This is a genomic window from Cryobacterium sp. PH31-O1, assembly GCF_030063455.1.
Lineage (GTDB): Bacteria > Actinomycetota > Actinomycetes > Actinomycetales > Microbacteriaceae > Cryobacterium.
In genome coordinates this window covers 172,476-227,553 of record NZ_JASITB010000004.1, presented here as the reverse complement: position 1 = coordinate 227,553, position 55,078 = coordinate 172,476, and the positions used below count along the sequence as shown (strand labels likewise).

The following is a 55,078-nucleotide window of genomic DNA, read 5'->3' as shown; positions in this document are numbered from 1 at the left end:
ACGGAGCGGTAGTCCTGCCATGCAGGGCGCGATCTTCGCCGCCTTGAGGCTCGGCCGCGAACGATGCAGGCCCAAATAGCACGCGTCCTGTTTTGACACCAACATGTGTTGACATGACACCATACTGGTGTCACTATGACGATATGGAACTCGGCCAGTACGTCAACGACCTGCAGCACCAGTTAGCGGATGCCGCCGAAAACGGCACCGCAGACACTCGCGTCGTCGCCGAGCGCCTCGCCGCCGCACTCGACACGGCGACACGCCTCGTGCTGCTCGACGTGTTGTCGGCCGCGGCCGCCGAGATCACCCGAGACCTCGCCCCCGGATCGGTCGACCTGCGGCTGCGCGGTCGCGAGATCGAGTTCGTGGTGACCCAGTCGAGTTCGGAGGCTGACAGTGACGAGCGAGGCCCGGCATCCGTCGAACTTGACGACACGAGCACCTCGCGCACGACCCTGCGCCTGCCGGACGCCCTCAAAGCGCGGGTCGACGACGCGGCGGCAGCGGACGGCCTGTCGGTGAACAGCTGGCTGGTGCGTGCGATCGCGGCAGCCCTGCAACCCAAGCAACGACGATCTGCGCAGCGCACCCTGCGCAGCGGTGACAACTTCACAGGCTGGGCGCGCTAAGGCGCCAGGCCGCCGCATCATCCCACCTTCGCACCCGCGCAGGTCGCACAACCACGCCCGGAAAGGCAGCGTTAGCATGCCCACATTCACCACTCCAACGCCTATCGACCTCGCCATCAACCTGCAGGTCGGTGCCATCGAAATCGTCGCCGGTGACCGCACCGATACGGTCGTGACCGTGTCGCCCGCCAACCCGACGAAAGCGGTCGACCTGCGCGGCGCGGAGGAGACCCGGGTCGACTTCGCCGGTGCGCGCCTGACCATTGTGGGGCCTAAACCGCGCATCAGCTGGTTCGGCCCCACAGAATCGGTCGACGTGAAGATCGAGCTGCCAGCCGGGTCGCGATTCACCGCTGAGCTCGCCGTCGGTGACCTGCGCACGGTCGGCGTTCTCGGCGCTACCCGGATCAAATGTTCGATGGGGCCGGTGGATATCGACAGCACCGGCGACCTGTGGCTGCGCGCCTCGCACGGCAACGCAACCGTCGGCACCATCCGGGGCACGGCCGAGATCACGGCCGATCACGGCCAGATCCGCGTCGGCTCGGTCGCCGGAGATGCGATTCTCAAAGCATCGCACGGCAGCATCTTGGTCGGTGAGTGCGGCGGCGATCTCGACGCCAAGCTCTCCTATGGCGACCTCGAGATCACGAAAGCGCTCGCATCCGTCTCGGCCAGGACCGCTTACGGCAGCATCCAGCTGCGCGACGTATCGACCGGTTCCGTTCAGGTAGAGAGTGGCTTCGGCCAGGTCACCATCGGCGTGAAGCTCGGCGTTCCCGCCTGGCTCGACCTGTCGTCGAAAGAGGGCCATGTGCGCAACGAGCTCACCGGCGACACCGCGCCCGACGCATCCGAACAGGCGATCGCCGTGCGTGCGCGCACCCAGTACGGCAACATCACCATCCAGCGAGCTCGCGCGGTGGATCTATAAGGATCGTGCCAGCGATCCGTCGACCGAACAATACCAACAGAAAGGAACGACACCATGACCACCCCAGCGATCGACGTGCACGGATTGCGCAAGTGCTACGGCAAACAGGTCGTGCTCGACGACGTCGACCTCAGCGTGCAGGCGGGCACCGTGACCGCGCTGCTCGGCCCGAACGGAGCCGGCAAAACCACGACCGTGCACGTTCTTTCGACCCTGCTGCGGCCCGATGCCGGCACGGCGTTCGTGAACGGATGCGACATCGTGCGCGACCAGGCCGGCGTGCGCACCCAGATCGGTCTCACCGGGCAATTCTCCGCCGTCGACAGCTTGCTTACCGGCGAGGAGAACCTTATGCTGATGGCCCGCCTGCGCCACCTACGGCCGAAGCGCTCGAAGGCTCGGGTGGCCGAACTGCTCGATCAGTTCGACCTCGTCGACGCCGCCCGCAAGCCGCTCGCCACCTACTCCGGCGGCATGCAGCGCCGCCTCGACCTCGCGATGACCCTGGTGCAGGCACCGAGCGTGATTTTTCTCGATGAACCCACCGCCGGTCTCGACCCGCGCAGTCGGCGCACGATGTGGGACATCGTGCGGGGCCTCGTGATGGAGGGCACGACGGTGCTGCTGACCACCCAGTACCTCAACGAGGCGGACCACCTCGCCGACCGTATCGCGGTGCTCGACGGGGGCCGCATAGTCGCTGAGGGTACGCCGAACGAACTCAAGCGCCTCGTGCCCGGCGGCCATATCCGGCTGCGGTTTGGGGATGCTATCGCGCTGGATGCCGCCGCCCGCCTGCTCGACGAGTCAACCCGCGATGATGTCGATCTCGCCCTCATCGTACCGAGCGACGGCGGAGTCGGGGCGCTGCGCTCGGTGTTGGACCGCCTCGAAACAGCCAAAGTTGAGGTCGCCGACCTCAGCATTCACACTCCAGACCTCGATGACGTCTTCTTCGCCCTCACCGGCACGAAGACTCAGGCCGGCCCGGTCGACGCGAAAGGAATGAAATCATGAACACCATGCTGCGCAGCCCGGCCGCGGGCATCCGTCGGCCGTCGCACGTCGTCGCCGACTCGCTGACCATGCTGCACCGCAACCTGCTGCACATGGTGCGCTACCCGGGACTGTCGGTGTTCACCATCGTGGGACCCGTGGTGATTCTGCTGCTGTTCGTGTTCGTGTTCGGCGGCACTCTCGGGGCCGGACTGCCCGGCGTCAACCCGGCCGGTGGGCGGGAAGCCTATTTGGCATACGTGCTGCCTGGCATCCTGTTGATCACGATCGCGGGTACCGCTGGCGGCACCGCGACCACGGTCTCGATGGATATGACCACGGGCGTTACCGCACGCTTTCGCACCATGGCCATTTCGCGGGCAGCGGTGCTCGCCGGACATGTGCTCGGCAACGCCATTCAGGCCTTGATCGCCGTCACGCTCGTTCTCGGCGTTGGGCTGCTGATCGGGTTTCGCCCCACGGCTTCACCGGTCGAGTGGATGGCCGCCGCCGGCCTGCTCGCGCTCGTCGCCTACGCGATCAGCTGGCTCGGGGTTGCCATGGGCATGCAGGCCAAATCGGTCGAGACGGCGAGCAACCTGCCGCTGATCCTGACGCTGCTGCCGCTGCTCGGTAGCGGCTTCGTGCCGACGGAGTCGATGCCCGCCGGGTTGGCCTGGTTCGCGCTGTACCAGCCCTTCACACCGTTCATCGAGACGATCCGCGGGCTGTTGCTCGGCACCCCGCTCGGCGCCAACCCGGTGTTGGCCCTCGGCTGGTGCGTCGTGATCGCGCTCGCCGGGTATGCCTGGTCGCGGGCGATCTACGAGCGCAAGTCGGTGCGCTGAGTCCAGGTCGCACCCGGAAGCTGCGGGCGGTCCGCCCTCTGCCGCGTATAGGCTTACTCATTGACACGGGGTGCTCCGCAGAGTGTGTGAGCTGAGATCAATACCCGTTGAACCTGTCTAGTTAGCACTAGCGAAGGAATGTCACGGATGATCGATCGACTTGGCCCTCTCACGCTGCGGCAGACGCCCCGAATTCTCAGCATTGCCGGTACCGATCCGACCGGCGGCGCCGGCATCCAGGCCGATCTGAAGAGCATCGCGGCCAACGGCGGCTACGGTATGGCGGTCGTCACTGCCCTGGTGGCGCAGAATACGCGCGGGGTGCGCGCGGTGCACACCCCGCCGGTCGCTTTTCTGCGGCAGCAATTGACTGCCGTGAGCGACGACGTCACCATCGACGCCGTCAAGATCGGCATGCTCGCAAATTTCGAGGTGATCACCGAGGTGCGTTCCTGGCTCGGGGAATGCCAACCTCCCCTGGCCGTGCTCGACCCGGTGATGGTGGCCACGAGTGGTGACCGACTACTCGACCCCGCAGCCGAGCGGGCGCTGCGTGACCTGGTCCCGCTCGTCGATCTGGTCACACCCAACGTTCCCGAGCTGGCCGTTTTACTCGGTGAGCCGCCGGCCGCGGGGTGGGCAGAGGCTCTCGAGCAGGGCGCGAGATTGTCAGAGCTCACCGGTGTCACCGTGCTGGTCAAGGGCGGCCACTTCACGGAAACCATCTGTCCGGATGCCCTGGTCAACACTCACGGGGTCCTGGCCCACAGCGTTGTCGAGTTCGCATCCCCGCGCATTCGCACCACAAACTCTCACGGCACCGGATGCTCGCTCTCGTCGGCGATGGCGACGGTGCAGGCTCGGAGGGGGGACTGGGCGCTGTCCCTCGCCGAGGTCAAAGGGTGGCTCCAGGACTGCCTGGCCCACGCTGACGAGCTCGAGGTTGGCCAGGGAAACGGTCCGATCCACCACTTTCATCGGCTGTTCTCGCGGGCAGGTGCCGTCTCTAATCTCGGTGAAAAGAGCCCCTGAGCGACAGCAGGCCCCGTTATTCGCCTACCCGAGAGGCGGCAGGCTGGCCAGAAGCCGCTCCGCGGCATCCGTCGGGTCGTCGGCGTCGGTGATCGCCCTCACGACGACCACTCGAGTGGCGCCGGCCTCGACCACCTGGTCGATGGTGCCCAGATCGATACCGCCGATGGCGAACCACGGACGAAGGCTGGCAGCGGATGCGCGCTGTGCGGCCGCGTAGCGCAGCAACTCCGTTCCGACCGCCGCACGACCGGGTTTGGTGGGCGTGGCCCAGACCGGACCGACGCAGAAGTAGTCGAGGTTTTCGGCGGTGAGGGCGGCATCCACTTGTTCGGTGGTGTGCGTGGACAGACCTATTCGGGCGGCCGGGCCGAGCAGCGTGCGGGCCGAGGCCAGCGGCAGGTCGGTCTGGCCGACATGGAACACCGGTGCGCCAGCGAGAGCGGCGATATCCGCCCGGTCGTTGACGGCCCAGAGCCGGGCCTGTTGCTCGGCGACCGTGCGCAGAATCTCAAGATAATCGAGCTCCTCGGCGGCATCGATGGTCTTGTCGCGCAGCTGAATGATATCGACCCCGCCGGCGAAGGCGGCGCGCACGAAGTCAGCGAAATCGCCGCGATCCTTGCGGGCATCGGTGCAGAGATACAGCCGGGCGGTGATCTTGTCCATTCGACCAAGACTAGGCGGCTGCGCTGCACTCGAGGACATAATCTTGCGTGGCTCTCGGGCGCAGGCGGCGGGCGAAGTGCGTGAGCGCGTATAGGCTGGGTTACTGACACGGGGTGCTCCACATTGTGTGCGAGCTGAGATCAATACCCGCTGAACCTGTCTAGTTAGCACTAGCGAAGGAATGTCCGGATGATCGATCGCACCCGCCACCCGTCCCCCGCCACCCGTCCCCACCCCGCCGTGCGCGCCATGAGTGAACGGCGGGCACGCCGCGCGGTCGACGTTGCCGTGATTGGGGGCGGAATCATTGGGCTCGGCATCGCCTGGGCGGTGGCACAGTCCGGCCGCACGGTGGTCGTTATCGACCCGGATCCGGCCGGAGGCGCCACCTACGCGGCCGCCGGAATGCTCGCGGCGGTGAGCGAACTGCACTATCAGGAAGAGGAGCTGCTCGAGCTCATGCTCGCCTCGTCGGCACTGTATCCGGCCTTCATCGAATCGCTTCAAACCGCATCGGACCCCACCGGGTACCAGAGAACCAGAACCATCAATGTCGGTGCCGAAGCGGCGGATCGGCAAGCTCTGGCCGACCTGCGCGGCGTGCAACTGGCGAACGGTCTGGGCGTGGAGCCCCTAACCGTTCGAGAAGCACGCGAGCTTGAGCCGCTGCTGAGTCCGCGCATTTCCGGTGCTTTCCTGGTGGAACAAGACCATCAGGTGGACCCCCGCCAGCTCAGCGCGCGCATCCAGCTCGCCCTGGCGGCCCTCGCCAAAGACGGTCAGCTGGCCGTGATTCGAGTGCGCGCCCGAGGGCTCCTGCACGACGTTTCAACGGATGCCGCCTCGCGCGTCACCGGCGTGGCCCTGGTTGATGGCTCAACGCTCAGAGCTACCGAAGTGGTCGTGGCCAACGGGCTCGGGGCGGCCGGGCTGCGCGGACTGCCGGAGCAACTGAACCTGCCGATTCGGCCGGTCTACGGCGATGTCATTCGGCTGCGCGTGCCCGAGCATCTTCGACCGTTGCTCACCTGCACGGTGCGCGGGCTGGTGCACGGCCTGCCGGTGTATCTGGTTCCGCGCACCGATGGCACGCTCGTGATTGGAGCCACCCAGCGTGAAGACGGTTCGAGCGCCGTGTCGGTCGGTGGCGTTCATCAGCTCTTGAGGGATGCCCAGGTGCTCGTGCCGGCGATCAGCGAACTCGAACTGATCGAGCTGACCGCACGGGCGAGACCGGGGACGCCAGACAACGCGCCGCTCCTCGGTCGCGTCGGGTGCTCGCAAGCTGACGGCGACATTCCGGGCCTCATCATCGCCACCGGATTCTTTCGGCACGGAGTGCTGCTCACCCCGGTCGCCGCTCAATACTGCCTTCAGCTCATCGAGGGAAACGACGACGATCGGTGGCGGAGCTTTCGGCCGGATCGTTTCTCGGCGAGCCGCGCTCTGGCATCCGCTTCACCGCACGGAGGCCACTCGTGAACCTGACCATCACCGTCAACGGCCAGAAACGAATCGTGCGGGCCGGCGGTACCGTGACCGATTTGGTGGCCGAGATCACCGATCGGCCGATCGACAAGGACGGCCGGGCTGCCGACGGCGATCGGCTTGGAGTGGCCGTCGCGCGGAACGCCGCGGTCGTGCCCCGCAGCCTGTGGTGGTCGACCGGGCTGACGGCCGGCGACGAGATTGACATTGTTTCTGCAGTCCAGGGAGGTTGACCATGCAAAACACGAACACGGACACCCTCGTGATCGACGGCGTAGAGTTCACGTCGCGCCTGATCATGGGAACGGGAGGCGCGCCGAGCGTGCACGGCCTCGGGGCCGCGCTGCGTGCCTCCGGAACCGAACTCACAACCGTCGCGATGCGGCGTCACAATGTGGCGACCACGGGGTCACTGTTCGAGCTGCTGCTGCAGCATTCCATCCGCGTGCTGCCGAACACCGCCGGCTGTTTCACCGCGCGCGAAGCCGTGCTGACCGCCGAGCTGGCCAGAGAGGCCCTCGAGACCCACTGGGTCAAGCTCGAGGTCATTGCCGATGAACAGACCCTGCTGCCCGACGCGGTCGAACTGGTTGCGGCCACCGAACAGCTCGTCGCTCGGGGTTTCAAGGTCTTCGCGTACACGAACGACGACCCCGTGCTCGCCTTGCGGCTCGAACACCTCGGCGCCGTTGCCGTTATGCCGCTCGGGGCTCCGATCGGCACCGGGCTCGGAATTCTCAACCGGCACAATATCGAGCTGATCGTGGCGCGCGCTGGCATTCCCGTGGTACTGGACGCCGGCATCGGCACCGCCTCCGACGCGGCTCTCGCCATGGAACTGGGCTGTGACGCCGTGCTGCTCGCCACCGCGGTCACCCGGGCGCAGAACCCGGCACTCATGGCCGACGCCTTTAAACACGCCGTGATCGCGGGCCGGCGAGCATCGCTGGCCGGCCGTATCCCGCGGCGCGACCTCGCCCTGGCCTCATCAAGCATGGCCGGGCGGCCCGACCTGTGAAGCGGATGCCGGCGCTCGCGCCGCTCGTCGACCCGGGCGACGCGCTCACCGCGGCCGAACGGGAGCGGTACTCGCGCCACATCCTCATTCCCGAAATCGGCCTGCTCAGCCAGCGACGGCTGAAGAATGCCCGCGTGCTCGTGGTCGGCGCCGGAGGTCTCGGTTCGCCGGTTCTGCTCTACCTCGCGGCCGCGGGGGTCGGCGCCATCGGAATCGTCGACCACGACACGGTCGACCTAAGCAACCTGCAACGCCAGATCATCCATGGCGTCTCCAACCTGGGCCGGTCGAAACTGCAGTCAGCTGCAGCGGCTGTCGCCGAGCTCAACCCGCTCGTCACCGTGCACCAGCACGATGTCTGGCTGTCAGCGGCGAACGCGCTCGAGCTGTTTGCCCAGTACGACCTGATCGTCGACGGCGCCGACACCTTTGCCACCCGCTATCTGGTCAGCGATGCCGCCGCGCTCCTCGGTAAACCCTGCGTCTGGGGCTCCATCTTGCGCTTCGAGGGGCAGGTCAGCGTGTTCTGGAACCGGCACGGACCCACCTACCGGGACCTGTATCCACAAGCCCCGCCGGCCGGGTCCGTGCCTGGGTGCGGCGAGGGTGGCGTGTTTGGAATGCTGTGCGGAACGATCGGTTCGACGATGGTAGCCGAAGTCGTGAAACTCATCACCGGGGTGGGACGCACCCTGCTCGGCCGGGTCGTGCTGTTCAACGCGCTCGACGCGTCCTGGCGCGAGATCACGATTGTGCCAGACCCCGCCGCCGAACCGGTCACCGAACTCATCGACTACGACCTGTTTTGCGGCACACTCCCAGCGTCGCCCAACGATGCCATCTCCGTGCAGCAGCTCGCCGTCATGCTCCATGCCCGGGCTCGCGGCGAGCTCGACTTCGACCTGATCGACGTTCGCGAACCAGAAGAGTACGCGATCGTGCACATTGCCGGGGCGCTGCTGGTGCCGCAGGGCGGCATCCTCTCGGGCACGGTGACCGTGTCGCGGGATCGCGATACCGTCATGCTCTGCAAGGCCGGGCCGCGTTCTGCCGCAGTGCTCGCCGAGCTGAAGCGCCGGGGGTACGACCGGGCGCGCCAGGTCGAGGGCGGCATCGTGGCCTGGGTGCGGGAGATCGAGCCCACTCTCGCTATCTACTAGATCGGTGGCTGCGTGACGCGGCCGAATACTGCACGCGCGGCTGGCCTGCCGACAGCGCAGGCAACAGACGACGGCGCGTGCCGACGCGCTCGAGCTCCGGCTGCAGGACCGTGCCTTGGGCGCTGCCGGTCAATTACCCACGAGCGCGTAGTGGTGGGCCCAGGGGCGCACCGATTCGATGGCGGCACCGACCCGAAAGACCGTGTCGTCATCAAACGGATGCCCGACAATCTGCACGCCGGTCGGGATGCCGCAATTGGCCAGGCCGCTCGGCACCGCGAGCACCGGGCACCGGTTGGCAATGTTGAACGGCACCGTCATGTGTGCTTGCCAGTAGTGTTCCAGGTGTTCGCCTCCGGTCGTGATGCCGTTCAGGTAGTGATCGTCGGCAGAGAGCGCCGCGACCGCCGAGGTCGGGCAGATCAGGGCGTCGAACCCGGTCATCACGGCGGCGAGCTCGCCCTGCATGCGGGTTTCGGCGGAGAGCCCGTCGAGATAACGGTTGCCGGCGGCCGCAGCACGGGCATCCGCCATGAACTGCACGGTGTAGGCGGCGAGTTGACTCTCGGTTCCGCGGGTCTCATCCTCCATTGCCGGGCCGAGGACGTGCCCGAAGTGGGTGAACGACACCCGGTGGATCTCGGCCGTGGTCCACGGCAACTCGACCTCTTCGACGATTGCTCCGGCGCTCTGCAGCGCGGCAGCGACCGCGCGGGTGTTCGCCTCCACCTCGGAATCGACCAGATAGTCGCCGAGACGAATGCACAGGGCGACGCGGAGGCCCCGGGCCGAAGCCCACGCCCCCGACAGCGGTGCGGTATCGGCGAGCGAGGCATGATCGCCGGGGTGACGGCCGGCCATCACGTTGGCGAGCAGGGCGGCATCCGCCACCGTGCGAGCCATCGGCCCGTCGCCACGAAAGTGGTCGGCGGAGAGCGGCGCGACACCCGGAATGCGGCCGTACGGCGCCTTGAACCCGACCGTTCCGGTAAAGGCTGCCGGCAGTCGGGTCGATCCGGCAATGTCCGAGCCGGTGGCGAGCGGCGCAAAGCCCGCCGCGAGGGCAGCGCCGGACCCGCCGGAGGAGCCGCCGGGGGAGAGCTCGAGGTTGAACGGATTGCGGGTGACCCCCCAAAGCGGCGAGTGAGTCACCGTGGCGCAGCAGAATTCGGGCGTCGTGGTGCGGGCATGCACTATGCCGCCAGCCGAACGGATGCGGCTGATCACCGGATGATCCGCGCTCGCCACCACCGCGCGCTGGGCCATGAGCCCGTTGCTAAGCACGTGCCCGGCGAGGGAATGCTTCTCCTTCGCCGCGACCGGCAGGCCGAGCAGCGGGGCGAGCACGTCTCCGGTGCGGTACTGCTGCTCGGCGACGCGGGCCGACTCTCGCGCCTCATCGACCAACTGCTCGGTGAGCGCGTTGACCCGCGGGTTGACTGCGTCGATGCGCTGAAGGACCGACTCGAGCAGCTCGACCGGCGACAGGTCACGCGACCGAAACAGGTCGAGCGCTTCGCTCGCGGCGAGGTAATGCAGGCTGGTGCTGGTGCTGCGCACACCGGTTGCCGGTGGTTTTGTGCGGCTGGTCGTGCCCGACACCGCTACGCCCGGACCGTCGACGCCGGTGCGGGAACTGCGGCCGGATCGACCAGGGCCCCATTGACCAAGTCGGTGGTCACCTCGGTGAGCAGCGCAAGCCCGGCGACCATGTCGGCATCCGTGCTGAATTCCCGTTCGCAGTGCGAGACGCCGTCGACGCTCGGGATGAACAGCATGATCGAGGGCACGATGGTGTTCATAGCGACCGAGTCGTGGCCGGCCATGGTCTGGAGGCGGCGGGTAGAGAGGCCGGTCCGCGCTGCAGCTGCCTCGGCCAATTGCAGGCCAGTCTCCGGAAAATACCTGATTGGGCGAATATCGAAGTCGGTGACGTTGATCGCGATCTCGTGCAGGGCGGCGAGAGCGGCGATTTTCTGCAACAGGGTCGCGCGGGCGGCCTGCACGATCTGTGGGTCGCCGCTGCGCAGGTCGGCGACCAGTCGCACCCGGCGGGCGACGACGATGGGGGAATTGGGTTCGAGGGTCAGCTGCCCGACCGACGACACGATGGCCTCATCGGCGAAGTCGGTAGTGACCTCGCGCACCATGAGGATGATCTTGGCGGCCGCGACGAGGGCGTCGTGCCGATCGGCCATGGCGGTCGCTCCGGTGTGGGACTGCTCGCCGAGCACTTCTATGTCGAGTTTCTGGGTGTACCAGCTGCGGTCGACGACCCCGATCGCGATCTGTTCGCGCTCCAATATGCGACCCTGCTCGATGTGGATCTCGGCATAGCTCACCGTGATCGGGCGCGGGTCGGTGCCGAGGTAGCCGATCTCGGCGAGGGCAGTGCGGGCGGTCACCCCGGCCAGGTCGGTGACGGCGAGCATCTTCTCCTGGTCAAACAGTCCAACAAACACGCTGCTGCCCATCACGCTCGGGGCGAACCGACCGCCCTCTTCGTTGAACCAGTTCACGACGGCGAGGTTGAACGGCGGTAAGGCTGCGCTATTTTTGACCACCTCGTCGACGTTGCGGGCCGCGTGCAGTGCCGCGAGTACGCCGTAGGCACCGTCGAAGCGTCCGCCGAGCGGCTGGCTGTCGAGGTGCGAACCGACGAGAACGTAGGGCGCGCCGGGGGTCCATTCGATCAGTCCGAACATGTTGCCGATGCCGTCTACGTGCAGGGTGTAGCCGGCGTCGGTGATCCACTTCGAGAACCAGGCGCGGCTTTGCGCGTCTTCGGCGGTGGCGGCCTGGCGGTCGACGCCCTGGCGGGGAGTGGCGCCGATGGTGGCAACGTGGTGAAAGTCGGTGAGAAAGTCGGCGGATGACATGTGTGCTCCTTTTATAGGGCGAGTAATGCGCGAACGGATGCTGCGGGTGTCACCCCAGGCGCCCCCGCGTCTCCGGCACCTTGGTGAGGGTCACGAGCAGGAGCACGATCACGGCGGCTGCGGCCATGTAGAAGCCGGGGGCGAACGCGATCCCTGAGCTGGCGACGAGGGCGGTGCCGACCAGCGGTGCGGTACCGCCGAAGATGGCGTAGCCGAGGTTGTAGCTCACGGCGGCGCTCGTGAAGCGGGTTCTGGTCGTGAAGATCTCGACAAAGAATGTGTAGCAGCCGCCGCCGTAGATGCACAGCGCAATCACGAACAGCATCTGGCCGACCAGGGCGAGGGGCAGGCTGCCGCTCGTGACGAGCATGAAACTCGGGACGGCGACAACGGCGATCGCGGCCGACCCGGCAATGAGCATGGGCTTGCGCCCGACCTTGTCGCCGATGCGCCCGCCGATCGGCAGCAGCACGGCATACAAGGCGAGGGCTGCGGCATTGGCCAGCAAGGACTGCTCGCGGCTGAGGTTGCCGGTGGTTTGCACGTAGGCCACGAAGTAGGCCGAGAGAAAGTAGAAGCCCATCGCGGTGAGGCCCATGACGAAGATGACCTGCACCATGCGCAGTTTGTTCTCGCGGAAGGATTCCTTGACCGGGCTGAACTCCGCAGGTTTGCTGGCCTGGGCGTCGGTGAACGATTTGCTCTCGCTGGTCTTGCTGCGAATCCACACCCCGAACAGGGCCAGGGGCAGGGCGAGCAAGAACGGCAGGCGCCAGCCCCAGGCGGTGAAGGACTCGTCGGACATGCTCTGGCTCAGGATGAGGATCATCGTGCCGGCGAACACCGACGGCAGCGCGGTGGCCGCGATGGTGATGTTCAGCCAGAGCCCGCGGCGGTCGACCGGTGCGTGCTCGAACACGAACGAGGGCGCGCCGACCGATTCGCCGCCGGCCGAGAAGCCCTGCACGAGACGGAGGAGCAGCAACAACAGGGGAGCCCAGACACCGATCTGGTCGAAGGTCGGCAGCAACCCCATGCACGCGGTCGCGCTGCCGATGGCGAGCAGGGTGATGGCCAGCACCTTGCGCCGCCCGATCTTGTCACCGAGTGCGCCGAAGAACAGGCCGCCGAGCGGACGAATGACGAACGCGACGCCAAAGGTCGCGAAAGTGGCCAGCAGGGCCAGGATCGGATCTGAGCTTGGAAAGAACAGCTGGGAAAAGATCACGGCCGTGAGGCCGTAGAGGGTGAAATCGTAGAACTCGATGAACTGGCCGATGCTGCCGCCGAGCAGCACGCGCTTCTGCAGGCCGGTGATTTTCTTCGAGGGAGCGGTCTCGGCTGGCGGACTGTTCGGAACGGTGGCTTCGGTCTTGGTCATGAGATCCACGCTACGATCGCGATGATTCCGGCGCTCGCCGCTTCGTTTCTGGCCCGTGAACTCTGCGGGAGTCGTATGTCGGTCATATTGCGGCGCATCCGTTGGTGTGTAACCGGGGCGACACATAAACTGTCTGGTCGAACACTGATCCTCCTTGATCACTGCGGCCCCGATCCCGGTTGAAGACGAGCGACGCCGGGAGTACGTGACCGATTGTGGTCAAGCTTGCGCGTTGCGAAAGATCCTTGTCCAATTGATTCTCATGGCCGACCGCATCGATTTTGGTGATGGGTCACGGCCGGGTCGCGCCGTACAACCGGCGGCAGATCTCTTCGAAGGCCAGGGCGCGCCGGGTGGGCAGGGCATCATCGAGCCGCACGAGCATCACCTCGCTCGGCGGGAATTCGTCGGTCAGCCGAAGCGGCACCACCCGGCCACCGGAGTAGGGCACATCGTTGTAGACCCGCTGGTTGAGCAGCGCATAACCGTGGCCCTGGGCAACGAAGGAGCGCACCGTTTCGTAGCCGGCGAACCGGTGACGCACATTGGGCTCCACCCCGGCCAGGGCGAACAGGCTCTCGTAATACTCCCGGCTGTGCGGCAGGTCGAGCAGAATGAGCGGCTCGCCGACCAGGTCTTTCAGGGCGATCTCCTGGCCCGGCGTGTTCGCGGCCCGATGGCCCTCTGGCACGATGACGTGCGGCGGCACCCGCTCGAGCACCTGGCTCGAGAACCCGCTGCCGAGGCCGTGTCCGTACATGAGCGCGAGGTCGCACCGTCCCTCGCGCAGCGCCGTCTGCAACGAGGCGAGGTCGGCTTCGAGAAAGGTCACGTCGACGCCGGGATGGGTGGCCTCGAACGCCTTGAGAATGGCTGGCAGCCGAAATGACGCCAACGGAGAGAACACACCGACGGTCAGCTCGCCGCTGAGAATCTCGGCGGAACCATAGGCCGACTCGAACAGGGAGTCAGCGTGGTCGAGAAAGCCCTTCAGGTCGAGGGCGAACCTGCGGCCGGTCGGGGTGAGCTTGAGCCCCGTCGAAGGGTTGCGCAAAAACAGTTGGGCACCGAGGGTGCGCTCCAGCTCCGCCATCGCCGTGGACACGGCGGACTGGCTCACCAACAGCCGGGCAGCGGCCTGGGTCATGCTCTCGAGCTCGGCCACGACGGCGAAATACCGCAACTGGGTGAGGGTGAAGTGTCGCATCGAGCTCCAGATCGGTGGCAGGCGGGAAGGCAAGCACTCCGCCCCGAGCGAACGGATTGCTCAATGGTAACGCCGGGCATCCATTCGAAAGGCGAATGAGCAGCCGCCGCGACACGTAAGCGGATGCCGCGCGCGGCATCCGCTTACGACCCTCGGTTGGGGGGTAGTATCGCTGCAATCGGGATCTTCCCGCGCATGAAATGAAAGGTCGGATTATGAACCCGTTACTCATCATTGTGGCCGTTGTTGCGGTGGTGCTGCTCATTACCGGAGGCCTGGTGCAGTCGCTACAATTTCTGCTCTGGGTCGGTATCGTGCTCGCGATCATCGCGGTGATCATGTTCCTGATGCGGTCGATGTCAGGACGCAAGAGCGCCTAGTGCTGCATGGTTCCAGAGCAGCCGGCACGAGGAGAATGGACTCCTCGTGCCGGCTGTTTTTTGTATCGGACCTCGTCGGGTCGGGCCCCGGCTCAGACCAGTCAGCGTTGAACTTTCGCTCTCAATGAGCGGTCCGCGTGCCCGGTTGGCGAGGTCGCAGATCGACCGGCCTGATAACGATGTCACTGATATTTTTAGACCACAATGGCTATAGAGTCAGGCACTTAATCAAGTTGGAGATTCATCGTGACAACGATGTCGGTAGGCACCCCCTGCGGTGCGCCGCGCGCTCGACCGACCATGCGTCAGGTCGCCGCGTTGGCCGGCCTCGGCATCAAGACGGTTTCTCGAGTCATCAACGGTGAGCCCAACGTGTCGCCGGCCATGATCGCAAAGGTCAAGCAGGCGGCGGACAGCCTCGACTATCAGCCCGACCGCAGGATTGTCTATTTGGGTACCAGAACCTCGTCGCCATCGGTGCGATCAAGGCGCTGCGTGCCCGCTCATTGCAGAACCGCGTGGCCCTGGTCGGGTTCGATGATATTTCCCTCACCGACCTGCTCACCCCCGGTATCACCGTCATCGCTCAAAACCTGCAGCGAATCGCCTCGACGGTGACCGCACCCCGACACATTCCTATGTCGTGCCGACCGAGCTCATCGCTCGCGGCTCCGGAGAGATTGGACCCCATGCCTGAACAGAATGCTCCAGCCCGCGTCGTTGTCGTCGGCGATGCCCTGATCGACGAACTGCGTGATTCGGAGGCGAGCCGGGAATTCGCCGGAGGTGCCGCCCTCAACGTCGCGGTCGGCTTGGCGGTGCTCGGCCTGCCGACGGCCCTGATAGCGATGGTCGGCGACGATGCCCACGGCGCCGTGATTCGCGCGTTCCTCGAGAAATACGGCGTGCAGCTCATCGCAACCGCTGGCCCGCTCGGGTCGTCGCGGGCTGTGTCCGACCGCGCCGACGGCGAGCCCCGCTACTTTTTCAACGACGCCGCGAAGGCGCGCCGCATCGAGTTCGGTGTTGCCGAGCGCGCGGCGCTCGCGGCCGCCGAGCTGGTCGTCGTGAGCTGCTTTCCGTTCGACGACACCGCGCAGACCGAAGCCTTCGCCTCCTGCGTGAGTGATCCGGAACGTCGCCTCGTGATCGACCCCAACCCGCGCGCCGGAATGCTGCACGACGGCCCCCGGTTCGTGCGCAACTTCGAAGCGCTCGCTGCGCGCAGTCTGCTGGTCAAGGTCGGCGAGGAAGACGCCGACCTGCTCTACGACAGCACCCTTGATGAGCTGCGGGAGCGGCTCGTCGATGCGGGGGCCCAAAACGTTCTGGCGACCGCCGGACGCCTCGGCGCTTCGGTCGCGTTCGCCATTAGTGGGCTGGTCAGCGTGCCGATCGCCACTCTCGACGGCCCGATCATCGACACGATGGGTGCCGGTGACGCGACGCTTGCGGCATCCGTGTGCACGATCGTGAACGACGGGGTGCCGCAGGATTCCGCCGCCTGGCAGGCACTGTTGGTCGACGCCATGCTCACCGCCGCCGCCACCTGCCGGCACGAGGGCGCGCTTCTTCGCCGGCCGTAGCTAGCGGATGCCCGCGGCGCGTTATGCCTCGGGCTCGGCTATCGTTTCGGTCAGGTTCAGGCGCGAACGGATGGCGTCGCGAGCCTGCTGCGCTGCGCGGCGCACCTCCTTGTCGGAGTCACGCAAGCGCACCTCGATCGTGGCGATATTGGCTTCGGTGCCCTGATCGGCGAGGGCGTGCAGCGCGGCGCTGCGAACGCGCGGATTCACGTCAGTGGTGAGCCGCACGAGCTTGGGTACGACCTGCAGGCCGCGCAGCAGCACGACCTTCGCGCACATTTCGCGTACGCGCCAGGCTTGGTTGTTCAGGCCGACGACGATGTACGGCGCGGCCTGCTCGCCCCAGACGTGCAGCAGCGCGCGGGCGCCCCACAGCTCGGGCCAGTACAGCGCGGGAGCACCCTCAAGAATGCCGAGCGCGTGGCGTCCGCCGGCGTAGAGCAGAAAGTCTTTACCGGCGTTCTTGGCGCGCAGCAGAGCCACAGCATTGTCGATGACAACGTTCTCGCCGTAGTGAGTCACGGCGGCGCGAATGCGTTCCTCCGTCGGCAGGTCGATCGGAAGGTCGGGGTGCGGAATCAATTTGTTTTGCATAGCTCTCTAACGCTACCTCCCCGCAGGCATCGGAGCCATCGAAACCGTGCCCTGACGGCGATCTGGTGCGGGTAATAGGGCGCAACGACCGCCCTCGACGATGTCAGCCCCACGGTAGCCCGCGGCACGGTCTCGGTCGACGACGAGGAACTCACGCGGCTCTCGCCTGACCAGCTGCGCCTGGCCCGCCGACAGATTGGCCTGGTCTATCAACACTTCAACCTGCTCGCTGGGCTAACCGCCCAGGGCACCATGGAGTTGGGGCCGGAAATCGCCGGTGTCGGAGTGCCGAACGCCGGCGACGATCGCTCGAGATTCTCGAGCTGTTCGGACTCGCCGACGAGGCTCGCGCCTACCCGGCCGAACTCTCCGGTGGGCATCCGCTGGTTAAAGCGTGAGGTTCAGCTCGAAGCCGGAGGCGTGCTCGTAGATGCCGTAGTTGCCGATGTCGGTGAAACCCAGGCTGCGGTAAAGCGCGAGCGCCTCGGGCTGGGCATAGCCGGTTTCCAGGCGCATCCGCTCATAGCCGAGGCTGCGGGCGAGAGATTCGAGTTCACGCAGGATCGTGCGGGCGTGGCCCTGGCGGCGGTAATCGGGGTTGGTCCACATGCGTTTGACCTCGGCGGTCGTGGCGTTGAACTGGCGCAGGCCGCCGCCGGCTACCGTCGTGTCGCCGTCGACGAGAACGAGAAAACCGCCGCCGGGGGGATCGAACTCGGTGCCGTCGACATCGTGCACGGAATCGCCGTCGCCGTAGCGGGTCTCATATTCGCGGTGCAGGTCGAGCAGGAGAGGGGCCACCTCGGGGTCACCGAGGCGCACGGATACACATTTCACGGTACTAAGTGTGCGCCCTGTCGGGCCGGATTCTGACCGCTGTGCGGGAGCTCGCTTAGTAGACTCGACGGGTGTCAGTGAACCCAGAGTTGCAGGGGCGGGTCTTTCCGCCGGTCGCACCGTATCTTGTCGGCCGTGAAAAGGTGCGCGAATTCTCCCGCGCCGTGTTCGCGACCAACCCGATCAACCACGATCCCGAAGCGGCCCGCGCGGCCGGCCACAGCGACGTCGTCGCCCCGCCCACCTTCGCCGTGGTCGTGCAGGAGGCAACTCTGGCCCAGCTCCTGGCCGAGCCCGATGGCGGCATCGACTTCACCCGCGTCGTACACGGCGACCAGCGTTTTAGCTATACCCGCCCGATCGTGGCCGGCGATGAACTCACGGCGACGCTCGCGGTGACGAGCATCAAGACCCTCGGTGGCCACTCGATGCTGACCGCGGAGTCAACGATCGTTGACGCCACCGGCGCCCATGTCGTGACCGCCATCTCCACCCTCGTCGTCAGGGGAGACGAATGACCCCCGTTCTGGCCGATCTCCTTATTGGCAGCGTTGTTGCCGAGGCGAGTTTTTCCCTCACGCGCGATTCCCTGGTGCGCTACGCCGGGGCATCCGGTGACTTCAACCCCATTCACTACCGCGACGATGTGGCGCAGTCAGTGGGGCTGTCTGGCGTGCTCGCCCACGGCATGCTCACCATGGGCCTGGCCGTGCAGCCCGTTGTCGACTGGGTCGGCGACCCGGCGCGGGTGGTCGATTACCAGGTGCGGTTCACCCGCCCGGTCTTCGTCGATGCTACGGATGGCGCCATCGTGTCTGTGGTCGCCAAGGTTGGCGCTGTCGACCTTGGAGCCGGCATCGCCCGCATAGACCTGTCCGTGACCTTCAACGGCGCGACCGTTCTCGGCAAGGCGCAGGCGCGCGTTAACCTGGCGTGAACCATGCTTGAACCCGTTGACCTCAGCACTCTCACTTCCTTTCGCGTCGGTGGGCCGCCCGCCGCCCGGGTGGCGCCGGTCACCGAGCAGGATCTCATCAACGAGACCCTCGTGGTTTGGGGCCTCGAGGAGAATTGGCTGCTGCTCGGCGGTGGCTCCAACACCGTCGTCGCCGACGAGGGTTTCGACGGCATCGTGATCCAGGTGGTGACCCGGGGTATCGAGGTGCTCGCGGTTGGCCGCGAAACCTCCAGTGACGCGGATGCCGCGCCCACCGCCGGCATCGAATCGGGATCAGGGGTGCGCCTGCGAGTGCAGGCCGGCGAACCGTGGGACGACCTTGTCGCCTACGCGGTGGAACACGGTTGGGCCGGCATCGAGGCGCTGTCGGGCATTCCCGGATCGTGCGGCGCTGCACCCGTACAGAACATCGGTGCCTACGGCCAGGAACTCTCCGACAGCCTCGTCGCGGTCGATTTTCTCTCCTACGAGACCGGCGAAGTTGAACGGCTGGAGCGCGCCGACCTCGACCTCGGTTACCGCACCTCGGCACTCAAGCGGGGTCTGCGCGGGGTCGTGCTCGCAATCGAGCTGGAGTTGCACGACACCGCGGCGGAGGCTTCCGTTTTGGGAAGTCCCCTCGGCCAGCCCTTGAAGTATGCCCAACTCGCCGGCGCGCTCGGCGTGCAGCTCGGCGACCGGGTGCCGCTGCCGATCGTGCGCGAGACCGTACTCGGCCTGCGGGCTGGCAAGGGGATGGTGCTCGACCCGAACGATTGTGACACGTTCAGCGCCGGCTCGTTCTTCACCAACCCGATCGTCACCGAGACCTTTGCGCGCTCACTGCCAGCCGATGCGCCGCGTTGGCCGCTCGAGGCCGAGCCGGCGGACCGAGTTATTCCCCTGGAGGAATATATGGGCGTCGGGCCCATTCCCGGCGAGGAACCGGTGCGCCTGGTCAAGCTCAGCGCGGCCTGGCTGATTGAGCACGCGGGTGTCCGTCGCGGATTTCGGCTGCCGGGGTCGAAGGCGGCCGTGTCGAGCAAGCACACCCTCGCCCTGACCAACACGGGCGGGGCGACGGCTGCCGAGGTGGCCGAACTGGCTCGGTACGTGCTCGGCCGGGTGCAGGCCGAATACGGGGTGAACCTGCAGCCAGAGCCGGTGCTGGTGGGACTGACGCTGTAGACCGAGAGTCGCGCGGTGGAACGGGCGGGGCGCCAGCCCACGGAGATGTGAAGGCGCCTCGCCCGGCCAATCAGTCGGCGCGCCGCGCGGCCGCAGCGATGCCGGCCACGACGAGGCCGAGCCCGACCGCGATCACCCCGCCGAGCAGCCAAAGCGTGGGATCCGGCGGTACCGGCAGCAGCGTGAACACCACCATGTAGGTGGCGAGGGCGAGCAGCAGGATGCCCCAGAGGATCGTGCCGAAGCGCGGGCGCAGCCGGGGCGCAGCTGGTAGCGCGGGGCCGACGGTCGGCGCGTCGGTGTTCGGGGCGAAGAAGTTCGGGGTCTCGATGGTCTCCCGCGGTGGGAGGGTCGACTCCGGGTACGGCACGGTCGGGTGAGTCGACAAATTCGCGGTCACGTCACTCGTTTGACGGCTCGCGGAGAAATCTTCCGTGGGTGCGTCGGCGCCGGTGTTGTTCTGTGGTGTGGTCATGAGGGTTCCTAATCGTTAGAAGAATCGAGCGTGACGACGCCGGCGAGGGTAAAGATGCGCACGAGCGGGCCGTCGCTGCGGCTGTTCGCGTTGAAGGTGCGCTGGTCGAAGGTGAACACGCCGGTCTGCTCGCCGTTTTCGGCGGCCACAGTGCGCCCCGAATACTCGACGCCGCCGACCAGCGCGCTCGATTCGACGCGCACCGGAGCATCCGCCGGCAGCTGGATGTCGGTGGCGCCGACGAGGAGCCAGACGTCGATGACGCTGTCTTCGTTCAGCCCGGGGTTATCGAAATCGCTCAGGTCGAGCGTCGTGTTTCCTACGATCATGGCGTAGCTGGAGGTCGGGTCAGCTGCGGCGGAATTCGCGCTCGGTGACCAGACGGTATTGCCGACCAGCGAAAATTGGGTGCCCTGGGGGAACACGCCGAGCACGATGAGAGTGGCCGCGGCCAGAAAGGCGAACCCGCCCATGGCGCCGTCGGTGCGTCCGCGGATTCCGGCGATGACGATGCCGAGCGCGAGCACTCCGAGGGCGAACGCTACGCCGAGAATGACCGCGTCCTGCGACCAGACGCCGTTCGAATTCACCCCGGCGGCCACGGCGCCGGTGGCCAGGGCCAGGCCGAGCACGATCGCGCTGAAGCCCGCCCCGGGGCGACGAGCCCGCACCAGGGCGCGCCTGGCTGCCTGGCGAGCGAGGCGCTGCTCCTGCCAGATGTTGTTCTGGTTCGGTTGCTGCTCTGGTTTCGCGGCATACGGCGTTGCGCTGTAGGGGGCGCTCGTCGTTGACGGCGATTGCGTAGCGGATGCCGCGCTCGCCTCGGGAACGAGGGCTGCGGTCTCGTAGTCCGATGCCGGGCTCGGTGTCGGATTCGAGGGCGTCGAACCGTAACCGGGTATGGGGTACGAGCCCGAGCGACCCGACGGGGATCCGGTTGAGCGGGTTGAGCCGTCCGGGCCACCCGGCTGCGTGCCGGTGCCGCGGCGACGTCGAACGAGATACACGACCAGCCAGACGATGCCGGCCAGCAGGGCTAGGCTCCAGCCGATTCCAAACAGGGTGCTGAGCGAGCTGGGCAGGCCGAAACCGGGACCGCGCCACCAGCCGTCTTGAAAGATCGGCACGATTGTAAAGAGCAGCAGAGCGCCGATCGCGATCATGGCTGGTTGAAATCGACCACGCAGGACATCCTCGGCGTAGATGCGCCCGGCGCCGCGGGGCAGGAGCGCCCAGCCCACGGCGTAGGCGAACACCACGGGGGCGCCGAGAATGGTGAGAACAACGGCGATGCCGCGCACGATCAGCGGGTCGAGCCCGGTGCGAGCGGCGATGCCACCGCAGACCCCAGCGAACCAGCGGTCGCCATCGCGGTTGAGTCCGGACGAGCGGATCCAATCGAAGAATCGGGTGATCTGATCGGGCTGCGGCTTGGTTCCCGAGTCTGTCGGGACGGGCTGCGCGGGGCCGGGCTGCTGGCTGTCGGCCTGCGGTGGAAGTGGTGTGTCGTTCATGATTCGAGTTTGGCAGCAGACCCCACGGGCGGCCATGGGGGATGACCCTGACCGAACCCTGAATTCTCGCCGCACGCCACCCGGAGTAATGCCGGCGTGCTTTGATTAGCGAGTGAGAACCGAACGGATGACCCGCCCCCGGCTGCGCCTGCTCGGCGGAGTCTGCGCCGGGTTCGCCGACCACACGGGCCTCTCCGTCACAACCGTTCGGGTGGCCACCGTGCTGCTGTCCCTGTGCGGCGGCGCCGGGGTTCTGCTCTACGCCTGGTTATGGGTCACAACGCCGAATTGCGTTTCGCCGACGATAGCCGAGCCGCTCCCCAAAACCAGCCTGGCCCGGCCCGGTCGGAGTCCCGATCTCTTGCCCGGCCCTCCCTTAGTCGCTGCGCCCGCGTTGGCAGTGGACGTCTCTCTCAACCGTTCAGCGCCAGTCACCGAGATCCTGCTCGGACTCGCGCTCTTGTCGGCCGGCATCGCCTTGGTCGCCAGTCGTCTCGGGGCCAACATTCCGCTTGCCGTGGTCGTGCCCGGAATCGTCGTGCTCGCCGGCATCGCGCTGGCTTGGCGACAGTTCGCTGATGTGCGCAGCGGAGCGGCCCAGCAATCCTCGGCGCTGCTGGTGCGCACCCTCGGAGCGCTCGTCCTGGTCGCGGTGGGCATCCTCTTGTTTTTCGTGACCGGTGACAGCCCGAATGTGTGGACGGTCATTGTGGCCGCTGCATCCGTTCTGCTCGGCGTTATTGTCGTCATTGCGCCGTGGGTGCTGCGGCTGTGGAGCGACCTAGCCGACGAACGCGCCGCCCGTGCCCGAGAGGCGGAACGTGCCGACATCGCCGCGCACCTGCACGATTCGGTATTGCAGACCCTCGCGCTCATTCAGCAGAAGGCCGGGCCGCACAGCGATGTCGCTCGGCTCGCCCGGGCGCAGGAACGCGAGCTGCGGGAGTGGCTGTTCACCGGAACCCGAGGTGGCAGCACCGAACCGGCGAGCGACCTGGCCGCAGCGCTTCGCCGCATCGCCGGCGAGATCGAAGAAGACTTTGCGGTGCACTTCGAGGTTGTGACGGTCGGCGCGGAGGTGGGCGTGCGCTCCTCGGCCAGCCCGGAGTCGAACCCGAGCGGTGGAGATGCCCCGGAATCGCTTGTCGCTGCCGCCCGAGAGGCCATGCTCAACGCCGCGCGGCATGCCGGCGGTGCGGTCTCGGTCTACCTCGAAACCGGCGCACGCGGCATCGAACTGAGCGTGACCGATCGAGGCCCGGGCTTTCGGCTCGACCAGATTCCCGCAGACCGCCTCGGTGTGCGCGAATCCGTCCTCGGGCGCATGCATCGGGCCGGCGGTTCGGCAGCCGTGCGGCCCGGTCCGGGCGGGGCCGGCACCGAAATTCTGCTGACCCTGCCAGCCACGATGCGCACCGAGCCGGGCACGGCCGCGCCCCCCGCCACCCCGGTGCCCACGACCCGCGCAGCGACCGATGAGAATCAGACCGATGCGCAGCAGACCGAAACGAGCATGCGATGACCACTCCCGAACCGATTGGCCAGGGCGACAGTGCCCGTGCTGCCATCGCGCCGTCCGCGGCATCCGCTGGTCTGCGCGTGCTGATCGTCGACGACCACTCCATCTTTCGCTCCGGGCTGCGCGCCGAACTCGAGGCCGACATCATCGTGCTCGGTGAGGCCGCCACGGTCGACGCTGCCGTCCTTTCGGTGATCGACCTGCAACCGCGCGTCGTGTTGCTCGACGTGCACCTGCCCGGCGGGCACGGCGGGGGCGGTGCGGAGGTCATTCGCGAGGCGGGGCCGCGAGCACCGCACACGCTGTTCTTGGCGCTCAGCGTCTCCGACGCCGCCGACGACGTGGTGAGCGTCATTCGGGCGGGCGCCCGCGGCTATATCACCAAGAGTGCCTCCGGGGCTGAGGTGTCCGACGCCGCCCGCCGAGTCGCCGACGGCGACGCCGTGTTCTCGCCGCGCCTGGCCGGGTTCGTCCTCGACGCTTTCGGCGCCGTCGCCGGCGAGACGGCCGAGACGACCGAAGAGCTCGACAGACTGTCCGCTCGCGAAACCGAGGTGATGCGGCTCATTGCTCGCGGCTACAGCTACAAGGAGGTCGCGAGCACCCTGTTCATCGCCGCCAAGACCGTCGAAACCCACGTGTCGGCCGTGCTGCGCAAGCTGCAGCTGTCGTCGCGGCACGAGCTGACCGCCTGGGCGCTCGAACGTAAACTGCTCTAGACCTCGCCCCTGATCAAGGCGCTTGAGGGATCGCACCTTTCGGTGCCGTTTGAAAACGAAAGGCATCCCTGCGCTGGGTTCCTGGTCTGGGCCGAAGCCTGCGTCAATGCTGGCTCAGGCATCGCGGCGAATCCATCGAAACGTCACCCGGCTGAGCACCAATCCGACCACGAGCCACACCCCGAGGGCGCCGGCGACCCAGGCCAGGTCCCACGATCCGTTCTGCTCGGCGGCCGCGAAGCCCTCGGGCAGAAAGACCGACCTCATGCCCTGCGCCATCCACTTGAGCGGAAAGACGCTCGCCAAGTTCTGCATCCATTCAGGCAGCGCCGTGAACTGCAGGTAGACACCGGAGATGAACTGCAGAACGAGCACCACCGGAATCACGACGGCCGTTGCGCTCTTGCCCGATCGCGGAACGGATGCGAGCGCGATTCCGAGGAACGCGCTGGTGATCACGCCGAACACGAACACCCAGGCGAACGTCGCCCACTTCTCGGGCTCACTCGGCAGGGTGATGTCAAGCACGAACCGGGCCACGAGCAGCAGCAGGCCAGCCTGCAGAATTGCGGTCACGAACACCTGCCCGATCTTGCCGAGAAAGTAGCTCAACGGCGACAGCGGGGTGCCGCCGAGACGTTTGAGGGTGCCGTCACTCTTCTCTCCGGCGATGTCGACGGCGAGGTTCTGCACGCCAGAAAGCAGCATGCCGGCGGCGAGCATGCCGGGCAGATAGTAAGCGCCAACGCTCACTCCTCCGGTGCCGTCGGGATTCGCACCGATATTGCCTGAAGTGCTGAACGCTGCGGTGAAGATGCCGAGCATGATGAACGGAAAGAAAAATGTGAAGAACAGCGTGTCTGGCGAGCGAAAGTACAGCCGGGTTTCATAGCCGATGCGCGACAGCCCGAGCAGGAGTGTGCCCGGCGCCTTCTTGTGCGCGCGGGTACGCGTCTGGGTGGCGCTCATGCTCGTACGTCCTTATCACTCCCGACCGGGGAGGCAGGCGCCCCGCCGTCGCCATGGCGGCGACGACTCGGTCTGACCGTGTTGCCGGCACCGGATGCCGCCGCCTCGGCCTCGTGGCCGCGCACGAGCGACAGGTAGACGTCTTCCAGGCTCGGCCGGATCACCTCGAGGTCCTCCGGTTCCCCACCGTCGCCTCTCGCGAGGAGGTCGGCGACGACCCGTGCGGGTTGGCTCGTGCGCTTTTCGCGCAGCAGCCCACCGCTGTCACGCCAGCGCACGAGCGGGACGCGGGCATCCGCTCCACCGATTTCGTCGATCGAACCGATGTCGATGAGGCGGCCGCCGGCGATGATTCCAGCACGGTCGCCGAGTTGCGCGGCCTCGTCGAGATAGTGGGTGGTCAGCAGAATGGTCGTGCCCTCCGCTTTGAGTCCGCGAATGAGGTCCCAGAACTGGTGCCGGGCCTCGGGGTCGAAGCCGGTGGTCGGCTCGTCCAGGAACAGCAACTCGGGACGGCCGATGATGCCGAGCGCGACATCCACTCGGCGGCGCTGCCCGCCGGAAAGCTTGCTGATGCGGGTCGTCGCCTTTTCCCTCAGGCCGGCCGCGTCGATGACCTCGTCGACGTCTCGGGGGTTGGGATAGAACCCGGCGAAGTGCCGCAGCTGCTCGGTGACGGTGACATTGCCGCTCTCGCCGCTGGTCTGCAGCACGATGCCGAGCCGAGCCTTCCAGTCCAGGCCACCGTGGTGCGGATCGACTCCGAGTACGTTCACCTCGCCGCCGGTGCGGTCTCGGTAGCCCTCGAGAATCTCGATCGTCGTGCTCTTGCCTGCGCCGTTCGGGCCGAGCAGGGCGAAGGTCTCGCCGGCCGCGATGGAAAAGCTCACGCCGCGCACCGCTTCGACGCTGCCATACGATTTCTGCAGGTCACGCACCTGCACGACGGGGTCTAAGACTGTCATGTCACCGGAATCCTACCGCGGTGCCGCGCGCACCAGCGGTTGGCCGACTGAAATGGGTATCCGCCCGCAACGGCGCCGACGTGCCCCTTTTTTGCCGAGAGTCCCCGATTGGCCGGGGACTTTCGGTAAAAAAAGGGACTCTCGGCGGGACGAGCTAGGCGAACAGGCGCTGCAGCCGCTGCACGCCCTCGAGCAGGGCCTCGTCGCCGAGTGCATACGACAAGCGCAGGAACCCGCTCGGACCGAACGCCTCGCCGGGAACTGCGGCGACTTCGGCCCGATCGAGGATGAAGTCCGCCAGCTCGAGCGAGGTTGTCGGTGTGACTGTGTCCCAGGAGCGACCGAGCAGGCCGGTCACGTCGGGATACACGTAGAAGGCCCCCTGCGGAGTGGGTGTCACGACACCCGGGATCTTGTTCAGCTCGCCGACGATGATCTTTCGTCGTCGGTCGAAGGCCCCCCGCATGGCCTCGGCAGCATCCTGCGGGCCATTCAGCGCGGCGATTCCGGCACGCTGGGAGATGTTCGACACGTTCGACGAGAGGTGTGACTGCAGGTTGGCCGCCGCTTTGATGGCGTCGGCGGGGCCGACCATCCAGCCGAGGCGCCAGCCGGTCATGGCGTAGGTCTTCGCTACGCCGTTGACCAGGATGGTGCGATCGGCGAGAGCCGGAACGGCCTCGACGATCGAGACGGCCTTGACGCCGTCGTAGGTGAGGTTCTGGTAGATCTCGTCGGAGATGACCCACAGCCCGTTGTCTTCGGCCCACTGGCCGATGGCCCGGGTCTGCTCCGGCGAGTAGACGGCGCCGGTGGGGTTGGACGGTGAGACGAACAGAAGCACCTTGCTGCGGGGTGTGCGTGCGGCCTCAAGCTGCTCGACGGTCACGAGATAGCCCTGGTCGCTGCCGGCGAAGACATCCACCTGTACGCCGCCGGCGAGGCGAATGGCCTCGGGGTAGGTGGTCCAGTACGGGGTCGGCACAATCACCTCGTCGCCGGGATCGAGCAGAGTTGCGAAGGCCTGATAGACGGCCTGCTTGCCGCCGTTGGTGACGACGACCTGGCTCGGCGACACCGCGAGCCCGCTGTCGCGCAGCGTCTTGGCGACGATGGCCTCGCGCAGTTCTGGCAGACCGGCCGCAGGGGTATAGCGATAGTTTTTCGGATCGCGCACCGCGGCCAGCGCAGCCTCCACGATGTGTTCGGGCGTCTGAAAATCGGGTTCCCCAGCCGCGAAGCTGATCACCGGCCGCCCGGAAGCCTGAAGCGCCTTGGCCTTGCCGTCGACCTTGAGGGTCGCCGACTCAGCAATAGAGCCGATCCGAGTAGAGATTCGCTTGAGTTCGTGAGCCACAGGTCGAGCTTAGCTACCCGATGCGCGCACGCGGTAGTGGCCGAAATAGAAGTCGACGGAGATGTCGCGTCAGCCTGTCGACGATGCTGTGCCAAACCCACCAACGATCCTGTGTCAAACTAAAAAGTGAGGCAACGCGGGCTGGGCATCCGGTACCAGGTCGTCTCAGCTTTACAGTGGCCGGTCCGTGACCTAGACTGGTTCAAGGTAGTTGAATTCTGCCATGCTTTTTTGCGCCTTTTTCCAAGTGTTGCCACCTGGGCGAGAGCGTGAATGGCGTGACGGGTTTGCTTCCATAGGGTGGTGGCTCAATTGGTAGAGCAGCGGTCTCCAAAACCGCAGGTTGCAGGTTCGAGTCCTGTCCGCCCTGCACATCGGTAGATGTCTGCCGACCATGAGAGGTGTAACAGGTGGCCCGAAAAGTTGTCGACGAACCTAGTGAGGAAGTCGTCGCGAACGCACGAATTGCCCGCGAGTCCAATCGCGGTCCTTTCGCTCGGTTGAACCTGTTCATCAAGCAGGTTTTCGCGGAACTGCGCAAGGTCGTCACACCGACTCGCAAGGAGCTGCTGAGTTACACCGGTGTCGTGCTCGTGTTTGTGATCATCATGATGGGCATCGTGTCGGCTTTCGACTGGGTCTTCGGCCTCGCAGTTCTCTATGTGTTCGGAACGCCGGGCTAGAGCGCACCACCGGCATCCGCTTGGCGGAACGCCTGCATCACCGGCATGAATACGTGCCCAGACAACTTGCACAGGTAGAAAAATTAGGGATTGAGATTTTAGTGACTGAGACCAAGCACGACGATGTCGACTGGGCCACTGCCGCCGAGCAGTCCTCCGAGGAAGACGAGGCGCAGGAAGGCAGTACCCTGGCCGCCGACGAAGATTCCGTAGAGGCCGCCGAGCAGGTGGCTCTGCATGTTATCGACGAAAACGGCGACGTTGAGGTCAACCTCGACGCCGCGCTCGACGCTCTCGCTGAGTCCTCCGATCCCGAAGCTGACGCCATCGTCGACGACGCCCTCGACATCGATTCGGCAGAAGAAGCCGACGCGTCCGTCGAAGCCGTCGAAGACGAAGACGAGCTCGTCACCGCCGAGGCCGCCGGTGAAGCGGATGCTGACACGTCCGACGAAGAGATCGACCCCTACGAAGCGTTCCGCAAGGAGCTGCGCTTTCTGCCGGGCAAGTGGTACGTCATTCACTCGTACGCCGGTTTCGAGCGTCGCGTGAAGTCGAACATTGAGAACCGCAAGCAGTCCATGGCGATGGAAGACTTCATCTACCAGTGCGAAGTTCCCATGGAAGATGTTGTCGAGATCAAGAACGGCCAGCGCAAGATGGTCACTCGCGTACGCATTCCGGGCTACGTGCTCGTGCGCATGGACCTCGACGAAGACAGCTGGTCGGTTGTTCGCCACACCCCCGGTGTCACCGGGTTCGTCGGCAACGCTCACAACCCCACTCCGCTGCGCTTCGAAGAGGCCTTTGGCATGCTCAAGGGCCTCGTCGAGATTGTCGAGGCACCGACCAAGGCCGGCGGAGCTCCCGGAAAGTCGGCGCAGCGCGTTATCGCGGCCGAGGTCGACTATGAAATCGGCGAGACCATCACGATCAAGGAGGGCTCGTTCGCGGGTCTGCCCGGTTCGATCAGCGAGATCAAGCCGGAGAGCGGCAAGCTCATCGTGCTCGTCTCCCTGTTCGAGCGCGAAACCCCGGTCGAGCTCAGCTTCGACCAGGTCACCAAGCTTTAACCAGACGCACCGCCCACAGCACGACGGATGCCCGCAGGGTCATCCACTCTGGTTTCCCTAACCACCGGGGCCCATCCGGGCCACCGGGAGAGCGGCCTCAGGCTGCTCGCACATCAATACGAAGGACAAAACAATGGCACCGAAGAAGAAGGTTACAGGTCTGATCAAACTTCAGATCAAGGCCGGCGCAGCCAACCCCGCACCGCCCATCGGGCCGGCACTGGGCCAGCACGGCGTTAACATCATGGAGTTCTGCAAGGCTTACAACGCGGCGACCGAAGCCCAGCGTGGCAACGTCATCCCCGTTGAAATCACCGTCTATGACGACCGCACATTCACGTTCATCCTGAAGACCCCGCCCGCAGCGGAGCTCATCAAGAAGGCGGCCGGCGTTGCCAAGGGCAGCGGAACCCCGCACACGGTGAAGGTCGCCAAGCTCAGCCAGGCTCAGGTTCGCGAAATCGCCGAAATGAAGATGGTTGACCTCAACGCCAACGACATCGACGCCGCCGCAAAGATCATCGCCGGAACCGCCCGTTCCATGGGCGTTACGGTCGAGGCCTAACCACCCCTCGCATCGGCGCCATCAAGCGCCGAAGCACTCTTAGCAATTAGTGGAAGAGCCCTGCCAGGTTCGCACCACACTCTGAAGTACATACAGGAGATTCACATGGCAACCAAGTCAAAGGCGTACCGCGCCTCCGCCGCGAAAATCGGCGAAGATAACGTCTTCACCCCGGCCGAGGCCGTAGCCCTGGCCAAGGAGACCGGCTCCGCGAAGTTCAACTCCACGGTTGAGGTCGCCCTCCGCCTCGGAGTCGACCCCCGCAAGGCCGACCAGATGGTTCGTGGAACCGTCATCCTCCCGCACGGAACCGGTCGCACCGCCCGCGTTATCGTCTTCGCAACCGGTCCTGCCGCCGAAGCCGCTATCGCAGCCGGTGCCGACGAAGTTGGTGGCGACGAGCTCATCGAGAAGGTGGCCGCTGGTTACACCTCGTTCGACTCTGCCGTCTCGACGCCCGAGCTCATGGGCAAGGTTGGTCGTCTCGGAAAGGTGCTCGGCCCGCGTGGCCTCATGCCCAACCCGAAGACCGGAACCGTGACGCCCGACGTGGCCAAGGCTGTGTCCGACATCAAGGGCGGAAAGATTGAGTTCCGCGTCGACAAGCACGCCAACGTGCACTTTGTCGTTGGTAAGGCGTCTTTCTCCGTGGACCAGCTGAACGAGAACATCTCCGCAGCCCTCGAGGAGATCAACCGTCTCAAGCCGAGCTCCTCCAAGGGTCGGTACATCACGAAGGGTGTCGTCTCGACTACCTTCGGTCCTGGCATCCAGCTCGATGTGAACAGCATTTAAGCATCTGCTGAGCGTTTGCACGAACAGCACAGCAAGCAGGGCCCGTCTTTGGACGGGCCCTGCTTTTTTAATGTCCCAGTCTAGTGATTGGGGTGAGCCCGAAGCAGCACCGCTAGTTCGGTGGCTTCAACCTCCGGTGCTGGCGATTTGCAGTCCGGTCGGGCGATGAACGGGTAGTGCGCCCCGCTGCCCCCGAAGACGACGGGACCCGACAGGCTCATTGGTCGACAAACATGACGCTAGCCGATGCGGATCATCTTTTTGTTGACGAACTCGTCAGAGCCGAACCGACCGAGCTCGCGACCCGAGCCGGACCGTTTGACGCCGCCAAAGGGCAGCTCTGCGCCGTCGGCACCGACGAGGTTGATGAAGACCATGCCCGCCTCAATGCTGTCGGCCACACGCAGGGCCTGTGCCTCGTCGGTAGTGAATACATAGGAACCAAGACCGAAGGGGGTGTCGTTGGCCAGGGCAACTGCGGCAGCCTCGTCGGCGACGCTGAATACCTGGGCGACGGGGCCAAAGAACTCCTCGTGAAAGGCGTCGGAGCCGGGTTTGACGTCGGCAAGCACCGTTCCGGCGTAGAAGTTGCCTTCAGATGTGCCTCCGGTGACGAGGGTTGCGCCCTGAGCCACAGCGCGCGCAACCTGATCGGTGAGCGTTTCGGTGGCCTTCGCAGACGAGAGCGGGCCGAGGTCGGTTCCCTCCTGGGTAGGGTCGCCCAGCTCAACGGCAGCTATCGCCGCCGTGAACTTGTCGAGGAACGGCTGGTACAGCTCGTCGATGACGATGAACCGCTTGGCGGCGTTGCAGGCCTGACCATTGTTGTCGATTCGGGCGGCGACGGCGGCGGCGACGGTTGCGTCGAGGTCGTCGGTGGAAAGCAGGATGAACGGGTCTGAGCCGCCGAGCTCCAGCACGACTTTCTTCAAGTTGCGACCGGCGATCTCGGCAATTGCAGCTCCCGCGCGCTCCGAACCGGTCAGTGAGACTCCCTGAACGCGCTTATCGGCGATGATCGTGGAGATTTGTTCGTGCGAAGCGTAGAGGTTTGTGTAGGCGCCCACTGGCAAGCCAGCGTCGAGCATGATCTGAGCGATCGCGGCGGCCGATTCGGGGCACTGCTCGGCGTGCTTGAGCAGGATGGTGTTGCCAACAATCAGGTTCGGCCCAGCGAAACGGGCAACCTGGTAGTAGGGGAAGTTCCACGGCATGATGCCGAGCAGTACGCCGAGCGAGCTGCGGCGGATGAGCGCCGAACCCTCGCCCGCGAGCAGGGAAATGGCTTCGTCCTTCAACAGGTCAGTCGCATTGTCGGCGTAGTAGGCGTAGATGTCGGCGCTAAAATCGACCTCGCCGAGGGCCTGCTCAAGAGGTTTACCCATTTCGCGCACGATGATCTCGGCAAGCTCTTGGCGACGCTCGGTGTGCAGTTCGGCCACGCGGCGCACGCGCGCTGCACGTTCTTCGACGGTGACACTGCGCGACCAGGTGCGATGGGCTTCATCGGCGGCGACAATCGCGGTGGTGAGTTCGGCATCCCGGATCGTGTCGTAGGTCTTGATTGTCTCCCCGGTGGCCGGGTTGATGACTGCGTAACTGCTCATAGGCTTTCTCCTTCACTGGTCTGGCACACCGAAAACGGGCGCCAATGCAAACTCTGGTTTTTCAAAGATATAGCAACGGATGATTAAACACGAGGGGCCAGCGCCGGCGCGACAAGAACACGAAACGGTAGGTCAGAGCAAGCCACAGTGGTTCCGGAATGCGGGGCGAGCTGACCGACTTGAACGGTCGGCTCCGTGGAGATCACCACCCGGTCAACAATGTTGACCAGGGCGAGTGGTCGGTCGGCTCCCAGGAACAGGGGAAGCAGCGCGGTCTCGAGGCGTCGTACCGAGATATCCGCCCCTACGACTCCGACCATTTGCTCATCGACCCGCACCGGAATCGTGACGGTAAAGAGGTAATCGCAGGTGCACAAGTGATCGACGTAGGGTCCGGTGACGTGGCGCTGCTGGGTCGACTCGGGGATTGAATACCACTCCAGTTTGCGCACGTCGCGGAGATACTCGGTGTAGATCCGGGCGCCGAGATCGAGGCGCGTAGGAACCGTGGTGATGCCGAGCAGCGGGTTCGACTCGAGAGGGCCAATCCACCAGGAGAAATGAACATCGCGACCGCGCACGAATTCCGGTGCCGCGATGAAACCGGCGCCGAGCAGGGTGGGGTTGTGTCGGGTGAGCGAGGGTACGACGAGAGTCTGAACGAGAGCGTCGAGGTCGGCCGAGCGCGTCTTCGGCCCGATCAGCGCGATCTCGTCTCGCCACGACTCGAGATCGTGAAACACCGAGTCGAAGAGGGTGCTGACTGCTCCAGCACACTGTTCAGCCGTTGTCGAGTGCTTCGCCATCAAGATTCCCCCCTCGCTCGACCCGGATCTTCGCCGAGAGCAGCCACTGGCCCAGTGCCTCCACCTGGTCGCCGACCAAACCGCGGGCGAGAGCGTCGTCGCCGGCGCTGAGCGCGGGGACGACAGCGCGAAAGCCGCCGGCGACCCGTTCGCGCAGTGCCGCATCGGCCAAGCCAAGAAAGAGAAGAGAGCCGAACTCCGCCTGCACCCGAATCTGCTCCCGCACCAGACGGGCCGATTGGGTCAGCACGGCCAACTCCAGAAAAAAGCCACCGGCGTTCGACCGGGCGGAGGCGGTCGTCGTGAAATTAGCCTGGTGCAGCCACTCGGCGAGGCGTTCAGCATCGACCGGGGAGGTGTACCGGGCGGCGCGGGTGGCGCAGCCCTCCACGATCACACTGAAATAGACCGCGATGTCCGACAGTTCAACCTGGGCAAGTTTGTGCAGCCGGTTCTCAAGCAGGGCCTGGTGGGGGGTATTGACGGCGCTCACGAAACTGCCGCCTTCGCGGCCGCGTCGGGTCTCGATCAGACCGGTGTCTCGTAAAATCACGAGACCCTCACGAACGGTGATCAAGGCGACACCGAAGTGACGGGCGAGCTGCGGCTCGCTGGGCAAACGTTCGCGCGGGGACAGCACGCCCAAAATGATGGCGTCGGTCAGCCGCTGGGCCACTTGTTCGGCGCGCCCGGTGTCGTTGAGCTGGGCGAAGATTGCTTCGCGGGCGCCCGGGCGCTTGTGTACGTCCATGCGCCTAATCTACAAGGCTCGGCTACCCGGCCAATCCTCCTCGGCCGCGTACAGCAGCTCGCGGGTGTACGGATGCTTGGGGAAGTCAAAGAGGTCGGCGACGGAGGCGTATTCCACAATTCCACCGGTGCGCACCACGGCAACCCGATGGCAGATGCGCGCTGCCACTCGCATCGAGCGGGTCACGATGATCATGGTCAGCGTGCGTTTGTGCTGCAACTGTTCCAGCAGCTCAAAAATCTCGGAACTGTCCGATGCGGTCAGAGTGTCTGACGGGTCGTCGGCCACAACAAGGTTCGGATTGCCGGCGAGGGCACCGGCAATCTGCACGCGCAACGCCATCGTCGGCGGTAGATCGCGGGAAAACGAGGTGAACGCATGCTCGGGACGTTCGACTCCGGCCTGGTGCAACAGCTCAATCGAACGTTCGTAGGCGGCCGGTTTAGAGAGTCCGAGCGTCGAACGCAGTGGTGCCGCCAGCTGAGTTCCGACCGTCGCAGCCGGGTCAAGGCCGGCGCGCGGATCGCGCGAGACATACGCAATTCTTGGGTCGCGCCGCGGGTAGCGTGATCGGGCGGGCAGTCCGACCAGTTCCTCGCCGTTGAACAGGATTGACCCGGAACGGATGGTGGCCGGCCTGGGCAGCACACCGGCGATGGACTGGGCGACCTGCAGGGCTCCGGAGGAGTCGTCTCCGACCAGCCCGACGACCTCTCCGCTGGTGATGGAGAGCGAGACGCCGTTGACCAGCCGGGGTGCATTCGCGTGGGCTGTCGCCCCAATCTCGAGGCCCCGTACATCGAGCAGTGCCGCGGAGCGAAACCAATTTGAGGGCATTGGTGCGGTCGTCTCGGCCGGAATCGGCGAGGCAATTCGCTCGGGAGGCTCGATCATGGCGGCTGCCGCCGAGGGGATGCCGGCGCGCACGACGCGATTGAGGCGACGGAACACACCGCGAGCGTCACACATGGTCGGCTCGCATTTCATTTGGTCGAGACGAGCGGCGATGCGTGGATAAGCCCGACCGACAATCTCTGGTGCGTGGTAGCGCAAAAATGCACCAGTTTGGAGCACTGTAACGTCACATTAATTCTACCGAAGAGTATTGCCAACAACGTACCGGTTTGTTTCTTTTGAAAAAAGTGATGTCTGGGTACTGCCAGGCGGCCTCACCGGGTGGTACCTCCCGAGCGGATCAGTGCGGCGAGTGGGCCTCCAGGAACTCGTACACCTCGGTCTGGTCGACGCCGGGAAAAGTGCCGGTGGGCAGGGCGGCGAGCAGGCTCGTCGGGGTTCGCGCAGCCGGCCAGGACTGCCCGGCCCAGCGGCCGGCGAGGTTGTCGGGCGCGCGGCGGCAGCAGGAATCGTCGGGGCAGAGTGACACTGCACGGTTCGGGGTCTCCCGGCCCCTGAACCACTTCACGTGCGCGAACGGCACGCCCACACTCACGGAGTACTCGCCCTCCTTGGCCTTCTCGATGCGGGACGTGCACCAGAAGCTACCGGACGGCATGTCCGTGTACTGGTACCAAGCGCTGAAACGGTCTTCGACGTCGAACACGGTGCGGGCGGTCCAGCTGCGACAGACCGTAGTGCCCTCCACGGCACCGAGAGCGTCGCTGGGAAAACGCACGTTGTCGTTTTCGTAGGCCTTAATGATCGTGCCGGACTCGTGTACCTTCATGAAGTGCACCGGAATGTCCAGCCGGGCCGTGGCGAGGTTGGTGAAGCGGTGCGCGGCCGTCTCATAGGAGACCGCGAAGGCATCCCGCAGATCTTCCATTGAGATGCGCCGCAGGGTTTTGGCCTCGGCTAGCATGCGCACCGCGTCCCGCTCTGGAACGAGAATCGCGGCGGTGAGATAGTTGGTCTCGACCCGCTGGCGCAGAAATTCGGCATAATTTTTCGGCTCTTCGTGGGCGCAGAGGTGGCTCGCGAAGGCCTGCACGATCGGCGAGCGCGAGTCCCGCGATGCGGACCTCTCGGTCGGCAGGTAGATGCGCCCGTTGAGTTTGTCGGTGACCGACCGGGTAGAGTGCGGCAGATCGTTGACGTAGTGCAGTGAAAAACCCAGGTGGGTGGCCATATCGGCGACGAGCTGCTGGGACACCGGACCGCCGGAGTGACCGACCGCGGTGAGCAGCTCAAGAGCCTGCGCCTCCAGCTCGGGAAAGTAGTTGTCTTTCTGGCGCATGATCTGGCGCAGGGCTGAGTTGGCGCGACGGGCCTCTTCCGGGGTCGCTGCGCGTTCCCGGTTAAGCCGGTCGATTTCATTGTGCAGGCTCAGGATGGTCTGCAGGGTTTCATCACTCTGACCCTTGCTCACCCGAATGCGGGGCAGCCCAAGAGCCTGGAACACCGGCCCGCGCTGGGCGCGCTCAACGGAGATTTCCAGAGCGGCGCGCTCGGAGGGCGCATCCGTTCGCATCAGTTCCTCGACGGTGGTGCCGAGGGCCAGGGCGATCGTGCGCAACATCGAGAGGCGCGGTTCGCGTTTGCCGTTTTCCATCATTGACACCTGCGAGGGCGCTCGATCGATCGCGGCGGCGAGGGCATCCAGCGTCATCCGCCGACTCGTACGCAGTTCTCGGATGCGACGGCCCAGGGTGAGGGCGTCGAGCTCGGGTTCATCGAGGCTGAGGGAGGACAGCGCGGAGAGGGCTTCTGTGGGGACCATAGGCCCAGTGTCACACAATCGAAAAGTTTCTACAATCAGAAGAAAATGATTTCTTCTGTTGGCGATTGGTGGTTTCGTTGGGTATGGACGGGGCAGAGTAGAAGCACAGGCAAGCAACGACTTTTGAATCACGACCGCAATACCCTCGCGGTCGTGACTCGACCGAAACAGAACAGCACATCCCCCTCCGCCTGAGATCGGGCGAACCGCGCAGCTGCGGCTCGTCCCCTGTCGGTATCACCTACTTTCGCAAGGAGCCAGACCATGAACACCCCGAACCCGACCCTCGATCAGGCGGTCAACTCCGAAACCGTGAAGACGAACACCGACAGCTTCGCCACCATTCGCCCGCACCTTGAGGTCACCGGCCCGCTGGGCGATCGGTATGACGAGATCCTCACCCCCGACGCCCTCGAGTTTCTCGCCGAACTGCACGAGCGTTTCGCCGGCACCCGGCACGACCTGCTCGCTGCCCGCCTGCAGACGCGAGTGGATGCCGCGAACGGTCGCGACCCGAGGTTTCTGAGCGAAACCGCCAGCATCCGCCAAGACCCGACGTGGAGCGTAGCCGGAGCTGGCCCCGGCCTCGAGGACCGTCGCGTAGAGATCACCGGCCCGACCGACCGCAAGATGGCCATCAACGCGCTCAACTCGAGCGCCAAGGTGTGGCTGGCCGACCAGGAAGACGCGACCAGCCCAACCTGGACCAACGTGATCGAGGGCCAGCTGACCCTGTTCGACCAGGTGCGTGGACAGCTCAGCTTCACGAGCCCCGAAGGCAAGAAGTACGAGATCACGAACGAGTCGACGCCGACCATCGTGATGCGTCCGCGTGGGTGGCACCTCGTGGAAAAGCACATCACCTTCGTTGACCGCGCGAACCGCCGCATGAAGGCCTCGGGCAGCCTCATCGACTTCGGCCTGTACTTCTTTCATAATGCCAAGAAGCTCATCGAGAACGGGACCGGCCCGTACTTCTACCTGGCCAAGCTGGAAAGCCACAAGGAAGCGCGTCTCTGGAACGACATCTTCACCTACTCCGAAGAGCGTCTCGGCATCGAGTACGGCACGGTTCGCGCAACGGTGCTGATCGAGACGATCCAGGCCGGCTTCGAGATGGAAGAAATTCTCTACGAACTGCGCGACCACTGCGCCGGCCTGAACGCCGGACGCTGGGACTACATCTTCAGCATCATCAAGACGTTCCGTGCCCGTGGCAGTCGCTTCGTCTTTCCGGACCGCAAGCAGATCACCATGACAGTGCCGTTCATGCGGGCCTACACCGAACTGCTCGTTGCAACCTGTCACAAGCGCGGTGCCTTCGCCATCGGCGGCATGAGTGCCTTCATTCCGAACCGTCGCGACCCCGCCGTGACCGAGCAGGCTCTCGCGCAGGTTGCGGCCGACAAAAAGCGTGAGGCCACCGACGGCTTCGACGGTTCCTGGGTTGCCCACCCCGACCTCATTCCGACCGCGCAGGCCGAGTTCGACACGGTACTCGGCGACCGGCCGAACCAGGTCGAGCGCACCCGCCCCGAGGTGACAGTGACGGCCGCCCAACTGCTCGACATCGCTTCGGTCGGCGGCCAGATCACCGAGGCCGGCGTGCGCGGCAACGTGCTCATCTCGTTGCGGTACATCGAGTCCTGGCTGCGCGGCGTTGGCGCTGCGGCCATCGACAACCTGATGGAAGATGCCGCGACCGCGGAGATCTCCCGCTCGCAGCTGTGGCAGTGGATCCACGAGAACTCGGTCACTGCCGAGGGCCGCCGAATCGACTCCGACTGGGTCGAAGAGGTACTCGACGAGATTGTGGACGGCCTTGAGCGCACGCCCACCGACCGCTTCGATGACGCCCTCACCGTGCTGCGCACGTCGGCTCTCGAGCCCGAGTTCCCGACCTTCCTTACGGTCGGAGCGTACGCCCGCTTTTTCTAACTGTCCGGCGTTCGCGAAAGCGGGCAAACAGTCGCGCTCACTCCGGCATCATCACAGGGGTGAGCGCGACTGTTTGCCCGTTTTTTTGTTGCCCGACCAACCAGCGTTCCATCCCCCAATTTGGGGGGACTATGCCGCCCAATGGGGGGCATACATGAGTTTGTGTCATCTCTAATGTTTTGAATATAGATGATGAAAGATATTCATCATCTCACTTCTAAACTGACTAATTGAGATGAGACTGACGTGAAACTTATGTTAAACCGAAAGAAAGCCATCATTGGGGCCGGGGGCATCGCAGTGGCGCTGACCATGGCATTCGCGGCATTGGGGCCGACCGGCGCGTACTTCAGCGATACCGCCCAGGGTGCAGTGAGCGGAACCATCGGCTCGATCAAGATCGCCGGCGCTGACGGAACCGGTACGGATTCTCTCAACCTGGGCTTCACCAACCTGCTGCCCGGAACGACCCAGACTGTCTCGTCGCGCTACGTCAATACGGGTCTGAACGCTCAGGATGTTTGGGTTGTGTTCAACGACAAGGACGCCCTGCACGCTTTGAATGACCTCGGAACCTACGGCGAGTTCCACGTGGCTGCCAACGGTACGGCCCTCTTTGACTCCGCGAATCTCAGCGATGATCAGGATGACACCGCGCACTTGAGCTGCGGCACCCTTGCGCCGACCGGATGCTGGCCCGTTCCGAAGATGATCAAGCTGGCATCGAACCTGGCGCCGACCGCTGTCGGCTCGGTCTCGTTCAGCTTCGGCTATGCGGCCAAGATGTCCGGCCAGTCGGAGCTGGGCGGCGGAGTCTGGAACTCCTACCCGGTGAAGACGGTTCAGGTACCGAACCCGACGATAAAGGGAAACGGCTTGCCGTACCAGATCGTGGCCACGCAGGTCGGCCAGGCGCCGGGCCAGTAAGGCTTGAGCACGTGGCTCGGGCGTCGCTGTCGGGTAGCGACGTCCGGGCCATCCTCCTTTTCCGTTCCGAGCTGAGAGGCGCACCGTGAAGAGATTTAGAGGCACCGTGGTTTTGTTGCTCGTTCTGGCCGCCGTGCTCACTCCGGTGGCCCTGGTTGCGACGGGCGCCCTGCCGTATCGGGCGTACGTCGTGCGCACCGGGTCGATGTCGCCCACCATCCTGCCGGCGAGCGTCGTCATCGTCGCGGCCGACCGGTATGAGGTTGGGCAGGTCATCACTTTTCGGCGAGATGGCGATCGCACCACCCATCGACTCGTGGCCGTCAACGACGATGCCACCCTTACTACGCAGGGCGACGCGAATGACACGGTCGACCCGTTCACGGTGCCCCAAGCCGATGTCATCGGCGGCGTGACCGCCTTCGTGCCATACCTGGGCTATCTCGTGATCTACCTGCAGAACCCGCTCGCCCTCGGTTCGCTCATCATGTGCGTCCTGAGCATCTGGTACCTTGGGGCCTCCGAGCAGAAGCCCGTACGCAATCCGAACGCGGAATCCCCGGGTATCGCAGCCGTCCAGGTTGCCTAGCTCGCTGTTTGGGCTTTGACAGCGTCGTAGGCGGCCAGGGCTGCCCGACGCGTTTCGCCGAGGTCGACGAGGGGTGCCGGGTAGGCCTCCGTGCCGTATTCGGGCACGTTCGCGCGGATGTACTCCTGATGTGGATCGAACTTTGCGGCCTGCAGGTCGGGATTGAAGATGCGGAAGTAGGGGGCAGCATCCGCCCCTGAGCCGGCGACCCACTGCCAGCCGAACGGGTTGCTCGCGGCATCGGCGTCGACCAGGGTGTCCCAAAACCACTGTTCGCCCTCGCGCCAGTCGACCAACATATTCTTGATCAGGAATGATGCAGTAACCATGCGTACCCGATTGTGCATACTTCCGGTGCGCCAGAGTTCGCGCATGCCGGCGTCGACAAGGGGGAAGCCGGTGCGACCCTGCTGCCAGGCGGCCAGGGCTGCCCGGTCGAGTGGCGGCCAGGGGAAAGCGTCGAAGGCGGGGCGCAGGTTCTTGGTGGCGAGCTCGGGGGCGTTGAAGAGCACGTGGTAGGCAAATTCCCGCCAACCGATTTCGGTGAGAAACCGGGTCGCGCTGGCGAGGGCCGTTCCGGTGAGGCCGCGCTGAGCTTGCTGCGTCGCCGACCAGACCTGGTAGGGACTGATCTCGCCCCAGCGCAGGTGCGGCGAAAGGCGTGAGGTCGCGTTCTGAGCCGGCTGATCGCGTTCGCTGCCATAGCGAGGCAATGACTCGGTCAAAAATGTCTCAAGCAACGCGTGAGCGGATGCCTCACCCGGCAACCACGCGGCGCGCAGTCCGCCCGCCCAGTCCGGACTCGAGGGCTCGAGGCCCCAGGAATCCAGATCATCGGAGGCCAACGCACCCGCCCAGCCCGGGACGGTTGCCGGCGCAGGATGGGGGGCGCGTGGCGGCGGACCGGCGGTGCAGGCCCGCCAGAACGGGGTGAACACGGAGTAAGAGCCGCCCTGTCCAGTCTGAATCGTCCACGGTTCGAATAGGAGCGAACCGGCGAAGCTGCGCGCATCGACCCCGCCATCACGCAGGTCACTCTTGATCGCGGCGTCGACCGTGCGCTCGGCCAGACCGTAGCGGCGGTTCCAGAGTACGGCGCAGGCATCCGTTTTCTGCGCGATCGACGCGATGATCGGGCCAGCCGCACCGCGGCGCAGGGTCAGCCGTGCGCCGAGACCATCCAGGGACTCGGCGAGGGAGCGGAGGCTCTGGTGTAGCCACCAGCGAGCCGCGCCGCCGAGCGGGCGCACGTCAGGGGACACCTCGTCGAGCACGTAGACAGCCACGATCGGCTGCCCGAGCGTGAGGGCAGCCTGCAGGGCCGGGTGGTCGGCAATCCGCAGGTCGTCGCGAAACCATACGATGACCGGCCCGGTGTGCTCGGTTGAACTGTCGGCGGCACTGTCGGTGGAACTCAGAGTCATGCTGTCTCCTTGTGGAACTCCAGTCTGGACCACACCACGGTCCACACCAATTCGGAGGTAGAACGGTCTGTCTCGGATGTCGCCGGAATTTTTGAACGAGTGAGGGTAAGTGCGTATTTAGTCGAAAAACTCATATTTTGTACGGTTAAGTACAGATTTTTTTGTATTTGTCCACCAAGTCGGTGGTCAATGGGACATTTCCCCAAACCCCATTCTGGGGATTTTTGTGGGACAGACAAATCTGTCTGTCCCACCTAGTCTGTGAATTACTCACCCATGAGTCGAACACGTCGAAAGGTTTCTCCTATGAACAAGCTTCTCGTAAGCGCCATCGCCGGCGCCGCCGGACTGACCCTGCTCCTCGGTGGTGCGGGAACGTTCGCGCTGTGGAACTCCAGCGCCACGCTTTCCGGCGGAACGATTACCGCTGGCACCCTGCTGGTGAGTGACACGGCCCCCAGCAATGGCGTCTGGAAGAGCGGCCCCACCGTGATCTCCCTGGGCAGCTACCGCATCGTGCCCGGTGACACCCTCACCTACACGAAGACGGTGGACATCACCGCAACGGGCGACAACCTGATCGCGACCCTCGCCGTCGATCCGGCCACTGTCGTGCCGACGAACTCGGCCACCCCTGCCGATGTGCGCCTCGCGGCGTACATCACCCGGAACGCCGTTCTGGCGATCACCGGAGCGGGCATCACCGGAACCAGCCCGACCTTCACGATCACCCCCACAGCGACCGGGGTCGCAGCCCGCACCGCCACGGTGACCGTAACCCTGGCGTTTCCCAAGAACACCGTAGCCGGATTCGAGAATGACGCCAAGCTCGGCTCGGTCAACCTCAACGCCCTCGCCGTGACCCTGCTGCAGGCCTCCTAACAGCTGAGGCTCCGACGCCGTTACCGGAGTGCCCGTCACCCGACGACGGGCACTCCGGATCGTGTGCACCCCACCCCGTTCCCTTGAAAACCAGAAAGCCCGGTGAAGGCATGCAGACAGCTCGTGGGTCGTCGGTCCAGGCGCTGACTCTGACTGGACGCACTCGTGCCCGAGCGCTCCCGCGGCTGCGGGTGCGCTCCCTGGTGCTCGCCGCGGCATCCGCACTTCTCGCGGTCATACTGGCAACGACCGCTGCCGGGGGCACCTATGCGCTGTTGAACGCGAGCACGTCGACCCGCCCGGCGACGATGACCTCGGGAACGGCAACGATGACGGTGTCGCCTCTGGCGCTGCCCGCCGTCGCCCTGTACCCCGGACTGGTGATCGCTGCCCCGGTCACCGTCACGAATACCGGTGACGTGCCCCTGACGGTCACCGTCTCCTCACTGATCGCTCCGACGGTCACCTCGAACTTTTCCGGCTCACTCGTCATCGGGCTCGCTGCCGTGGCGAACGCCGCCTCGTGCACGAGTGGCGTCAGCCCCACCTGGACCGGAACCTTCGCCGTCGCCCCGCCGGGGCCAGTCGGAGCGCCCATCGCCAAGGCACAGTCACAAACACTCTGTGTGTCGGTGGCGCTGTCGGTGAACGCACCGGATTCAAGTCAGACGTCGTCGGCGGCAAACTTTTCCGTCGTTCTCATCGGGGGGCAGGCCTGAGTCATGACGCGCCCACAACGATTTCGCTCGCGCCGACAGCGCACCGCTGCGCTGCTCGGAACGGTGCTCTTTCTCGTACTCGCCGCCTCGGGGGCGGCCCACGCCGCTTGGACGACCGCGGCGGTGCAGGCGACCGGCTCGGTGGCCTCCAATAGCGTGACAATTGGGCAGTCCGGCTTCGACCAGCTGAAATTCGACTACACGTCGACCGCCCTGGTGGCGACGAAACCGATCACCCTCACCAACGGGGCCGTGCCCTCCTCCTACACTCTTACACTCGTCGCCGCGACGTCGACGCCCGCAGCCCTGGCCGGAGCGATCACCGTGACGACCTGGCCGGTTGCCGCCGCCGTCAACTGCACGCCGGGCGCGGCGCTGCCCGGAAACCAGACGGTTCACACCTGGTCGAGCGGAACAACGCTAACCGGACCCCTCCCTGCGAGTGCGTCCATTGTGTATTGCGTGCGCACGTCGATGTCATCACCGATTCCGGGGGCCTATATTGGCGGCCAGGTAGCGGCTCGGCTTAATCTGAGCGCCGTGGCCGGCACGAATTGGAAGACCGCGATCGCCTCGGTCACCGTCGTTCAGGCCGTGGCGGACTCGACGCCGCCGACCGCGCCGACCAACCTGAATGACACCTCGACAACGGATGCCTCCGCCACCCTCAGCTGGACGGCCGCAACCGACAACGTCGGCGTGGCCTCGTATCGTGTCTATCGCGACCGGGCACTGATACGTTCGGGCATCACCGGTACAACCTTTACCGATACCGGCCTCAACGTTGGCACGACCTACACGTACACCGTCGACGCGCTCGACGCCGCCGGCAACGCATCGGTCAAATCCTCAGACGCCACGGCGGCAACCAGCTCAGTGCCGTCATCGACCGGCTGGTACCGAGTGAAGAGCGGGCTGCTCTGCGTTACCGGACCCTCCACTGCGAACGCAGCGGTGACCATTCAAGTGTGCAACGACGCCCTGACCACCCAGCTCTGGCAATATGACCTGATCAACCAGAGCGAGTACCTCATCAACTCGCAAGCGGCGGCCGGCCTGGTTTGGCAGCGCACGAGTTCCAGAGCCTTGGTTGTGGCGACACGCAACACGAATGACTCCAGCCAGCAATGGGGCGGCATGATCTCAGGCAACGGTTTGTATCAGTTCACGACGCAGGTGAACAGAAACAAGACGGAATGCATCGCGGTACCGAGCTACACCGCCGGAACGGCGCTGCAGACGCAGAACTGTGCCGCGGTCAGCGCCCAGCAATTCACCCTGACGGCGGTCAACTGATGGCCCCCATGGCTACGCCGCCCAGGCCGCACGGCCTGCCGCACGCCCTGGGCGTGTACCTCAGCGGGGCACTCCTCCTGCTCGTGCTGGCGCTGTTTGCTCTGCTGGTGATCGTGCCCAAGGTCATGGGAGCAACCCCGTTGACCGTGCTGACGAGCTCGATGGAGCCGCGGCTTCCCCCTGGAACACTGATCGTGGTCGGCCCGGTCAACACCGATGACCTGGTGATCGGTGACGTCGCCACCTACCAAATGCATTCCGGCCAGCCGGAAGTCATCACCCACCGCATCATCGCGATCAGTTCCTCGACTGACGGCAGCCGGAGTTTTCAGTTTCAGGGCGACAATAACAGCCTTCCCGACGCCGAACTGGTGCAGTCAGCCCAGATTCAGGGGCGGCTCTGGTATTCCGTTCCCTGGATCGGCCTTGTCAACAATATCGTCAACGGAACCAGCCGAGCGCTGATCGTTCCGGCCGTCGCTGTGGTGCTACTGAGCTATTCCATAGTGATGCTGTTTGGGGGCATCCGTGCCGCCCGTAAGCGCCCATCTGACGTTTCCGATTCCCTCCTCCCGAAACATCACCGCTCGCCGAGAAGGGGCAGCGGTGCCGCCTACGAGACGCGCAGTACAATCTTGCCGCGGGTATGACCCTCTTCGATCAGCCGGTGGGCAGCCGCGCCGTCGGCGAGGTCGAACACTGCGTCCACGTGCACCCGCACGGTGCCCGCGTCGAGCAGTTTCGAGATCTCGTCGAGGGCGCGGGCGTCGGGTGACACCTTGAAACCGGTCGCGCGGCGGCCAGCGGTGGCGGCATCCGCTGCCATGCTCGGCCAGCTGCCGGTTGGCGCGTTCACCAGTAGCCCACCGGGTCGAAGGGCGGTGAGGGATCGAGTACCGGTGTTGTCGTGCACGTTGCCGATGAGATCGATGACCGAGTCGAGCTCGTGCACGACGTCTTCGAAGCGGGTGGTCGTGTAGTCGATGACCTCGTTGGCTCCGAGCTCGCGCAGAAAGTCGAGGTTGCGGGTAGATCCGGTTGCGGTCACGTGGGCGCCCAGAGCGCGGGCGAACTGCACCGCGAAGTGGCCGACGCCGCCTGCTGCGGCGTGCACGAGCATCCGTTGCCCGGGCGCAGCCCCGGCCAGCGTGACCATGCCCCAGGCCGTGAGGGCGGCAAGCGGAACGGCGGCGGCTTCGGCATGGCTGAGCCGGGCCGGCTTGCGGGTGACGCTCATGCTCGATACCGAGACGTATTCGGCGAAGCTGCCGCCGGTGCGCGGCACCCGGCCCATGCCGTAGACCGCGTCACCAGGCTGCAGCGGTGAGGACTCGAACGCCGCCCGCACGACCACGCCGCTGAAATCGTTGCCGAGAACGGCCGGGTAGCTTTCGATCGCGGCGGCGACCCCCTTACCGGAGCGGGTCTTAGCGTCAATCGGGTTGAGGCCGGCGGCGAGGACCTGCACGAGCACCTCGTCGGAAATCTGCCGGGGCAGCGGCCGCTCGGCCAGGTGCAACACCTCGGGGGCGCCGGTTTCGTCGATGACGAGGGCGCGCATTGTTGTTGGCAGTTCGAAGTCAGGAGACATGCCCCCATTCTGCTGCATCCCCGCCCCTGCACTGCGGCCCCGTCCGAAGAATGGAGGGCGTTAGCGGCGAGCCTGCTGGTCGAGGTTGTCGATGAGAGCGTTGGCCAGGCCGACCAGAATCGCGATCTGGTCTTCGTCGCGCTCGATCCAGCGAAACTGCGGCACGGCCGCGACCGGCACGAAGTCGAGGTGCTCCTCCCAGACCAGCAGCGTGCGGTCGGCGCCGAGCACATATTGTTGCCACCAGACCTGGCGAAGGTAGCTGCGCGGGATGCTGCGCCACGGCTTGCTCGTGGTCTTGATTTCGGCGAGGTGCAGATCGCCATTGGCCGCGACGCCGACGCCGTCGGGGGTAGCCAGGTGACGCGGGTGTCCAAGCGATCGAAAGAGGTTGGTACTCGGCTCGATCCCGTAGTTTTCCAACACCCACGAGGCGATGACCGGTTCCCGGGCCCGACCGTGGTCGGTGTAGCTGTTGCCGGAGAAACTCGTGCCGTGCATTTTGTCGCGCGCGGCATTGACTATCGATTTCGGGGTGGACAGCTTCGCGACATCCGTTGCCGTTATGCCCTGATTGCGCGCCCGCATCCACGCCACCCGGTCGGTGGAGTCGGCGACGATGCGCAGCGTGTGCGGTGCCGGTGCCGGCAGCGAAACGGATGCCGAGGGCTGGTCCAGATCGAAGAGGGACAGCGTGGAATTCGGCACTCCTCTATTGTGTGCCCGCTGGCACGATCGCCGCGCCACCGCCACGGGGTGCCGCGCGATTGATGCTGGCCCAGCCGACACGACGCGATGAGGCCGCGCCACGATGACGTGTCGGCACGTCGGCCTGCCTCTCGCTTCAGCCTTCCAAGACTCCCGCCAGTGCCAGAAGCGCATGCACCGGCGAGGCTGCACGTCGATAGGTGCAGAGTGCCCCGGCCCGATCGAGAAAGTACAAAGCACCCCGGGAGACGTGGATCTCCCCATGCGCCGAAGCGACATCGGCGAGTTCGACGAAGCCGTCGTGGCCCAGCACACCGAGCTTGTTGGTGCCAAAGGCCTTGGCGTAGAGCACCCCGTCACAGGCCACCAGGGCAGTGAATCGCGCGGTCGCGACGACGCGGAAGGTTGACTCGTGCCAGACGTAGACGTGACGGTGCGTGCGGATATACAGTCCCTGATCGAGGGCAGCGAACCCGAAAGGACCCTCGGCGGGTACGCTCTCCAACCGGGTGAACCCAGATCCGTCGTAGGTGGAGATGGCGTACATTTCGGAGTCATGATGAACGACATAGAGCGTTTCGCGGAACACCGTCAGGGCCAGGATGTCCTCGGGGGAGCCTGACACCGCCACGAGGCGCCGTTCGTTGATGTACCACAGGCCGGACTTCAACCGAAAGTACGCCCGCCCGCCAAAACTGGTCAGGAGCAGCTGGGACGCCTCTGTGGTGGCGATGAACGTGAACCGATCCGTTCGATACCGGTAGATCGAGGTGAGCCCCGGATGCCGGTCAGACTCCGCGGTGAGGTACAGGTCGCTGCCCACGGCGACGAGGCTCGTAATGCCCACCGGCGCGCCCGGCAGGGTGATGAGGGCGGTGCCGTCGAAGCAGAACACGGCAGCTCCTCCGTAGACGAGAAAATAGGTCTTGTCACCGACATCGGTCAGGTTGTAGGCACCCGCAGGCGCGCAGTCAACGAGGGCGAGTATTGCCGGGCTGGGGGCCGGTGCGCGCCGGTAGCGCAGTGCTGGCATGGTCATGGCTGGTTTGTCCCCCGTGTGGTGCCTCGCGGCTGATGGCTGGATCCTGATCCGATCCTGCCGCTCCAACCTCAGGTTTGACGGCAGAATCTGGGAAGAATCCCAAGGATTGTTCGAAGAGGCAACCAAACGTCTGCCGCTCCATATCCAATGACGGCGAGGGCCGGCCGTCGATCTCGCAGCCGCAGTGGATCCCTGCGCCCCGGCAAGGTTTTGGCAAGCCCGCTCACAGATGCGGCACGGTCGACACATAGTCAGCTCATAGGAAAGTAGCGATACTTATTAGCATGAGCTCACGTGAGACCACGCACACCGGCCACGGCCCGCGACTGACCAAGGCCGACGGCAGTGCCATCCGGGTTTTGGTCGTTGACGACGAACCCACCCTCACCGATCTGCTCTCGATGGCCCTGCGCTACGAAGGCTGGGAGGTGCGCACCGCCGGCGAGGGCCGCCAGGCTCTCACCATCGCCCGCGAGTTCCGGCCCGACGCCATCGTGCTCGACATCATGCTGCCCGACATCGACGGCCTCCAGGTGCTGCAGCGGGTGCGCGCCGACGGTTACGAAACACCGGTGCTCTTTCTCACCGCCAAGGACTCGCTCGACGACCGTATCGCCGGGCTCACGGCGGGCGGCGACGATTATGTCACCAAACCGTTCAGCCTCGAAGAGGTCGTCGCCCGGCTGCGCGGCCTCATTCGCCGCTCCACCCTCGCCGTGGCCGACTCGACCGACCCGCGCATCACCGTCGGCGATCTCACCCTCGACGAGGACAGCTACGAGGTCTTCCGCGATGGCGACGCTATCGAACTGACCGCTACCGAGTTCGAACTGCTGCGCTTTCTCATGCGAAACCCACGCCGGGTGCTCAGCAAGGCGCAGATCCTCGACCGGGTCTGGAGCTACGACTTTGGCGGCAAGTCGAGCGTGGTCGAGATCTACATTTCCTACCTGCGCAAGAAGATCGATGCCGGTCGCGAGCCGATGATCCACACGGTGCGCGGTGCTGGTTACATGCTGAAAACTGCCTAATGCCGGGGCGTACAACCGAGCGGATGCCGCGCAGCGGTCGATCGCGCGCGCCCTGGACCCTGCAGCGGCGCCTCGTGCTTACCGTCGTCGGCCTTCTCGCCCTCGTCAGTATTACGATCGGCGTTGTCAGCGTGGTGATTTTGCACGCCTCCCTGATGGATCGGCTCGACGTGCAACTCGCATCCTCAGCCGATCGCTCCAGCGCCGTGTTGGGTAGCGACAATGATGGGGACCGGTTGGGGGATACCCCCGGGAATCCCTACTTCGGCACGCCCACGGCCAACAGCATCCTCAACGGCCCGGCGCAACCGCCGGGCCTGCTCGCCCTCGTCTATGATCGCGCGACCATCACGACCGGGTACACCGATGACCAAAGCGGCACTATTGAAGAGCTCACCGCCGAGCAGGTAAAGCTGCTCGTCTACAACGTTACCCAGGCGCAAACGGTCACCGTGAACCTCGGTGGAGAACTGGGCGAATACCGGGTGCAGGCCGAAACCTCCCGCAACGGCACCCTCTATCTTGTTGGGTTGCCGCTATCTGGTGTCGAAGCCACCTCGGCCCAGCTAGCCCTGATCATTGCGTTTGTCTCACTCGCCGGACTTATCGTGGTGGCCATTATCGCGGCCTGGGTCGTGCGGCTGGCCCTACGACCGCTGCAGCGCGTGACCGAGACCGCTACCCGAGTCTCGCAGCTACCGCTGGACCGCGGCGAGGTCTCCCTCGACGACCGGGTGCCCGGCGGCGACACCGATTCGCGTACCGAGGTGGGCCGGGTCGGTGCCGCCCTCAACCGAATGCTCGACCACGTTGACTTAGCGCTAGAGGCTCGTCAGGCCAGCGAACGAAAAGTGCGCCAGTTTGTCGCCGACGCCAGTCACGAATTGCGTACACCCCTTGCCTCCATCCGCGGCTATTCCGAGCTCACCCGTCGCAGCGGTCAGAAGCTACCGCCCGACGCGATCCACGCACTCGGCCGCATAGAATCCGAGTCGGTGCGCATGACCGGACTGGTCGAAGACCTGCTGCTCCTGGCCCGTCTCGACGAGGGCCGCGAACTCGAACGGGAACCGGTCGATCTCACCATGCTGCTCGTCGACGCGGTGAGTGACGCTCACGCGGCCGGACGCGATCACGTCTGGACCCTCGAGCTACCGGATGAACCGCTCGAGGCGATCGGTGACGAGCCGCGCCTGCGTCAGGTCGTCACAAACCTGCTCGCCAACGCGCGAGTGCACACGGACACCGGCAGCGAAGTTGTCGTTGCGCTGGAGGCGGTCGGTGACCGGGCCGTCATCACGGTGACCGACAACGGTCCGGGCATTCCCGAGTCCCTTACCGACACCCTGTTCGAACGATTCGCCCGCGGTGACACCTCACGCTTTCGCGGAACGGGCAGCACCGGCCTCGGCCTGGCGATCGTGGCCGCGGTCGTTGCGGCGCACCAAGGCCAGGTCACCGTGGACAGCAAGCCGGGCCGTACCCAGTTTCGGGTCGAACTGCCGCTCGCCTGAGCCGCCGCATCCGCTCACGCAAACCGAGAGGCCCCAAACTTACCGAGAGTCCCCGTTCAAACGAGGACTCTCGGTAGTTTTCGGGCATGTCGGCGGCGCGGTGGCGCGGTGGCGCAGCGGGGCTACCGCGACACCCTGAGACTGCATTGGTCATGGCCGGCGCTGTTGCTCTCAGCGGCCTCGTCATTGCCCCCGCGCAGGCTGCGCCCTTGGGCGGGGTTCCTGCCTCAGTGTCAACTCAGCGCGCCACCTCTGAGGTTTCGACCACAGAGGTGAAAACGACGGCCACGATCTCGGGCACGATCACCGGCGAGGGACTGAACGGCGCGTCGACACCGATGGCGAACGTGACCGTCCAATTGGAAAATAGAGGGCTCCCCAACAACATCCAGATGTCCGTCGACACCAACAGAGACGGACACTATTCGGCAGAGGTAGTTCCGGGTAATTGGTCCGTCCGAGTCAATCGGTCCTACACGCGGCCAGACAACATTGCAGGCTATCTGGAACGTTCCTATTCACCAATCAGCACGGGAACGCCTCAAGATGGCAGTTTCACGGTCGCGGCCGGTGAAGCTCGGCTTGACATTGATATTGAGTTGCAGCGAGGTGTTGTTATCAAGGGAATAGTTACAGAGAAAGCAGCGGACGGAGCGGTCACAGCAATCCCCGGAATCCGAGTGTCGCCGATGACAATCGATGGATCGTTCAGCAGACAGGACAACCTTACAGATTCCGACGGCAGCTATTCCCTGACTCTCGATAAGGGGAGTTACAAAATTGGGTTTGGCACGAACTCGAGTATTGGATCTTTCATACCGGAATATTACGAGGACGCTCCCGATCTCGCTTCAGCAAAAACCGTCACTCCCGTCGTGGGAACGCCGTTCGTTGTTAGCGCGGAGCTCGCCTCGCGAGCAGCAGTAGCATCCGCCACTATCGGCGCGGATTCCACCGATCTGTTGAACTTCACCGACGAAGATAAGTCGTTCACGGTGACAGCCAACGGAGTGGGGACTGTCGTTGATGTCCCCGCCGGCAGGGCTGTTTATCATGTGTTCGGAGAGCTCAAGCCCGGCGAATCCGCCTCGGTCACCTTGGATGGCGTTGTTCTGGCGACCTACACCGTTCCAGGGTCGCCGACGCCGACTCCGACTCCGACGCCGACGCCGACTCCGACGCCGACGCCGACGCCGACTCCTACGCCTACGCATACCAACACCGTCCCGACTTCTTCTCCAACGAAGGCGTCCGCGACGAGCAGTATCTCGCCGAACGGCGCGATTGTGATCGCCGGTACAGGGTTCAACCCGTTCGAAGAGGTTGAAATCTGGCTGCACTCAGACCCAGTACTTCTGGGGGTTCTCACCGCGGATAAGAATGGTGTTCTCAGCGGAAGCCTCGCATTGCCGGCAGGCATTCCGGCTGGAAACCACCATATTGTTGTCGGTGCAGGACTCACTGGATTTGGATCGACGGCTGTCAGTGTGGCAGCGGATGGAACGGTCTCGCTGATCCCAACCACGACGGCGCTGGCCGAGACGGGGGTACCGGTTAGCCCGACTCTGCTCGGCGGCCTCGCTGCGCTGTTCGCCGTTGCTGGAGCTGTACTCCTGGCCGTTCGAAACCGGCGCGCGGTTCGTACGCGCTCCGTGATGGTGTTCTAACGGGCCGTTCAACTTCAGGCGCGCGACCCCGAACAGGAGATGTTCGGGGTCGCGTTGTTGCGCCCAAAGCAGTGTTCGTCAAGCCGTCAAAGGCGGGCACCATTGCTCTGTGGTTTGCAGTATCAACCGTGGTGTTCTTCGTACCGGATGCTATGAGTCGCTGGATCCTGCCTAAGGACGCCCTGCTCGCCCTCGCGGTAGTCATCGGTTCCTTATCCGTCGCCCGTGGACGCCTGCCTCGGTGGTTCGTGATTCTCGTCGCCGCTGCGGGAGGGCTCCTTTTCATCGCGGTACTCGCCTCTGCGAACCCGGCCGCACAGCTCTGGGGCAGCTGGCCGCGCTACGAGGGTCTCGTTGCCCTGCCGGTGTACCTCGGTGCGGTATGGCTGGGAGCACGTCTGCTGGGACCACGCGCCGACCCGGGCGGGCTCCGCACCCTGCACCGCGCCGTTATCGTGGCCGCGGCGCTCATGGGATTCGTGTCGTTGCTGGAAGCGGTTGGGCTCGGTCCCATCCCCTCTGACCTCGCGCGACCCGGCGCCTTTGCCGGCAACGCCACCGACCAGGGCATCGTCGGGGCGCTGTGTGTGGCGATGCTGATGCTGCCGATGATTCGTGCTTGGGCGGGCGGAGCAGCGCGCGCGTCTCTGTCAACCCGGCTGCCGCTGGCCGGTGGAGTCGCGGGCGGCCTCACGGCGGTCATCGTATCGGCATCACGTGCCGCTGTCCTGGCAATCGTCGTGGTAGCCATTGTTGTGGGCGTGAGCGAAATCATCCGCTTGGCGCAGAGCGGCACTCGGCGCGGGGTGCTTCGTTTTCTGGGCGTCGCGACCGGTGCAATCGTGCTCGTCGGTGGTGCAGCATTGGCCGTTCCGCTCACTCGAAGCCGACTTCTCGGGGCCAGCCCATTGTCGGCGAGCAGCCTCGAAGACCGATTCTTCATGTGGTCAGAAAGCCTGAAATTACTAGCCCTTCACCCGCTGACCGGGGTGGGTCCTGGCGGTTTCGTCGACGCCATCGTTGGCCAGCACGACCAGAATTGGTATGCTCGGGTTGGCAGCGACACCACCCTCGACTCGCCGCACAACTGGCTGCTGCAGGCAGCCCTCGACGGTGGGGTTCTGTATCTCGCTGTGATCGTCGCGATCTGCGGTGGTATCGTCGTCGCGGCCGTACGGCGTTGGCGCTCGCTTTGCGCAGCGGGCAATCTTTCTGGGGCTGATTTTGTGGCCGGTGCGCTCGCGGCCGTGACCGCTTACGCGGTCGCGTTGCTCACCCACTTCACGGCGCCCGCCACGGCCATTTTCGCCGCCCTCCTCTGCGGCGCGCTCATTTCAGCGGATGCCACGACCGGGGTTCGTTCATGGCTGCCGGTTGTGGCGAACCGTGTCTCCTGGCGCCGCGCACGCTCGGTTCTGCTGGCACTCTGGCTGTCCTGGCTGGTGCTCGTCACTTCGGCAGAGCTGCCACTGCAATCGGGTATCGTCGCCACTCGGACCGGGAACGTCGCCGCCGCGCGCGCGTCGTTCGAGCTGGCACAGTCTTTGCGTCCGTGGGACGCTAGCGTCACGAGCATCGCTGCTCAGTCCTTCACCGCAGCAGCGGCTGCCGGTGTTCCGGGTGCCTTGCCCGAGGCGGTGAACTGGGGAGAGTTGGCGCTGGTAAGCCTGCCCTCCAACATTTCGGCGGCGAAAGCGCTCGCCGCCGCCCGGCAAATCGGCGGTGATTTGCACGGAGCTGAGGCAACGCTTCGGTCCCTGGCGAAACTGGCACCCTTCGACGCGTCCGTCGCCAGGCAACTTGGTGATGTGCTCGCGATGCAGGGTGATTCGCTCGGTGCTGAGCGTGAGTATGCCCGCGTGGCCGGCCTACCCGACGCATCCGCTCCCTAGGCTTGCGCCGACGCGGTGCCAGCCCTAGTCGGGCTGGTTCAGCCGTTCCAGCAGGGTGGCGAACTCGTCCAGCTCGCCAGGCGTCCACCGGCTGAGCCGCCGGTGCACAAGGGCCGTTCTGTTGCGGCGAATCTCGGCAAGTTTTTCTTCGGCGAGGGTCGTCAAAGCCAGAAAGCGGGCGCGTCCGTCGAGCGGATCGACCCGGGTCTCCACGAGCCCGAGCGCACAGAGCAGCTTCGCTTGACGGCTGATCATGCTGCGATCCACCGCGAGCACATCGGCGACAACCCCGGCATGCGTTTCGCCGCGTCGTGCCAGCACGCGCAGCAGGGCCAGCCCGAACGGTTCCAGGGTCGGGTGAATGACGGCAGCGGTCGAACGCGTGCTGGCCCGAATATTCGCGGCCAGCATCGCCATCTGCGCCTCGACCCTGGCTAGCTCCGGGCTATCACCATCGACCGCGAGCGGCTGCACGATTCCTCCCACGACGTGGCCTCCGGACTCACTCACGCCGCGGTCTCCGGCGCCGACACCAGGTTCGTATCGCGAGCACGATCAATACCGGTCTCCGTGCCGAGCGCATGATTCGGCAGCAGTGACACCGTGAGCAGGGTCACCAGCGCCAACGGTGCACTGATCAGAAAAATCGTGCCGACGCCGGAACCATAGGCTGTTTCCACGATGATGCGCAGCACGTCTGGCAATAAGTTGACCTGCGGGATGACGCCGTCACCGAGCAGTCGGGCGGCATCCGCTTGATTGGACCGGCTTAGGCCGGCGACGCTGCTCGTGATCTGTGCGGCAACGACGCTGCCGAGAACGGAGCCCATCACCGAGACACCGACCGCGCCGCCGAGGCTTCGAAAGAACGTCACTGAGCTCGTGGCGACGCCGAGGTGCCGCACCTCGATGGTGTTCTGAACAACCAGGACGAGGTTTTGCATGACCATGCCAACGCCGGCACCAAGGATGAACATATAGACGCCCACGAAGACGAGGCTCGTCTGAACATCGAGGGTGCCGAGCAGGGCGGTGCCGACGAGCATGAGCACGGAGCCGGAGACCATGATCGACTTCCAGGTGCCGCGCCGACTGATCACCGTGCCGAAGAGGGTCGACGAGATGAGCAGGCCGCCCATCATTGGAATGGTGAGCAGGCCTGACTGGGTGGGCGTGGCGCCGCGAGCGAGTTGCATGTACTGGCTCAGAAAGACCGAGGTGCCAAACAGCGAGACGCCGACCGCGAGGCTCGCAATGGTCGAGAGGCTGAAGGTGCGGTTGCGAAACAGGCTGAGCGGAATAATCGGCTCCGGGGCGCGAAACTCAACGATAACCGCCGCAACGAGAATAATGACGGCTCCAATCACCATGGCGAACGACGCGAGCGACAACCACTCGAACTGCGAACCGGCCAGGGTTACCCAGATCAGCAGAAGCGAGACTCCGCTCGTAATGAGCGCCGCGCCGAGGTAGTCGATGCGCACGACCCGCTTCACCCGGGGTGGCAGGTGCAGGGTGCGCTGCAGCAGCACAATCGCGACGATTGCTACCGGGAGGGCGATGAAAAAATTCCAGCGCCAGCCGAAGGCATCCGTCACAACGCCGCCGAGCAGCGGG

Annotated in this window: 54 protein-coding genes, 1 tRNA gene, 3 pseudogenes and 2 riboswitches (1 of these 60 running past the window's edge); of the genes and pseudogenes, 34 read left to right on the top strand and 24 right to left on the bottom strand. The window is 65.2% G+C overall.

The genetic code is table 11. The annotated features are described in order from the left end of the window. Positions 1-113 precede the first annotated feature (113 nt). From QMK31_RS10325 to thiD, 5 genes and pseudogenes are all read left to right on the top strand, one after another. Positions 114-632, top strand: coding sequence for a histidine kinase (locus tag QMK31_RS10325; RefSeq protein WP_283500857.1), 519 nt, complete (start codon positions 114-116; stop codon positions 630-632). A 76-nt stretch (positions 633-708) separates the two neighbouring features. Next, positions 709-1,566, top strand: a complete 858-nt coding sequence (locus tag QMK31_RS10320) for a DUF4097 family beta strand repeat-containing protein (RefSeq protein WP_283500856.1) — start codon at positions 709-711, stop codon at positions 1,564-1,566. A gap of 54 nt (positions 1,567-1,620) precedes the next feature. Next, positions 1,621-2,583 (top strand): ATP-binding cassette domain-containing protein, encoded by a 963-nt coding sequence (locus tag QMK31_RS10315; RefSeq protein WP_283500855.1) that lies wholly within the window; start codon positions 1,621-1,623, stop codon positions 2,581-2,583. After that, positions 2,580-3,410 (top strand): ABC transporter permease, encoded by an 831-nt coding sequence (locus tag QMK31_RS10310; RefSeq protein ID WP_283500854.1) that lies wholly within the window; start codon positions 2,580-2,582, stop codon positions 3,408-3,410. Before QMK31_RS10315 ends, QMK31_RS10310 begins: the two co-directional genes overlap by 4 nt. Positions 3,411-3,466: 56 nt before the next feature. Next, a riboswitch (TPP riboswitch) is annotated at positions 3,467-3,566 on the top strand. After that, a pseudogene (gene thiD, locus QMK31_RS10305) lies at positions 3,549-4,394 on the top strand (bifunctional hydroxymethylpyrimidine kinase/phosphomethylpyrimidine kinase); the annotation flags it as partial. (Overlaps the previous riboswitch by 18 nt.) A 72-nt stretch (positions 4,395-4,466) precedes the next feature. Here the strand turns inward: thiD and thiE are convergent. Then, a complete protein-coding gene (gene thiE, locus QMK31_RS10300) occupies positions 4,467-5,111 on the bottom strand; it encodes a thiamine phosphate synthase (RefSeq protein ID WP_283500853.1) in 645 nt (214 codons plus the stop codon). Positions 5,112-5,210: 99 nt separating this feature from the next. After that, positions 5,211-5,310, top strand: a riboswitch (TPP riboswitch). Positions 5,311-5,360: 50 nt separating this feature from the next. On the opposite strand from thiE, the gene thiO reads away from it, so the two are divergent. From thiO to QMK31_RS10280, 4 genes are read left to right on the top strand one after another with little or no spacing between them, the layout of a single operon-like run. Next, a complete protein-coding gene (thiO, locus tag QMK31_RS10295; RefSeq protein ID WP_283501020.1) occupies positions 5,361-6,593 on the top strand; it encodes a glycine oxidase ThiO in 1,233 nt (410 codons plus the stop codon). Next, positions 6,590-6,832 carry a sulfur carrier protein ThiS gene (thiS, locus tag QMK31_RS10290; protein ID WP_502852927.1) on the top strand — a complete coding sequence of 81 codons (243 nt, stop codon included), beginning with the start codon at positions 6,590-6,592 and terminating at the stop codon, positions 6,830-6,832. The genes thiO and thiS overlap by 4 nt, the downstream gene beginning before the upstream one ends. Positions 6,833-6,834: 2 nt before the next feature. Beyond that, entirely contained in the window at positions 6,835-7,617 is a 783-nt protein-coding gene (locus tag QMK31_RS10285; RefSeq protein ID WP_283500852.1) for a thiazole synthase, read from the top strand. 5 nt (positions 7,618-7,622) lie between these two features. Beyond that, positions 7,623-8,777, top strand: coding sequence for a ThiF family adenylyltransferase (locus QMK31_RS10280; protein WP_283501018.1), 1,155 nt, complete (start codon positions 7,623-7,625; stop codon positions 8,775-8,777). A gap of 129 nt (positions 8,778-8,906) precedes the next feature. Here QMK31_RS10280 and QMK31_RS10275 read toward each other — a convergent pair whose 3' ends face one another. The 4 genes from QMK31_RS10275 to QMK31_RS10260 form a co-directional block, all read right to left on the bottom strand. Next, a complete protein-coding gene (locus QMK31_RS10275; RefSeq protein ID WP_283500851.1) occupies positions 8,907-10,379 on the bottom strand; it encodes an amidase in 1,473 nt (490 codons plus the stop codon). A 2-nt stretch (positions 10,380-10,381) separates the two neighbouring features. Then, positions 10,382-11,656, bottom strand: coding sequence for a M20 family metallo-hydrolase (locus QMK31_RS10270; protein WP_283500850.1), 1,275 nt, complete (start codon positions 11,654-11,656; stop codon positions 10,382-10,384). A gap of 49 nt (positions 11,657-11,705) precedes the next feature. Next, a complete protein-coding gene (locus QMK31_RS10265; RefSeq protein ID WP_283500849.1) occupies positions 11,706-13,037 on the bottom strand; it encodes an MFS transporter in 1,332 nt (443 codons plus the stop codon). A 292-nt stretch (positions 13,038-13,329) separates the two neighbouring features. Further along, entirely contained in the window at positions 13,330-14,244 is a 915-nt protein-coding gene (locus QMK31_RS10260) for a LysR family transcriptional regulator (protein ID WP_283500848.1), read from the bottom strand. Between the two features lie 215 nt (positions 14,245-14,459). Between QMK31_RS10260 and QMK31_RS10255 the strand changes: the two genes are divergently transcribed. The 4 genes and pseudogenes from QMK31_RS10255 (at position 14,460) to QMK31_RS10245 (ending at position 16,210) form a co-directional block, all read left to right on the top strand. Further along, positions 14,460-14,624, top strand: coding sequence for a hypothetical protein (locus QMK31_RS10255; protein ID WP_283500847.1), 165 nt, complete (start codon positions 14,460-14,462; stop codon positions 14,622-14,624). 255 nt (positions 14,625-14,879) lie between these two features. Then, a pseudogene (locus tag QMK31_RS17375) lies at positions 14,880-14,999 on the top strand (LacI family DNA-binding transcriptional regulator); the annotation flags it as partial. A gap of 98 nt (positions 15,000-15,097) precedes the next feature. Beyond that, a pseudogene (locus QMK31_RS17370) lies at positions 15,098-15,181 on the top strand (hypothetical protein); the annotation flags it as partial. A gap of 132 nt (positions 15,182-15,313) precedes the next feature. Further along, on the top strand, positions 15,314-16,210 hold the full coding sequence (locus tag QMK31_RS10245) for a carbohydrate kinase family protein (protein WP_283500846.1): 897 nt from the start codon (positions 15,314-15,316) through the stop codon (positions 16,208-16,210). Positions 16,211-16,231: 21 nt separating this feature from the next. Here the strand turns inward: QMK31_RS10245 and QMK31_RS10240 are convergent, their stop codons facing one another. Beyond that, on the bottom strand, positions 16,232-16,804 hold the full coding sequence (locus QMK31_RS10240; RefSeq protein ID WP_283500845.1) for a HEAT repeat domain-containing protein: 573 nt from the start codon (positions 16,802-16,804) through the stop codon (positions 16,232-16,234). Positions 16,805-17,191: 387 nt separating this feature from the next. Then, positions 17,192-17,641, bottom strand: coding sequence for a GNAT family N-acetyltransferase (locus QMK31_RS10235; RefSeq protein ID WP_283500844.1), 450 nt, complete (start codon positions 17,639-17,641; stop codon positions 17,192-17,194). A 71-nt stretch (positions 17,642-17,712) separates the two neighbouring features. On the opposite strand from QMK31_RS10235, the gene QMK31_RS10230 reads away from it, so the two are divergent. From QMK31_RS10230 to QMK31_RS10220, 3 genes are read left to right on the top strand one after another with little or no spacing between them, the layout of a single operon-like run. Then, positions 17,713-18,159, top strand: a complete 447-nt coding sequence (locus QMK31_RS10230; protein WP_283500843.1) for an FAS1-like dehydratase domain-containing protein — start codon at positions 17,713-17,715, stop codon at positions 18,157-18,159. Next, positions 18,156-18,578 (top strand): MaoC/PaaZ C-terminal domain-containing protein, encoded by a 423-nt coding sequence (locus QMK31_RS10225; RefSeq protein WP_283500842.1) that lies wholly within the window; start codon positions 18,156-18,158, stop codon positions 18,576-18,578. Before QMK31_RS10230 ends, QMK31_RS10225 begins: the two co-directional genes overlap by 4 nt. 3 nt (positions 18,579-18,581) lie before the next feature. Beyond that, on the top strand, positions 18,582-19,766 hold the full coding sequence (locus QMK31_RS10220) for a UDP-N-acetylmuramate dehydrogenase (RefSeq protein ID WP_283500841.1): 1,185 nt from the start codon (positions 18,582-18,584) through the stop codon (positions 19,764-19,766). A 70-nt stretch (positions 19,767-19,836) separates the two neighbouring features. Here QMK31_RS10220 and QMK31_RS10215 read toward each other — a convergent pair whose 3' ends face one another. Next, positions 19,837-20,241: a hypothetical protein gene (locus QMK31_RS10215; RefSeq protein ID WP_283500840.1), complete on the bottom strand. Its 405-nt coding sequence runs from the start codon at positions 20,239-20,241 to the stop codon at positions 19,837-19,839. 8 nt (positions 20,242-20,249) lie between these two features. Further along, positions 20,250-21,755, bottom strand: coding sequence for a PspC domain-containing protein (locus tag QMK31_RS10210; RefSeq protein ID WP_283500839.1), 1,506 nt, complete (start codon positions 21,753-21,755; stop codon positions 20,250-20,252). 127 nt (positions 21,756-21,882) lie between these two features. On the opposite strand from QMK31_RS10210, the gene QMK31_RS10205 reads away from it, so the two are divergent. Both QMK31_RS10205 and QMK31_RS10200 read left to right on the top strand, forming a co-directional pair. Beyond that, positions 21,883-23,277 carry an ATP-binding protein gene (locus QMK31_RS10205; protein ID WP_283500838.1) on the top strand — a complete coding sequence of 465 codons (1,395 nt, stop codon included), beginning with the start codon at positions 21,883-21,885 and terminating at the stop codon, positions 23,275-23,277. Continuing rightward, positions 23,274-23,993: a LuxR C-terminal-related transcriptional regulator gene (locus QMK31_RS10200; RefSeq protein WP_283500837.1), complete on the top strand. Its 720-nt coding sequence runs from the start codon at positions 23,274-23,276 to the stop codon at positions 23,991-23,993. The genes QMK31_RS10205 and QMK31_RS10200 overlap by 4 nt, the downstream gene beginning before the upstream one ends. Before the next feature lie 114 nt (positions 23,994-24,107). On the opposite strand, the gene QMK31_RS10195 is transcribed toward QMK31_RS10200, so the two are convergent. From QMK31_RS10195 to QMK31_RS10185, 3 genes are all read right to left on the bottom strand, one after another. Next, positions 24,108-24,962: an ABC transporter permease gene (locus QMK31_RS10195; protein ID WP_283500836.1), complete on the bottom strand. Its 855-nt coding sequence runs from the start codon at positions 24,960-24,962 to the stop codon at positions 24,108-24,110. Then, positions 24,959-25,927: an ABC transporter ATP-binding protein gene (locus tag QMK31_RS10190; protein ID WP_283500835.1), complete on the bottom strand. Its 969-nt coding sequence runs from the start codon at positions 25,925-25,927 to the stop codon at positions 24,959-24,961. The genes QMK31_RS10195 and QMK31_RS10190 overlap by 4 nt, the downstream gene beginning before the upstream one ends. A 154-nt stretch (positions 25,928-26,081) precedes the next feature. Beyond that, on the bottom strand, positions 26,082-27,284 hold the full coding sequence (locus tag QMK31_RS10185; RefSeq protein WP_283500834.1) for a pyridoxal phosphate-dependent aminotransferase: 1,203 nt from the start codon (positions 27,282-27,284) through the stop codon (positions 26,082-26,084). A gap of 297 nt (positions 27,285-27,581) precedes the next feature. Here QMK31_RS10185 and QMK31_RS10180 point away from each other — a divergent pair. The 5 genes from QMK31_RS10180 (at position 27,582) to rplA (ending at position 30,400) form a co-directional block, all read left to right on the top strand. Then, positions 27,582-27,654, top strand: a tRNA-Trp gene (locus QMK31_RS10180). A gap of 40 nt (positions 27,655-27,694) precedes the next feature. Next, on the top strand, positions 27,695-27,967 hold the full coding sequence (secE, locus tag QMK31_RS10175) for a preprotein translocase subunit SecE (protein ID WP_092106331.1): 273 nt from the start codon (positions 27,695-27,697) through the stop codon (positions 27,965-27,967). 101 nt (positions 27,968-28,068) lie between these two features. After that, complete coding sequence (gene nusG, locus QMK31_RS10170; protein WP_283500833.1) at positions 28,069-29,040, top strand: transcription termination/antitermination protein NusG; 972 nt, start codon at positions 28,069-28,071, stop codon at positions 29,038-29,040. Between the two features lie 133 nt (positions 29,041-29,173). After that, complete coding sequence (rplK, locus tag QMK31_RS10165) at positions 29,174-29,605, top strand: 50S ribosomal protein L11 (RefSeq protein WP_283500832.1); 432 nt, start codon at positions 29,174-29,176, stop codon at positions 29,603-29,605. Positions 29,606-29,710: 105 nt separating this feature from the next. Next, positions 29,711-30,400 carry a 50S ribosomal protein L1 gene (gene rplA / locus QMK31_RS10160; RefSeq protein WP_283500831.1) on the top strand — a complete coding sequence of 230 codons (690 nt, stop codon included), beginning with the start codon at positions 29,711-29,713 and terminating at the stop codon, positions 30,398-30,400. 239 nt (positions 30,401-30,639) lie between these two features. Here the strand turns inward: rplA and QMK31_RS10155 are convergent, their stop codons facing one another. The 5 genes from QMK31_RS10155 to QMK31_RS10135 form a co-directional block, all read right to left on the bottom strand. Beyond that, positions 30,640-32,007, bottom strand: a complete 1,368-nt coding sequence (locus tag QMK31_RS10155) for an NAD-dependent succinate-semialdehyde dehydrogenase (RefSeq protein WP_283500830.1) — start codon at positions 32,005-32,007, stop codon at positions 30,640-30,642. Positions 32,008-32,090: 83 nt separating this feature from the next. Further along, entirely contained in the window at positions 32,091-32,813 is a 723-nt protein-coding gene (locus QMK31_RS10150) for a cache domain-containing protein (protein ID WP_283500829.1), read from the bottom strand. Then, positions 32,788-33,564: a FadR/GntR family transcriptional regulator gene (locus QMK31_RS10145; protein WP_283500828.1), complete on the bottom strand. Its 777-nt coding sequence runs from the start codon at positions 33,562-33,564 to the stop codon at positions 32,788-32,790. The genes QMK31_RS10150 and QMK31_RS10145 overlap by 26 nt, the downstream gene beginning before the upstream one ends. Before the next feature lie 9 nt (positions 33,565-33,573). After that, positions 33,574-34,533, bottom strand: a complete 960-nt coding sequence (locus tag QMK31_RS10140) for an ATP-binding cassette domain-containing protein (protein ID WP_283500827.1) — start codon at positions 34,531-34,533, stop codon at positions 33,574-33,576. A 226-nt stretch (positions 34,534-34,759) separates the two neighbouring features. Continuing rightward, entirely contained in the window at positions 34,760-36,241 is a 1,482-nt protein-coding gene (locus tag QMK31_RS10135) for a helix-turn-helix transcriptional regulator (protein ID WP_283500826.1), read from the bottom strand. A 264-nt stretch (positions 36,242-36,505) separates the two neighbouring features. On the opposite strand from QMK31_RS10135, the gene aceB reads away from it, so the two are divergent. The 3 genes from aceB to QMK31_RS10120 all read left to right on the top strand — a co-directional run bounded on the left by aceB (position 36,506) and on the right by QMK31_RS10120 (position 39,695). Next, on the top strand, positions 36,506-38,179 hold the full coding sequence (aceB, locus tag QMK31_RS10130; RefSeq protein ID WP_283500825.1) for a malate synthase A: 1,674 nt from the start codon (positions 36,506-36,508) through the stop codon (positions 38,177-38,179). A gap of 246 nt (positions 38,180-38,425) precedes the next feature. Beyond that, on the top strand, positions 38,426-39,106 hold the full coding sequence (locus QMK31_RS10125) for a hypothetical protein (protein WP_283500824.1): 681 nt from the start codon (positions 38,426-38,428) through the stop codon (positions 39,104-39,106). 85 nt (positions 39,107-39,191) lie between these two features. Beyond that, entirely contained in the window at positions 39,192-39,695 is a 504-nt protein-coding gene (locus tag QMK31_RS10120; RefSeq protein WP_283500823.1) for a signal peptidase I, read from the top strand. Here QMK31_RS10120 and QMK31_RS10115 read toward each other — a convergent pair. Beyond that, positions 39,692-41,119, bottom strand: a complete 1,428-nt coding sequence (locus QMK31_RS10115; RefSeq protein WP_283500822.1) for a cryptochrome/photolyase family protein — start codon at positions 41,117-41,119, stop codon at positions 39,692-39,694. The genes QMK31_RS10120 and QMK31_RS10115 overlap by 4 nt on opposite strands. Before the next feature lie 306 nt (positions 41,120-41,425). On the opposite strand from QMK31_RS10115, the gene QMK31_RS10110 reads away from it, so the two are divergent. The 4 genes from QMK31_RS10110 to QMK31_RS10095 all read left to right on the top strand — a co-directional run bounded on the left by QMK31_RS10110 (position 41,426) and on the right by QMK31_RS10095 (position 44,666). Further along, positions 41,426-42,001: an alternate-type signal peptide domain-containing protein gene (locus QMK31_RS10110; RefSeq protein WP_283500821.1), complete on the top strand. Its 576-nt coding sequence runs from the start codon at positions 41,426-41,428 to the stop codon at positions 41,999-42,001. Between the two features lie 110 nt (positions 42,002-42,111). After that, a complete protein-coding gene (locus QMK31_RS10105) occupies positions 42,112-42,720 on the top strand; it encodes a hypothetical protein (protein WP_283500820.1) in 609 nt (202 codons plus the stop codon). A 3-nt stretch (positions 42,721-42,723) separates the two neighbouring features. Next, on the top strand, positions 42,724-44,016 hold the full coding sequence (locus QMK31_RS10100; RefSeq protein ID WP_283500819.1) for a fibronectin type III domain-containing protein: 1,293 nt from the start codon (positions 42,724-42,726) through the stop codon (positions 44,014-44,016). A gap of 8 nt (positions 44,017-44,024) precedes the next feature. Further along, positions 44,025-44,666 (top strand): signal peptidase I, encoded by a 642-nt coding sequence (locus tag QMK31_RS10095; RefSeq protein WP_283500818.1) that lies wholly within the window; start codon positions 44,025-44,027, stop codon positions 44,664-44,666. Here QMK31_RS10095 and QMK31_RS10090 read toward each other — a convergent pair. The 3 genes from QMK31_RS10090 to QMK31_RS10080 form a co-directional block, all read right to left on the bottom strand. Beyond that, a complete protein-coding gene (locus tag QMK31_RS10090; protein ID WP_283500817.1) occupies positions 44,630-45,607 on the bottom strand; it encodes an NADP-dependent oxidoreductase in 978 nt (325 codons plus the stop codon). The genes QMK31_RS10095 and QMK31_RS10090 overlap by 37 nt on opposite strands. 60 nt (positions 45,608-45,667) lie before the next feature. Then, positions 45,668-46,315 carry a YqaJ viral recombinase family protein gene (locus tag QMK31_RS10085; RefSeq protein WP_283500816.1) on the bottom strand — a complete coding sequence of 216 codons (648 nt, stop codon included), beginning with the start codon at positions 46,313-46,315 and terminating at the stop codon, positions 45,668-45,670. A gap of 136 nt (positions 46,316-46,451) precedes the next feature. Next, a complete protein-coding gene (locus tag QMK31_RS10080) occupies positions 46,452-47,354 on the bottom strand; it encodes a hypothetical protein (RefSeq protein ID WP_283500815.1) in 903 nt (300 codons plus the stop codon). A 287-nt stretch (positions 47,355-47,641) separates the two neighbouring features. Here QMK31_RS10080 and QMK31_RS10075 point away from each other — a divergent pair, with 287 nt between their 5' ends. Further along, positions 47,642-48,388, top strand: coding sequence for a response regulator transcription factor (locus tag QMK31_RS10075; RefSeq protein WP_283500814.1), 747 nt, complete (start codon positions 47,642-47,644; stop codon positions 48,386-48,388). Continuing rightward, positions 48,388-49,902 carry a sensor histidine kinase gene (locus QMK31_RS10070; protein ID WP_283500813.1) on the top strand — a complete coding sequence of 505 codons (1,515 nt, stop codon included), beginning with the start codon at positions 48,388-48,390 and terminating at the stop codon, positions 49,900-49,902. The genes QMK31_RS10075 and QMK31_RS10070 overlap by 1 nt, the downstream gene beginning before the upstream one ends. Positions 49,903-50,140: 238 nt before the next feature. On the opposite strand, the gene QMK31_RS10065 is transcribed toward QMK31_RS10070, so the two are convergent. Beyond that, a complete protein-coding gene (locus QMK31_RS10065) occupies positions 50,141-50,290 on the bottom strand; it encodes a hypothetical protein (RefSeq protein WP_283500812.1) in 150 nt (49 codons plus the stop codon). A 4-nt stretch (positions 50,291-50,294) separates the two neighbouring features. Here QMK31_RS10065 and QMK31_RS10060 point away from each other — a divergent pair, with 4 nt between their 5' ends. Then, positions 50,295-51,569 carry a hypothetical protein gene (locus QMK31_RS10060; RefSeq protein WP_283500811.1) on the top strand — a complete coding sequence of 425 codons (1,275 nt, stop codon included), beginning with the start codon at positions 50,295-50,297 and terminating at the stop codon, positions 51,567-51,569. 152 nt (positions 51,570-51,721) lie between these two features. Beyond that, on the top strand, positions 51,722-53,461 hold the full coding sequence (locus tag QMK31_RS10055; protein WP_283500810.1) for an O-antigen ligase family protein: 1,740 nt from the start codon (positions 51,722-51,724) through the stop codon (positions 53,459-53,461). Between the two features lie 24 nt (positions 53,462-53,485). Here QMK31_RS10055 and QMK31_RS10050 read toward each other — a convergent pair whose 3' ends face one another. After that, the gene (locus QMK31_RS10050) at positions 53,486-53,971 is read right to left on the bottom strand and encodes a MarR family winged helix-turn-helix transcriptional regulator (protein WP_283500809.1); all 486 of its coding nucleotides are present in this window, start codon (positions 53,969-53,971) and stop codon (positions 53,486-53,488) included. Next, positions 53,968-55,078 carry the 3' portion of an MDR family MFS transporter gene (locus QMK31_RS10045; protein ID WP_349361556.1) on the bottom strand. Its footprint extends 491 nt past the window's final position, so 1,111 of the gene's 1,602 nt are visible here — the last part of the coding sequence; the start codon falls outside the window, past its right edge; its stop codon occupies positions 53,968-53,970. Before QMK31_RS10045 ends, QMK31_RS10050 begins: the two co-directional genes overlap by 4 nt.

Excerpts from the sequence above, each read along its gene's own strand:
- QMK31_RS10215 (WP_283500840.1), bottom strand. The coding sequence starts at position 20,241 with ATGACCACACCACAGAACAACACCGGCGCCGACGCACCCACGGAAGAT.
- QMK31_RS10315 (WP_283500855.1), top strand. The coding sequence starts at position 1,621 with ATGACCACCCCAGCGATCGACGTGCACGGATTGCGCAAGTGCTACGGC.
- QMK31_RS10280 (WP_283501018.1), top strand. The coding sequence starts at position 7,623 with ATGCCGGCGCTCGCGCCGCTCGTCGACCCGGGCGACGCGCTCACCGCG.
- QMK31_RS10155 (WP_283500830.1), bottom strand. The coding sequence starts at position 32,007 with ATGAGCAGTTACGCAGTCATCAACCCGGCCACCGGGGAGACAATCAAG.
- QMK31_RS10205 (WP_283500838.1), top strand. The coding sequence starts at position 21,883 with ATGACCCGCCCCCGGCTGCGCCTGCTCGGCGGAGTCTGCGCCGGGTTC.
- QMK31_RS10320 (WP_283500856.1), top strand. The coding sequence starts at position 709 with ATGCCCACATTCACCACTCCAACGCCTATCGACCTCGCCATCAACCTG.
- rplA (WP_283500831.1), top strand. The coding sequence starts at position 29,711 with ATGGCAACCAAGTCAAAGGCGTACCGCGCCTCCGCCGCGAAAATCGGC.
- QMK31_RS10285 (WP_283500852.1), top strand. The coding sequence starts at position 6,835 with ATGCAAAACACGAACACGGACACCCTCGTGATCGACGGCGTAGAGTTC.
- aceB (WP_283500825.1), top strand. The coding sequence starts at position 36,506 with ATGAACACCCCGAACCCGACCCTCGATCAGGCGGTCAACTCCGAAACC.
- QMK31_RS10150 (WP_283500829.1), bottom strand. The coding sequence starts at position 32,813 with ATGGCGAAGCACTCGACAACGGCTGAACAGTGTGCTGGAGCAGTCAGC.
- QMK31_RS10255 (WP_283500847.1), top strand. The coding sequence starts at position 14,460 with ATGAACCCGTTACTCATCATTGTGGCCGTTGTTGCGGTGGTGCTGCTC.
- QMK31_RS10145 (WP_283500828.1), bottom strand. The coding sequence starts at position 33,564 with ATGGACGTACACAAGCGCCCGGGCGCCCGCGAAGCAATCTTCGCCCAG.
- QMK31_RS10325 (WP_283500857.1), top strand. The coding sequence starts at position 114 with ATGACACCATACTGGTGTCACTATGACGATATGGAACTCGGCCAGTAC.
- QMK31_RS10260 (WP_283500848.1), bottom strand. The coding sequence starts at position 14,244 with ATGCGACACTTCACCCTCACCCAGTTGCGGTATTTCGCCGTCGTGGCC.
- QMK31_RS10135 (WP_283500826.1), bottom strand. The coding sequence starts at position 36,241 with ATGGTCCCCACAGAAGCCCTCTCCGCGCTGTCCTCCCTCAGCCTCGAT.
- QMK31_RS10190 (WP_283500835.1), bottom strand. The coding sequence starts at position 25,927 with ATGACAGTCTTAGACCCCGTCGTGCAGGTGCGTGACCTGCAGAAATCG.
- QMK31_RS10095 (WP_283500818.1), top strand. The coding sequence starts at position 44,025 with ATGGCTACGCCGCCCAGGCCGCACGGCCTGCCGCACGCCCTGGGCGTG.
- thiO (WP_283501020.1), top strand. The coding sequence starts at position 5,361 with ATGAGTGAACGGCGGGCACGCCGCGCGGTCGACGTTGCCGTGATTGGG.
- QMK31_RS10245 (WP_283500846.1), top strand. The coding sequence starts at position 15,314 with ATGCCTGAACAGAATGCTCCAGCCCGCGTCGTTGTCGTCGGCGATGCC.
- QMK31_RS10115 (WP_283500822.1), bottom strand. The coding sequence starts at position 41,119 with ATGACTCTGAGTTCCACCGACAGTGCCGCCGACAGTTCAACCGAGCAC.
- QMK31_RS10065 (WP_283500812.1), bottom strand. The coding sequence starts at position 50,290 with ATGTTGTTGGGGAGCCCTCTATTTTCCAATTGGACGGTCACGTTCGCC.
- QMK31_RS10110 (WP_283500821.1), top strand. The coding sequence starts at position 41,426 with ATGAACAAGCTTCTCGTAAGCGCCATCGCCGGCGCCGCCGGACTGACC.
- QMK31_RS10220 (WP_283500841.1), top strand. The coding sequence starts at position 18,582 with ATGCTTGAACCCGTTGACCTCAGCACTCTCACTTCCTTTCGCGTCGGT.
- QMK31_RS10270 (WP_283500850.1), bottom strand. The coding sequence starts at position 11,656 with ATGTCATCCGCCGACTTTCTCACCGACTTTCACCACGTTGCCACCATC.
- thiE (WP_283500853.1), bottom strand. The coding sequence starts at position 5,111 with ATGGACAAGATCACCGCCCGGCTGTATCTCTGCACCGATGCCCGCAAG.
- QMK31_RS10075 (WP_283500814.1), top strand. The coding sequence starts at position 47,642 with ATGAGCTCACGTGAGACCACGCACACCGGCCACGGCCCGCGACTGACC.
- QMK31_RS10310 (WP_283500854.1), top strand. The coding sequence starts at position 2,580 with ATGAACACCATGCTGCGCAGCCCGGCCGCGGGCATCCGTCGGCCGTCG.
- QMK31_RS10060 (WP_283500811.1), top strand. The coding sequence starts at position 50,295 with ATGTCCGTCGACACCAACAGAGACGGACACTATTCGGCAGAGGTAGTT.
- QMK31_RS10140 (WP_283500827.1), bottom strand. The coding sequence starts at position 34,533 with ATGTGTGACGCTCGCGGTGTGTTCCGTCGCCTCAATCGCGTCGTGCGC.
- QMK31_RS10240 (WP_283500845.1), bottom strand. The coding sequence starts at position 16,804 with ATGCAAAACAAATTGATTCCGCACCCCGACCTTCCGATCGACCTGCCG.
- QMK31_RS10090 (WP_283500817.1), bottom strand. The coding sequence starts at position 45,607 with ATGTCTCCTGACTTCGAACTGCCAACAACAATGCGCGCCCTCGTCATC.
- QMK31_RS10055 (WP_283500810.1), top strand. The coding sequence starts at position 51,722 with ATGAGTCGCTGGATCCTGCCTAAGGACGCCCTGCTCGCCCTCGCGGTA.
- QMK31_RS10225 (WP_283500842.1), top strand. The coding sequence starts at position 18,156 with ATGACCCCCGTTCTGGCCGATCTCCTTATTGGCAGCGTTGTTGCCGAG.
- QMK31_RS10100 (WP_283500819.1), top strand. The coding sequence starts at position 42,724 with ATGACGCGCCCACAACGATTTCGCTCGCGCCGACAGCGCACCGCTGCG.
- QMK31_RS10080 (WP_283500815.1), bottom strand. The coding sequence starts at position 47,354 with ATGACCATGCCAGCACTGCGCTACCGGCGCGCACCGGCCCCCAGCCCG.
- QMK31_RS10200 (WP_283500837.1), top strand. The coding sequence starts at position 23,274 with ATGACCACTCCCGAACCGATTGGCCAGGGCGACAGTGCCCGTGCTGCC.
- QMK31_RS10105 (WP_283500820.1), top strand. The coding sequence starts at position 42,112 with ATGCAGACAGCTCGTGGGTCGTCGGTCCAGGCGCTGACTCTGACTGGA.
- QMK31_RS10195 (WP_283500836.1), bottom strand. The coding sequence starts at position 24,962 with ATGAGCGCCACCCAGACGCGTACCCGCGCGCACAAGAAGGCGCCGGGC.
- QMK31_RS10210 (WP_283500839.1), bottom strand. The coding sequence starts at position 21,755 with ATGAACGACACACCACTTCCACCGCAGGCCGACAGCCAGCAGCCCGGC.
- QMK31_RS10265 (WP_283500849.1), bottom strand. The coding sequence starts at position 13,037 with ATGACCAAGACCGAAGCCACCGTTCCGAACAGTCCGCCAGCCGAGACC.
- rplK (WP_283500832.1), top strand. The coding sequence starts at position 29,174 with ATGGCACCGAAGAAGAAGGTTACAGGTCTGATCAAACTTCAGATCAAG.
- QMK31_RS10070 (WP_283500813.1), top strand. The coding sequence starts at position 48,388 with ATGCCGGGGCGTACAACCGAGCGGATGCCGCGCAGCGGTCGATCGCGC.